At 68.0% G+C, this 54,794-nt stretch carries 51 protein-coding genes and 8 pseudogenes (2 of these 59 cut by a window edge); 26 read left to right on the plus strand and 33 right to left on the minus strand.

Annotation, left to right across the window (positions count from 1 at the left end):
• Nucleotides 1-1,646: the 3' portion of an ABC transporter ATP-binding protein gene (locus ACIPC1_RS12090; protein ID WP_402516303.1), read on the plus strand. 136 nt of this gene lie to the left of the window's left edge; the window shows 1,646 of its 1,782 coding nt (coding positions 137-1,782); its start codon lies off the left edge, out of view; the stop codon is at nt 1,644-1,646.
• 50 nt (nt 1,647-1,696) lie between these two features.
• Here ACIPC1_RS12090 and ACIPC1_RS12095 read toward each other — a convergent pair whose 3' ends face one another.
• Together ACIPC1_RS12095 and ACIPC1_RS12100 are read right to left on the minus strand one after the other, a co-directional pair.
• Nucleotides 1,697-3,118, minus strand: a complete 1,422-nt coding sequence (locus tag ACIPC1_RS12095; protein WP_402515868.1) for an ATP-binding protein — start codon at nt 3,116-3,118, stop codon at nt 1,697-1,699.
• Complete coding sequence (locus tag ACIPC1_RS12100) at nt 3,115-3,804, minus strand: response regulator transcription factor (protein ID WP_402515870.1); 690 nt, start codon at nt 3,802-3,804, stop codon at nt 3,115-3,117. The genes ACIPC1_RS12095 and ACIPC1_RS12100 overlap by 4 nt, the downstream gene beginning before the upstream one ends.
• A 259-nt stretch (nt 3,805-4,063) precedes the next feature.
• Between ACIPC1_RS12100 and ACIPC1_RS12105 the strand changes: the two genes are divergently transcribed.
• The 4 genes from ACIPC1_RS12105 (at nt 4,064) to ACIPC1_RS12120 (ending at nt 8,230) form a co-directional block, all read left to right on the plus strand.
• Nucleotides 4,064-5,470, plus strand: coding sequence for a ferric reductase-like transmembrane domain-containing protein (locus ACIPC1_RS12105; protein WP_402515873.1), 1,407 nt, complete (start codon nt 4,064-4,066; stop codon nt 5,468-5,470).
• Between the two features lie 48 nt (nt 5,471-5,518).
• Nucleotides 5,519-5,761 carry a hypothetical protein gene (locus tag ACIPC1_RS12110; RefSeq protein ID WP_402515876.1) on the plus strand — a complete coding sequence of 81 codons (243 nt, stop codon included), beginning with the start codon at nt 5,519-5,521 and terminating at the stop codon, nt 5,759-5,761.
• A 442-nt stretch (nt 5,762-6,203) separates the two neighbouring features.
• A complete protein-coding gene (locus ACIPC1_RS12115) occupies nt 6,204-6,884 on the plus strand; it encodes a class I SAM-dependent methyltransferase (protein ID WP_402515879.1) in 681 nt (226 codons plus the stop codon).
• A 626-nt stretch (nt 6,885-7,510) separates the two neighbouring features.
• Nucleotides 7,511-8,230: a response regulator transcription factor gene (locus ACIPC1_RS12120; protein ID WP_402516304.1), complete on the plus strand. Its 720-nt coding sequence runs from the start codon at nt 7,511-7,513 to the stop codon at nt 8,228-8,230.
• 99 nt (nt 8,231-8,329) lie between these two features.
• Here the strand turns inward: ACIPC1_RS12120 and ACIPC1_RS12125 are convergent, their stop codons facing one another.
• The 5 genes from ACIPC1_RS12125 to ACIPC1_RS12145 form a co-directional block, all read right to left on the minus strand.
• Nucleotides 8,330-8,494, minus strand: a complete 165-nt coding sequence (locus ACIPC1_RS12125; RefSeq protein ID WP_402515882.1) for a hypothetical protein — start codon at nt 8,492-8,494, stop codon at nt 8,330-8,332.
• 29 nt (nt 8,495-8,523) lie between these two features.
• Nucleotides 8,524-9,942, minus strand: coding sequence for a ferric reductase-like transmembrane domain-containing protein (locus tag ACIPC1_RS12130; RefSeq protein WP_402515885.1), 1,419 nt, complete (start codon nt 9,940-9,942; stop codon nt 8,524-8,526).
• A 709-nt stretch (nt 9,943-10,651) separates the two neighbouring features.
• Nucleotides 10,652-11,038: a hypothetical protein gene (locus tag ACIPC1_RS12135; protein ID WP_402515888.1), complete on the minus strand. Its 387-nt coding sequence runs from the start codon at nt 11,036-11,038 to the stop codon at nt 10,652-10,654.
• A gap of 283 nt (nt 11,039-11,321) precedes the next feature.
• A complete protein-coding gene (locus tag ACIPC1_RS12140; RefSeq protein WP_402515891.1) occupies nt 11,322-11,828 on the minus strand; it encodes a zinc-binding dehydrogenase in 507 nt (168 codons plus the stop codon).
• A gap of 219 nt (nt 11,829-12,047) precedes the next feature.
• Nucleotides 12,048-13,058 carry an NADP-dependent oxidoreductase gene (locus tag ACIPC1_RS12145; RefSeq protein ID WP_402515893.1) on the minus strand — a complete coding sequence of 337 codons (1,011 nt, stop codon included), beginning with the start codon at nt 13,056-13,058 and terminating at the stop codon, nt 12,048-12,050.
• Between the two features lie 114 nt (nt 13,059-13,172).
• Here ACIPC1_RS12145 and ACIPC1_RS12150 point away from each other — a divergent pair, with 114 nt between their 5' ends.
• Both ACIPC1_RS12150 and ACIPC1_RS12155 read left to right on the plus strand, forming a co-directional pair.
• Entirely contained in the window at nt 13,173-13,766 is a 594-nt protein-coding gene (locus ACIPC1_RS12150; RefSeq protein WP_402515896.1) for a TetR/AcrR family transcriptional regulator, read from the plus strand.
• Nucleotides 13,729-13,911, plus strand: coding sequence for a hypothetical protein (locus tag ACIPC1_RS12155; protein WP_402515898.1), 183 nt, complete (start codon nt 13,729-13,731; stop codon nt 13,909-13,911). The genes ACIPC1_RS12150 and ACIPC1_RS12155 overlap by 38 nt, the downstream gene beginning before the upstream one ends.
• Nucleotides 13,912-13,994: 83 nt before the next feature.
• Here the strand turns inward: ACIPC1_RS12155 and ACIPC1_RS12160 are convergent, their stop codons facing one another.
• Nucleotides 13,995-14,810, minus strand: a complete 816-nt coding sequence (locus ACIPC1_RS12160; RefSeq protein WP_402515900.1) for a DUF899 domain-containing protein — start codon at nt 14,808-14,810, stop codon at nt 13,995-13,997.
• A gap of 256 nt (nt 14,811-15,066) precedes the next feature.
• On the opposite strand from ACIPC1_RS12160, the gene ACIPC1_RS12165 reads away from it, so the two are divergent.
• Together ACIPC1_RS12165 and ACIPC1_RS12170 are read left to right on the plus strand one after the other, a co-directional pair.
• Complete coding sequence (locus ACIPC1_RS12165) at nt 15,067-15,519, plus strand: MarR family winged helix-turn-helix transcriptional regulator (RefSeq protein ID WP_402515902.1); 453 nt, start codon at nt 15,067-15,069, stop codon at nt 15,517-15,519.
• 468 nt (nt 15,520-15,987) lie between these two features.
• Nucleotides 15,988-16,302: a hypothetical protein gene (locus ACIPC1_RS12170; protein ID WP_402515905.1), complete on the plus strand. Its 315-nt coding sequence runs from the start codon at nt 15,988-15,990 to the stop codon at nt 16,300-16,302.
• Nucleotides 16,303-16,306: 4 nt separating this feature from the next.
• Here ACIPC1_RS12170 and ACIPC1_RS12175 read toward each other — a convergent pair whose 3' ends face one another.
• On the minus strand, nt 16,307-16,774 hold the full coding sequence (locus tag ACIPC1_RS12175; protein WP_402515907.1) for a nuclear transport factor 2 family protein: 468 nt from the start codon (nt 16,772-16,774) through the stop codon (nt 16,307-16,309).
• A 57-nt stretch (nt 16,775-16,831) separates the two neighbouring features.
• Here ACIPC1_RS12175 and ACIPC1_RS12180 point away from each other — a divergent pair, with 57 nt between their 5' ends.
• Nucleotides 16,832-17,470, plus strand: coding sequence for a TetR/AcrR family transcriptional regulator (locus tag ACIPC1_RS12180; protein WP_402515910.1), 639 nt, complete (start codon nt 16,832-16,834; stop codon nt 17,468-17,470).
• A 50-nt stretch (nt 17,471-17,520) separates the two neighbouring features.
• Here the strand turns inward: ACIPC1_RS12180 and ACIPC1_RS12185 are convergent, their stop codons facing one another.
• From ACIPC1_RS12185 to ACIPC1_RS12200, 4 genes and pseudogenes are all read right to left on the minus strand, one after another.
• Nucleotides 17,521-19,050, minus strand: a complete 1,530-nt coding sequence (locus tag ACIPC1_RS12185) for a GMC family oxidoreductase (RefSeq protein WP_402515913.1) — start codon at nt 19,048-19,050, stop codon at nt 17,521-17,523.
• A 70-nt stretch (nt 19,051-19,120) separates the two neighbouring features.
• A complete protein-coding gene (locus ACIPC1_RS12190) occupies nt 19,121-19,999 on the minus strand; it encodes an LLM class F420-dependent oxidoreductase (RefSeq protein WP_402515915.1) in 879 nt (292 codons plus the stop codon).
• A 206-nt stretch (nt 20,000-20,205) separates the two neighbouring features.
• A complete protein-coding gene (locus tag ACIPC1_RS12195) occupies nt 20,206-20,649 on the minus strand; it encodes a nuclear transport factor 2 family protein (protein WP_402515917.1) in 444 nt (147 codons plus the stop codon).
• Nucleotides 20,650-20,892: 243 nt separating this feature from the next.
• Nucleotides 20,893-21,749: pseudogene (locus ACIPC1_RS12200) on the minus strand (IS5 family transposase).
• Between the two features lie 353 nt (nt 21,750-22,102).
• On the opposite strand from ACIPC1_RS12200, the gene ACIPC1_RS12205 reads away from it, so the two are divergent.
• Nucleotides 22,103-23,101, plus strand: a complete 999-nt coding sequence (locus ACIPC1_RS12205; RefSeq protein WP_402515920.1) for a chitinase — start codon at nt 22,103-22,105, stop codon at nt 23,099-23,101.
• Nucleotides 23,102-23,109: 8 nt separating this feature from the next.
• Here ACIPC1_RS12205 and ACIPC1_RS12210 read toward each other — a convergent pair whose 3' ends face one another.
• On the minus strand, nt 23,110-23,697 hold the full coding sequence (locus ACIPC1_RS12210) for a DinB family protein (RefSeq protein ID WP_402515922.1): 588 nt from the start codon (nt 23,695-23,697) through the stop codon (nt 23,110-23,112).
• Nucleotides 23,698-23,917: 220 nt separating this feature from the next.
• A complete protein-coding gene (locus tag ACIPC1_RS12215; RefSeq protein WP_402515924.1) occupies nt 23,918-24,331 on the minus strand; it encodes a cytidine deaminase in 414 nt (137 codons plus the stop codon).
• A 73-nt stretch (nt 24,332-24,404) separates the two neighbouring features.
• On the opposite strand from ACIPC1_RS12215, the gene ACIPC1_RS12220 reads away from it, so the two are divergent.
• Nucleotides 24,405-24,728, plus strand: a complete 324-nt coding sequence (locus tag ACIPC1_RS12220) for a hypothetical protein (protein ID WP_402515926.1) — start codon at nt 24,405-24,407, stop codon at nt 24,726-24,728.
• A gap of 162 nt (nt 24,729-24,890) precedes the next feature.
• On the opposite strand, the gene gap is transcribed toward ACIPC1_RS12220, so the two are convergent.
• Both gap and ACIPC1_RS12230 read right to left on the minus strand, forming a co-directional pair.
• The gene (gene gap / locus ACIPC1_RS12225; protein ID WP_402515929.1) at nt 24,891-25,889 is read right to left on the minus strand and encodes a type I glyceraldehyde-3-phosphate dehydrogenase; all 999 of its coding nucleotides are present in this window, start codon (nt 25,887-25,889) and stop codon (nt 24,891-24,893) included.
• A 107-nt stretch (nt 25,890-25,996) separates the two neighbouring features.
• On the minus strand, nt 25,997-26,953 hold the full coding sequence (locus ACIPC1_RS12230; RefSeq protein WP_402515931.1) for a GlxA family transcriptional regulator: 957 nt from the start codon (nt 26,951-26,953) through the stop codon (nt 25,997-25,999).
• A gap of 204 nt (nt 26,954-27,157) precedes the next feature.
• On the opposite strand from ACIPC1_RS12230, the gene ACIPC1_RS12235 reads away from it, so the two are divergent.
• Nucleotides 27,158-27,511, plus strand: coding sequence for a VOC family protein (locus tag ACIPC1_RS12235; protein ID WP_402515933.1), 354 nt, complete (start codon nt 27,158-27,160; stop codon nt 27,509-27,511).
• Nucleotides 27,512-27,552: 41 nt separating this feature from the next.
• On the opposite strand, the gene ACIPC1_RS12240 is transcribed toward ACIPC1_RS12235, so the two are convergent.
• Together ACIPC1_RS12240 and ACIPC1_RS12245 are read right to left on the minus strand one after the other, a co-directional pair.
• A complete protein-coding gene (locus ACIPC1_RS12240) occupies nt 27,553-28,962 on the minus strand; it encodes a hypothetical protein (protein ID WP_402515936.1) in 1,410 nt (469 codons plus the stop codon).
• Between the two features lie 226 nt (nt 28,963-29,188).
• Nucleotides 29,189-29,590 (minus strand): PPOX class F420-dependent oxidoreductase, encoded by a 402-nt coding sequence (locus tag ACIPC1_RS12245; protein ID WP_402515938.1) that lies wholly within the window; start codon nt 29,588-29,590, stop codon nt 29,189-29,191.
• A 23-nt stretch (nt 29,591-29,613) separates the two neighbouring features.
• On the opposite strand from ACIPC1_RS12245, the gene ACIPC1_RS12250 reads away from it, so the two are divergent.
• Both ACIPC1_RS12250 and ACIPC1_RS12255 read left to right on the plus strand, forming a co-directional pair.
• Entirely contained in the window at nt 29,614-29,907 is a 294-nt protein-coding gene (locus ACIPC1_RS12250) for a hypothetical protein (RefSeq protein WP_402515941.1), read from the plus strand.
• A gap of 155 nt (nt 29,908-30,062) precedes the next feature.
• Nucleotides 30,063-31,382: an Nramp family divalent metal transporter gene (locus ACIPC1_RS12255; protein ID WP_402515944.1), complete on the plus strand. Its 1,320-nt coding sequence runs from the start codon at nt 30,063-30,065 to the stop codon at nt 31,380-31,382.
• Between the two features lie 43 nt (nt 31,383-31,425).
• Here the strand turns inward: ACIPC1_RS12255 and ACIPC1_RS12260 are convergent.
• From ACIPC1_RS12260 to ACIPC1_RS12275, 4 genes and pseudogenes are all read right to left on the minus strand, one after another.
• Nucleotides 31,426-31,551 (minus strand): annotated as a pseudogene (locus tag ACIPC1_RS12260) (IS5/IS1182 family transposase); the annotation flags it as partial.
• Nucleotides 31,552-32,392: 841 nt separating this feature from the next.
• Nucleotides 32,393-33,094: an NPP1 family protein gene (locus tag ACIPC1_RS12265; RefSeq protein ID WP_402516307.1), complete on the minus strand. Its 702-nt coding sequence runs from the start codon at nt 33,092-33,094 to the stop codon at nt 32,393-32,395.
• A gap of 663 nt (nt 33,095-33,757) precedes the next feature.
• On the minus strand, nt 33,758-34,339 hold the full coding sequence (locus ACIPC1_RS12270) for an aquaporin (protein WP_402515946.1): 582 nt from the start codon (nt 34,337-34,339) through the stop codon (nt 33,758-33,760).
• Between the two features lie 122 nt (nt 34,340-34,461).
• Nucleotides 34,462-34,833 (minus strand): annotated as a pseudogene (locus ACIPC1_RS12275) (ArsR/SmtB family transcription factor); the annotation flags it as partial.
• 105 nt (nt 34,834-34,938) lie between these two features.
• Here ACIPC1_RS12275 and arsM point away from each other — a divergent pair.
• Nucleotides 34,939-35,694 (plus strand): arsenite methyltransferase, encoded by a 756-nt coding sequence (gene arsM / locus ACIPC1_RS12280; protein WP_402515948.1) that lies wholly within the window; start codon nt 34,939-34,941, stop codon nt 35,692-35,694.
• Between the two features lie 134 nt (nt 35,695-35,828).
• On the opposite strand, the gene ACIPC1_RS12285 is transcribed toward arsM, so the two are convergent.
• Entirely contained in the window at nt 35,829-36,650 is an 822-nt protein-coding gene (locus tag ACIPC1_RS12285; RefSeq protein ID WP_402515950.1) for an NAD(P)H-binding protein, read from the minus strand.
• Between the two features lie 87 nt (nt 36,651-36,737).
• Between ACIPC1_RS12285 and ACIPC1_RS12290 the strand changes: the two genes are divergently transcribed.
• The 3 genes from ACIPC1_RS12290 to ACIPC1_RS12300 all read left to right on the plus strand — a co-directional run bounded on the left by ACIPC1_RS12290 (nt 36,738) and on the right by ACIPC1_RS12300 (nt 39,069).
• The gene (locus tag ACIPC1_RS12290; RefSeq protein ID WP_402515953.1) at nt 36,738-37,160 is read left to right on the plus strand and encodes a winged helix-turn-helix transcriptional regulator; all 423 of its coding nucleotides are present in this window, start codon (nt 36,738-36,740) and stop codon (nt 37,158-37,160) included.
• An 88-nt stretch (nt 37,161-37,248) separates the two neighbouring features.
• Entirely contained in the window at nt 37,249-37,821 is a 573-nt protein-coding gene (locus tag ACIPC1_RS12295; protein WP_402515956.1) for a TetR/AcrR family transcriptional regulator, read from the plus strand.
• A gap of 147 nt (nt 37,822-37,968) precedes the next feature.
• A complete protein-coding gene (locus tag ACIPC1_RS12300; RefSeq protein ID WP_402515958.1) occupies nt 37,969-39,069 on the plus strand; it encodes an SDR family oxidoreductase in 1,101 nt (366 codons plus the stop codon).
• Nucleotides 39,070-39,136: 67 nt separating this feature from the next.
• Here ACIPC1_RS12300 and ACIPC1_RS12305 read toward each other — a convergent pair whose 3' ends face one another.
• Nucleotides 39,137-39,991, minus strand: coding sequence for an alpha/beta fold hydrolase (locus tag ACIPC1_RS12305; protein WP_402515961.1), 855 nt, complete (start codon nt 39,989-39,991; stop codon nt 39,137-39,139).
• Nucleotides 39,992-40,101: 110 nt separating this feature from the next.
• On the opposite strand from ACIPC1_RS12305, the pseudogene ACIPC1_RS12310 reads away from it, so the two are divergent.
• A pseudogene (locus ACIPC1_RS12310) lies at nt 40,102-40,546 on the plus strand (hypothetical protein); the annotation flags it as partial.
• Nucleotides 40,547-40,779: 233 nt separating this feature from the next.
• Here ACIPC1_RS12310 and ACIPC1_RS12315 read toward each other — a convergent pair.
• Together ACIPC1_RS12315 and ACIPC1_RS12320 are read right to left on the minus strand one after the other, a co-directional pair.
• Nucleotides 40,780-41,007: pseudogene (locus tag ACIPC1_RS12315) on the minus strand (hypothetical protein); the annotation flags it as partial.
• 79 nt (nt 41,008-41,086) lie between these two features.
• Nucleotides 41,087-41,692: a TetR family transcriptional regulator gene (locus tag ACIPC1_RS12320; protein WP_402515962.1), complete on the minus strand. Its 606-nt coding sequence runs from the start codon at nt 41,690-41,692 to the stop codon at nt 41,087-41,089.
• A gap of 95 nt (nt 41,693-41,787) precedes the next feature.
• On the opposite strand from ACIPC1_RS12320, the gene ACIPC1_RS12325 reads away from it, so the two are divergent.
• On the plus strand, nt 41,788-42,831 hold the full coding sequence (locus ACIPC1_RS12325) for an NAD(P)-dependent alcohol dehydrogenase (protein ID WP_402515964.1): 1,044 nt from the start codon (nt 41,788-41,790) through the stop codon (nt 42,829-42,831).
• 40 nt (nt 42,832-42,871) lie between these two features.
• Here ACIPC1_RS12325 and ACIPC1_RS12330 read toward each other — a convergent pair.
• Nucleotides 42,872-43,185, minus strand: a pseudogene (locus ACIPC1_RS12330) (tRNA (adenosine(37)-N6)-threonylcarbamoyltransferase complex transferase subunit TsaD); the annotation flags it as partial.
• 171 nt (nt 43,186-43,356) lie between these two features.
• On the opposite strand from ACIPC1_RS12330, the gene ACIPC1_RS12335 reads away from it, so the two are divergent.
• A complete protein-coding gene (locus tag ACIPC1_RS12335) occupies nt 43,357-43,998 on the plus strand; it encodes a superoxide dismutase (RefSeq protein ID WP_402515966.1) in 642 nt (213 codons plus the stop codon).
• A 433-nt stretch (nt 43,999-44,431) separates the two neighbouring features.
• Here ACIPC1_RS12335 and ACIPC1_RS12340 read toward each other — a convergent pair whose 3' ends face one another.
• A complete protein-coding gene (locus ACIPC1_RS12340) occupies nt 44,432-44,782 on the minus strand; it encodes a DoxX family protein (protein ID WP_402515969.1) in 351 nt (116 codons plus the stop codon).
• A 206-nt stretch (nt 44,783-44,988) separates the two neighbouring features.
• On the opposite strand from ACIPC1_RS12340, the gene ACIPC1_RS12345 reads away from it, so the two are divergent.
• Entirely contained in the window at nt 44,989-45,909 is a 921-nt protein-coding gene (locus ACIPC1_RS12345; protein WP_402515972.1) for a LysR family transcriptional regulator, read from the plus strand.
• 78 nt (nt 45,910-45,987) lie between these two features.
• On the opposite strand, the gene ACIPC1_RS12350 is transcribed toward ACIPC1_RS12345, so the two are convergent.
• Nucleotides 45,988-46,407, minus strand: a complete 420-nt coding sequence (locus tag ACIPC1_RS12350) for a molybdopterin-binding protein (protein WP_402515974.1) — start codon at nt 46,405-46,407, stop codon at nt 45,988-45,990.
• 430 nt (nt 46,408-46,837) lie between these two features.
• On the opposite strand from ACIPC1_RS12350, the gene ACIPC1_RS12355 reads away from it, so the two are divergent.
• The gene (locus ACIPC1_RS12355; protein WP_402515977.1) at nt 46,838-47,314 is read left to right on the plus strand and encodes a molybdopterin-dependent oxidoreductase; all 477 of its coding nucleotides are present in this window, start codon (nt 46,838-46,840) and stop codon (nt 47,312-47,314) included.
• A 217-nt stretch (nt 47,315-47,531) separates the two neighbouring features.
• Here ACIPC1_RS12355 and ACIPC1_RS12360 read toward each other — a convergent pair whose 3' ends face one another.
• On the minus strand, nt 47,532-51,557 hold the full coding sequence (locus ACIPC1_RS12360; RefSeq protein ID WP_402516309.1) for a molybdopterin-dependent oxidoreductase: 4,026 nt from the start codon (nt 51,555-51,557) through the stop codon (nt 47,532-47,534).
• Between the two features lie 294 nt (nt 51,558-51,851).
• On the opposite strand from ACIPC1_RS12360, the gene ACIPC1_RS12365 reads away from it, so the two are divergent.
• On the plus strand, nt 51,852-52,538 hold the full coding sequence (locus ACIPC1_RS12365; protein WP_402515980.1) for a M24 family metallopeptidase: 687 nt from the start codon (nt 51,852-51,854) through the stop codon (nt 52,536-52,538).
• On the opposite strand, the pseudogene ACIPC1_RS12370 reads toward ACIPC1_RS12365, so the two are convergent.
• Together ACIPC1_RS12370 and ACIPC1_RS12375 are read right to left on the minus strand one after the other, a co-directional pair.
• Nucleotides 52,514-53,205 (minus strand): annotated as a pseudogene (locus ACIPC1_RS12370) (xanthine dehydrogenase family protein molybdopterin-binding subunit); the annotation flags it as partial. The gene ACIPC1_RS12365 and the pseudogene ACIPC1_RS12370 overlap by 25 nt on opposite strands.
• Nucleotides 53,206-53,326: 121 nt before the next feature.
• Nucleotides 53,327-53,794, minus strand: a pseudogene (locus tag ACIPC1_RS12375) (molybdopterin-binding protein); the annotation flags it as partial.
• A 97-nt stretch (nt 53,795-53,891) separates the two neighbouring features.
• On the opposite strand from ACIPC1_RS12375, the gene ACIPC1_RS12380 reads away from it, so the two are divergent.
• Nucleotides 53,892-54,794, plus strand: partial view of a DNA-directed RNA polymerase subunit alpha gene (locus ACIPC1_RS12380; protein ID WP_388680941.1) — the 5' portion only. 120 nt of this gene lie beyond the right edge of the window; 903 of the gene's 1,023 nt are visible here — the first part of the coding sequence; its start codon is at nt 53,892-53,894; its stop codon lies off the right edge, out of view.

Here is a 54,794-nt window from a genome sequence, read left to right on the forward strand (position 1 = left end):
ACGCGCTCCAGAAGGGCTCTCTGAAAGCCTTCTGGGCACCGGCGGGCCAGTGGCTGGCTGTCGCGGTCCTCGGTGCAGCCGTCAGATACGCCGGCAACTCGCTGGCCGTCTGGACAGCGGAGCGTTTCGTCATGCGTCTGCGGGCTCACATCTTCGGCCACGTGCAGGACCTGCCGCCCGACTTCTTCCAGAGACACCGCCAGGGCGACCTGCTGGAGCGGCTGACAGGGGACGTCGAGTCCATCGAGGAAATGGTCGTCTCCGGCGTCGTCGGTATCGTCTCCGCCGTCTTCAACGTCGTACTGTTCTCGGCCGCCGCCCTGTGGCTGCGCTGGGACCTGGCACTGGCCACCTTCCTGCTCGCACCGGTCCTGTGGCTCACGGCCCGGAAGTTCTCCGCCCCCATCAAGGCCGTTGCCCGTGAGGAACGTGTCGCCGACGGAGCCATCACCTCGGTCGTCGAGGAGGCGCTCGGCAACGTGGTGCTCACTCAGGCCTACAACCGCAAGAACGCCGAGGAGAAGCGGTTGCGCCACGAGGCTCGTGCGTGGATGCGGGCCTCGGTGACCGGCGCGCGCATGAGCGAACTCTACGAGCAGGCCGTCGAGGTCCTTGAGACGGTGTGCGTCCTTGGTGTGATCGGGCTGGGCGCCTGGGAAATCTCCCAGGGCCGCATGACCCTCGGCCAACTCCTGTCCTTCGCCGCCTTTCTGGGCTACCTGTACCCCCCACTGCGCAGCCTCGGCCAACTGGGCCTGACCATCAGCGCAGCCACCGCCGGCGCCGAACGACTGCTGGACATCCTCGACACACAGCCCGCCGTCAGTGACCCCCCGAAGCGCCAGGCCGTCACACCGTGGCGCGTGCACGGCATGGTGCAGCTCGACCGCGTCGGCTTCAGCTACCCCGGACAGGAAGCGCCCACTCTCAGCGACGTGTCCCTCACCGCCAGGCCCGGTGAGTTCATCGTCGTCACCGGTCCGAGCGGCGCGGGAAAGTCCACCATCGCCAAACTGCTGCTGCGCTTCTACGACCCCACCGCCGGAAGCATCCATCTCGACGGAGTCGACCTGAATACCGTTGGGCTGTCGTTCCTGCGCGAGAACGTCACTCTGCTGCCCCAGAAGACCCTCATCCTCCACGACACCATCCACGAGAACATCGCCTGCGGACGTCCCGGCGCCACCGACCGGGAGGTCGAGCACGCGGCCCGCGCCGCTGCCGCCCACGACTTCGTCATCGCGCTGCCGGACGGCTACGGCACCCACATCGATCCCCACACCGCCCAGCTCTCCGGCGGTCAGCTGCAACGCATCGCGATCGCCCGGGCGATGCTTCGTGACGCACCCGTACTGATCCTCGACGAGCCCACCACCGGACTTGACGCCCTGGCAGTCCGTCGTGTGATCGGCCCGCTACGCCAGCTGATGTCCGGCCGCACCACCGTCATGATCACCCATGACCTGCAACTGGCTCCCCAGGCCGACCGCGTCGTGGTGCTCAACAACGGTCAGGTGGTGGAGACCGGAACACATCACGAGCTCCTCGCCCACCGAGGCGTCTATGCGGAACTACACGGAGCACCCCACGGTGTCCGGCTCAAAAAGACAGAACCCGCCGGGGCCCACTCCGACGAATCCACGTGATGAGTGTGCCGCGACCGCCCCACGCCTCTGGATGCATGACCCAAAGGCACCTACCTCCGCCGGGAGTGCGCCGGGGGAGTGTTGTGTGCGGAGGAACCGGCGGTCCGGTGCAGTGGGATGGTCAGCGTCGCCCGGAGTCCTCCGCCGTCGGCGTCTCCCAGGGTCAGCGCCCCGCCGTGCAGCTCGGCTTGTTGTTGCACGAGGGCCAGCCCGAGACCGGAGCCGTGGCTGCGTGGCCTACGGCCCCGTGCGAAGCGTTCCTTGACGGCTTCGCGCTCGTCCGAGGGAATGCCGGGCCCGTCGTCGATGACGGAGATGAAGGCCTGTGAGGAGTCCCACGTCAGCGATACGTGAACCTGGCCCTGGGGTTGTCGCCCGTGCAGGGCCGCATTGTTGAGCAGGTTGTCCACGGCCATGCGCAGTCCGGCCGGCCAGCCCTGGACGCGTGGAACGCCACCGGTGGCGATGGACGTGCTGTACGTGGTCAGCGGATGCCGGTGCTGAGCGTGACGTACCACCTCGTCGAGCAGTGCGGGCAGGTCCACCGTGGCGCGCGGAGGCAGCGCACCGGCATCACCTCGGGCGAGAATCTGCAGCCCCTCCAGCAGGACCGTGATCCGGCGATGCTCCATGACCATGGCATCGAGGGCCTCCTGCCGGTGGGCAGCGGGCAGATGGGGATTGCGCTGGAGGGTTTCGAGGTTCATGCCGATGGTGGTGAGCGGGGTGCGCAGTTCGTGTCCCGCGTCAGCGGTGAAGCGGCGGGTGGCGTGCATGCTCGTCTGTAGCTGGGCCAGCATGCGATTGAGGGATGCGGACAAGTCCGCCACCTCCTGCGGCCGGGTGACCGTCGGGAGTTGCTGATGGGTGTCGGCGGCACGGATCCGGTGCGCTCCGGTGCGCAGTCGTTGCAGAGGCTGCAGGATCATCCGAGTGATCAGCCACACGCCGCCCGCGGCGATGAACATGGACAGTGCGGCGACGCCGGCCACGATGCGCGTGTTGTCGGCCAGCCGCTGCTCGATGGGGCCGAGGTCCTGGAGCACTTGAAGGCGTTCGTCTGAGTCGTCCTTGAGGGGCTGCACGAAGGACCGCCAGGACTGGCCGCCGACGCGGACGGTGCTCAGGCCGTCCGATGTCGGGACGGGAATGTCAGCCGTGGGCTGATCACCGCGCTGGGTGATGATCTCGTTCCCGGAGACGAGCCGGACCAGGGACTGGCTGCCGACCAGCAGGCCGCCGTAGTCGTCACTGCCGGGGCTGTCCGCCCCGTTTCCTTGCGACAACAGCTTGTCGGCGTCCCCCTGAACCTTGTCGGCGCGGGCGGTGAGCTGTCGGTCGACGTCCGTACGGTCACGGTGGTCGATGCGGTCCACGATGACGAGGCCGGCGACGCCGACCACGAGCACCACCAGGAGAGCGACACTCGCGGTGATCTGTGAGCGCAGGCTGCGCGGCAGGGGGAGCCTCATGTCCGCAGCGCGAATCCGACGCCGCGCACCGTCTGCAGGATCCGCTTCTCGCCACCCGCTTCGAGTTTTCTGCGGAGATAGCCGATGAAGACGTCGACCACATTGGTGTCCACGTCCCAGGTATATCCCCACACCTGCTCCAGCAGCTGGGCGCGGCTCAGGACCTGCCCCGGACGCTGGGCGAGCGTCACCAGAAGATCGAATTCACGTGTGGTGAGCCCCAGCTCACGACCGGCACGGGTGGCCTCCCGGCGGGCGGGCTCGATGGTGAGGTCCCCCAGCAGGAGAGGGCGCTGGTGGCTGCTTTCGTGCAGGCGGACCAGGGCGTGCAGCCGGGCGGCGAGCTCGGCGACCGAGAACGGCTTGACCACGTAGTCGTCGGCACCGGCCGCCAGTCCTGCCACCCGGTCGTCGACCTCGTCGCGTGCGGAGAGCATGCACACCGGAATCGTGCGACCTTGCAGCCGCATGCGCCGTACGGCCTCCACGCCGCTGATGCCGGGCATGACGACGTCCAGCAGGACGACGGAAGGTAGCTGCGCGGTGATCGACTCCAGACCGGATTCCCCGTCCGCAGCTTCCTGGACGTCGAAGCCCTCGACGGACAGCCCCAGTCGCAGCGCCTGGCGGACGCCCTGGTCGTCGTCCACGACAAGCACCAGCGGCTTTCGCCGAGAAACGGACATCGCCCCTCACTTTCCGTGCTGGGCCGGACACCCGAGCCGTAGTGCGATTGCGGATCAGGGAGCCCGGACGAAACGGACGGGCCCGTCTGAACCACCCGCGAACAGCATGGCTGATCATTCACAAAACAGATTAAGAACGGTCGGCCCCCGTCGCTGCCTGCGCCTTCTTAAAGGCGCCACAAAAATGCCCTCCACTCTGGTCATCGAAGCGCCCAGCAGGGTGCTCTCAGCCCCGTCACATGTCTGAGGGAAGCCACTGATGACCACATCCAACACGGCGGCCGCCGGCCACCGAAGGTCGCCCGCGCCGCGCCGCGGCGCCCTCCGGTTCGGCTTTGCCGACCTGCTGGGCCCGGCCGCCATCGCCTCAGTGGTCGCCGTCGTATTCATCTGGATCCGCAACCAGGGCCTGCTGAGCCTGACCACCGTGGACACCGCCGTCGGATCGCTCGGCCTGCTCACCGGACTGGTCTCTGCCGATCTGATGCTGCTCCAGGTCGTGCTCCTGGCCCGGATCCCCTGGGTCGAGCGGTCCTGGGGCCACGACCTGCTCACCCGGCGGCACCGCTGGATCGGCTTCGCCTCGTTCTGGCTGATGATGGCGCACGTCGTGCTCTTCGCCGTGCAGCGCATCTCCCGAGACCCGGCCGCCGCCCTGGACGAAATGTGGAAGCTCTTCGTCACCGACCCGTGGATGCTGTTCGCCACGATCGGCACCATCGCCGTGATCATGGTGGTCGTCACCTCGGTCCGGGCTGCCCGCCGCAGGCTCCGCTACGAGTCCTGGCACCTTCTCCACCTGTACGCCTATCTGGGTGTCGCCTTCACCTTCCCGCACATGCTGGAGGACGGAGCCGACTTCCATGAGTCCTGGGCCCGCGCCTACTGGTGGACCCTGTATCTGTTCGCCGCCGGCGTCACCGTCCTCTACCGGCTGGGCTGGCCCGCCTGGCGATCCCTGTATCACCGCCTGCGCGTGGCAGAGGTTCGTCCCGAGGGGCCAGGGATCTTCTCCGTCACCATGCGCGGACACCGGCTGGACAGGCTGCGCACCGAGTCCGGACAGTTCTTCATCTGGCGCTTCCTTGACGGCCCGGGCTGGTCCCGCGGCAATCCGTACACCCTCTCCGCGGCACCCACGGCCGACCGTCTGAGGATCACGGTGAAGATCGCCGGAGACGGAAGCGAGCGCCAAGCCCGGCTCAGGCCCGGCACCCGCGTACTGATCGAAGGCCCGTACGGCACCCTCACGGCACGGCAGCGCAGCCACCCCCGGATGCTCATGATCGCCGCCGGGATCGGTGTCACCCCCATGCGCGCCCTGCTTGAGGACACCCCCTACGCCCCGGGGGAAGCCGTCCTCCTCTACCGCTACACCGAAGCCGAACATGCCGTGTTCGCCGACGAACTCCGGGAGCTCGCCGGTCGGCGCGGTGTCGAACTGCACTTCATGCCCGGCCCCCGCCGCGCCGACGACTCGTGGTTGCCGGCGGGCGTCGACACCCACGCCGATGACGCCGAAGTGCTCAAGGAACTCGTCTCGGACGTCGCCCACCGCGATGTCTACGTCTGCGGCCCGCCTGCCTGGCTCTCAGCGGTCCGCAAGGCAGCCAGGGCCGCCGGTGTGCACCGAGACAGTCTGCACACCGAGGAATTCGCCTGGTAACCCGGCAACACCCGTCAACCGCGCTTCTCAAACATCACAGGAGTAATCATGCGCCGCATCACGCTCTGGCTCACGGCCACGCTCGCCGTCAGCGCCCTTCTCTTCGCCTACCAGCTCAACCTTTCCGGGAGCGGGGCGAAGGGAGGCGAAACCAGGAACGAGGAGCCCGTCGCGACGGCCCCTGCCAGCCCGGGCGCCGACGCGTCCGCAACCCCTGCCGATCAGGCAAAGGCCGGAGACGACACGCCGGGCGACGGCGAGCATGTCGGCAAGCCGGGCGAGAACAAGTAGTCCCCTCCCTGCCGGGAACATCCTCCGCTGCTGGGATCGTCCTCGACCGACAGGACGGTCCCAGCAACTGGCCCTCCCGAGCCACGCCTTGGACCGGGACGGCCATGCAGCACCTGCACGCCACCTGCGACGCCGCAAACAGCCGGCGTCCTTGCGGCTGAGTTCAGCGACGTGGCCCCGCCCGCCGCTGCCCATTCCTCACGCGGCGCATCTTCCCGCGGAGCGCACCGTCGGCGCATCTTCCCGCAGAGCACACCGCTGGTGACGCGATGCCATGCCGGGCCATGTGGGCCGGACCACGAGCACGAAACCCCAACCCCTCTGTTTTGGGCGGCCTTGCTCGTACCGCGGTCTGCGCTGAAGAGCTTGTCACCAGCGCGCTGCCACCGAACATTCCTCAGCTTCAACCCACCCCGTTCATCAGCAAGGCGAAGGTGCCCACGTGACGACCCCCACCGCATCGGCCGCAAGGGCAGAAGCCCTGGCCTTTCTCCGGCAGTTCACCCGAACCGCGAAAATGACGGGATCCATCACGCCCAGCGGGGCCGCCCTTTGCCGCGCCCTCACCCGCCACATCCAACCCGGCAGCCCGCACCAGCCGCGCGCCGTGCTGGAAGTCGGACCGGGAACCGGAGCCGTCACCCGCCACCTCGCCCCCCGCCTCGGCCCACACGACACACTCGAACTCGTCGAGGCCAACGGCCCGTTCGTCGACCACCTGGCCGCGGCCCTCCAGTACGACACACGACTGGCCGCCATCGCCCACCGCACCCGCCTGCACCACGGCCTCATCCAGGACCAGCAACTCGGCTACTACGACAACATCGTGTGCGGGCTGCCCTTCGCGAACTTCCCGCCCGCACAGATCGAAACCGTCGTCCGCCAACTCCTGTCGTCACTCAGGCCCGGCGGCCGGCTCTCCTTCTTCAGCTACATCGGAGGCGGCGCCATACAGCGCGTCCATCCCCGGCAGGCCCTCTCCCGGCACGCACTGCGTGAGGCCACCGCCCCGCACGTGGTGGGCAGCGAGATCGTCCTCTCCAACCTGCCACCCGCCTACGTCCATCACCTCCTGGCACCCGCCCCGGCCACCTGCCACTGCGGAGCGCTCCCGCGGGCCTGAAGAGCCGAGGCGCTCCCCGGCTGTTGGGTCTGTTCGACGGGCGCTGCCGACGGCCGACGCGGCTGCCTGCCGAGGGGCTGCGTAAGCTCCCCGCGCGGCGAATCTGACCCGTTCCCCGTTCCCCGATGCCGTCGATGTCGCCGCGCAGGCACGGCTGGAGGCGGTCACCACTTCTCCAAGGGGGTCCGCCCTGCGGATCAGTGGGCGATCTTCACTCCGTGAGCTCGGCGGCCCTTGAGAACCCCTTTCTCCGCCCGGGGCCGAACAGCAGGCCGCGACAGACGCCCAACACCCTGTTTCGGGTTCCGTGCCGACGGTGGTATTCGGCAATTCGCTGTGGGAGATGTGCCATTAGTGTGCAGGCTCTCATCGTCTGAATTTTCTTATAGCGCCCTCAATAAGTCGGCCTAGTGTCCTGTTCAGTGAGCTCGCAGAGCCTCAAGAGGGAAAGCAGCGCCCACAGGGAGACCGGCGTACAGCCGCACGTACCTGGCGACACAGCGGCTCAAGTGGCAGTGCACCGGCCCCTTCCGGCCGGGCACAACACCCCGGCCTCCGGCGCAGAACATCTTCCCCGGCTCCGCCGGCTCCGTGTTCCGACAGACCTCGGAGAACAAGACATGGCAATGACCACCACCCACGACGGCCCGAGCATTCTCGTCGTCGATGACGAAGAGGCGATCCGCCTCGTGCTGGAGATGACCCTTACGCGACGCGGCTACAGAGTGCTCCTCGCCTCGGACGGTGAAGAGGCGCTCAGGACGGCCGCCCAGCTGCGCCCCGACCTCATCGTCCTCGATGTGCTCCTGCCCGGCACGGACGGGTTGACGGTATGCCGCCGGCTGCGCGCCCGTGGCGACGAGGTTCCCGTACTGATGCTTACGGCCCGCGACGCGATCGGTGACCGCGTGACAGGTCTGGAAACCGGTGCCGACGACTATGTCCTCAAGCCGTTCGTCGCCGACGAACTGATGGCCCGGATCAGTGCGCTTCTGCGGCGCAGCCAGGTCACCAGATCCCGTCGGTCGGTTCTGACCTTCGGCGGTCTGCGCATGGACATAACCAATCGCCGGGTCACCCGCGAGGGCCGCAACCTGAACCTGACACGTACGGAGTTCGCCCTGCTGGAACTCTTCCTCGCGCGCCCCGGCCAGGTACTGAAACGGGAGTGGTTGCTCACATCGCTGTGGGGCGAACAGGGGGGACCCACGTCCAACACCGTCGACGTGTACGTCATGTACTTGCGTCGCAAGCTTGAAGCGGGCGGTCTGCCGCGGCTGCTCCGCACCGTTCGGGGTGTCGGCTACATCCTGGAGACGGGCGCCTCGGCCCCCCCGACCCATTGACGGCCGGTTCACGGTTGCGGGGCTCGACCTGTTCGAGCAACACCCCTGAACGCCAAAGGGGTTCAGGGGCGTGGCTCGAACAGGAGACGGGAAGGGCGGCTACTTCTCCGCCGTCCCGTCAGCCGGCATGTGGGTGCCCGGCTCCTTGTTGTCGTCGGTGGGTACGGAAGGGTTGGCAGTCAGACCACTGGCGTTGACCATGTAGCACACGACCAGGCCGACCGCAGAGATGATCAGAGCACTCCACAGGGTGATGCGATGCATGACGGCGTCGCTCCTCGGAACAGGGCCCGTTACCAGGCGAACACTTCGGTATGGATGTCTTCCTCACGTACGCCCGCGCGGCGCAGCGTGGCATGGACCGCGGAGGCCCACGGTGGGGGGCCGCACACATAGATGTCGCGGCAGACCAGTTCGGGAACGGCGTGACGCAGTACGGCGATCTCGTCTGGTTCCGAACCGTAGTCGGCCGGCAGCCATGAGCCGTCCGGACTGCGTGCTCCTGGGAGCAGGACCAGTTCTACGCCGCGTCGGGTGGCGAGCTCCTGTAGTTCCGTTGTGAAGAGCCGATCCGCTTCACCGCTGAAGCGGTAGATCAAGGTTGCTTCGCCCGGGTCGTACAGGGTGTCTTCCAACAGGGCCAGCAACGGCGTGATGCCGATTCCGGCGGCGATGAGCAGCATCTTCGGCCAGCGGCGCTGACGCGCGGTCATGGTGCCGTACGGCCCCTCGATCAGCGCGCGGGTACCGGGCTCCAGCGTGATGGCGCGGGCACTGCCGTCGCCGGACTCCCGGACCGAGATACGGAGCCGGTCACGCTGCGGCGCCGCGGACAGGGCGTAGGGGTGACCGCGGGTCCAACCGGGTCCATCCATGAAACGCCAGATGAAGAACTGCCCCGACTTCGCGTGCAGTCGGTCCAGCCGACGGCCTGTCAGCGAGATGGACACCACACCGGGCGCTTCGGTGCTGACCCGCTCGACACGGAGGCGGTGATACAGAGACAGGTACAGAGGCAGCCCGAGGCGGAAGACCAGGATGCAGGTCGCGGCGAGGATGTATTCGGTCCACAGGCAGGTGCGTGCCCACTGTGCGTGGAACTCCGGCCCCGTCACCAGCATGTGCGGCAGGATGAAGATCAGGCCGAGGTAGGTGTAGAGGTGCAGTAGGTGCCAGCTCTCGAAGCGCAACCGTCGGCGTGCCCAGCGCATCGACGTGATCATCACGCCGAGGATGAGGACGGTGCCGACGGTGGCGGCGAGCATCCACGGTTCAACAACGTAGATCTCGTAGGTCCGTTGCCAGGCAGTCGACCAGTCGCGGGAGACTCGCTCCAGGGTCTGAGCCACGATGTGGCTCATCATGAACCAGAACGATGCGAATCCGATCCAGCGATGCAACCGAGCTAGGCGATCGTGTCCCCAAGCTCGTTCCACCCACGGGATCCGTGCCAGGAGGATGACCAGCAGGAGCATGAGCTGGGTCGCGACGAGCGAGCACAGCAGACCCAGCATGCCGACCGTGGACTTCATTCCCAGCGGGAGCGGCAGCCCGTGATTCAGCAGCCACAGGCCGAGAGGGGCGACGGTCGCGAAGATCGCGAGGGTACCGAGCAGATCACCCCACCCGGGCCGGTACCGCTGTGGACGCGGGAGCGTCCCGTCCGGGGGCTGCGGCGATCGTTCCGGTGGTACCTGATGAATCGTTCCCATGGACACCCTCTCATCACACCCGAGGCCTGGAGCACAGTCCCACTACGTGGACCGTGCTGCGCCTTTCAGGATGGTGGAGGTCTTTGTGACCATTCTAAGAAAGTGTCCATGCGCGCTGGCGGCCGCGAATCCCTCTGTTTCTCTACTTGTTCTCGCCAGGCTTGCCTGTGTGGTCGCAGTCACCGGGCGTGTCATCGCCCGCCTTTGAACTTGCGGGTGCGCAGGTGGCATTGCTTGGAGCCGTGGATTTGGTCGAGGACCCACTGGTGCCGTCATCCGAGGAGCTGTCGTTGCAGCCAGTGAGCAGAGCCGCGGCGGCGAATGCCGCAAGAGCCCCCAGTGCGAGTCGGCGCATTGCCTTTTTGCCTTTCGTGTAAGTGACTTATCTGGAGGTGCTTGTTGTCGGGAGCTGGCTCAACCATGGGTGGATGTCCCGCCTGTAAAGCACCTTGAGCGCTCAGTGTTGCGGCCCTCTTTGTGGTGGCCTTAAGACTGACTTGCGTCATGGAGAGGGCCGTTGCAACGGGCGGGAAGGGTCTGCCGAGCGGTCAGCCGGCGGGCCGTGGGCGCCGTCGAAACAGTGCGACGCGCACCTCGTGTGTGAGGTGCGCGTCGATGATGCGGCGATCGTGCCCCGGTGGCCGGTGGCCGGTGGCCGGTGGTGGAGGGCCACCGATCCGCACGGGCACGGGTCATGGGCCGCTCGGGATCAGTTCCATTCGAGGGTGATCTTCGTGACCTGGCCCTTGGCGGCCGGGGCTGACAGCTTGAGCTCGCCGGACTGGACCTTGGTGAAGGTCCAGCTCCTCTTCTTGTCGTTCTCCTTGTAGGTTCCGGAGGTGAACTGCTTGCCGGCGACGCTCAACTTCCAGGTGTGCTTGATGTTCTTGGAGCCACTGGCGTCGATGGTCACGGTCACCGCGCCACCGTGGAAACTCTTGGTCCCGACAGAAGTGCCCGCGCTGACCTTCGACGTGCTGGAAACCCGGTGCTTTGCCGCACTCGGCGCTGCTTCTGCCGCGCCGGCGGCGCCCGCGAACAGTGCGACTGACGCAGTCGTCGCTATGACAGCGGCTTTGAGAGACGTGACACGCATACGTTCTTCTCCCTTGTGGGGGCGATTTCGTGGACGTGTTCATGCTAGGCATGGAAGCCGTACGGATAAATTCCGGAATCGCTTTCCACGCCTCATGGATGAGGCTCCCTCAGGTGAATATGAGACGTACTCATAAATGCTCCACGAGCTTCCTGGGCGCAACGCTCCATTTGTTGCGACCCGGATGTTTCTGAGTATGAGAAAACGCCTAAGATGTGCTTTTTTCAGACTCGTGGACAAGGAGTGCGCAGTGCTCCTGGGAGGACGGACTGTGGTCCCGGTGTCACCCGTTGGGCGCGATGAGCACCTTCATGACCTCCGCAGAGCGGAGGTTCTCGATCGCCCGCAGTGCCTCCTCGACCGGCGCGATCTCCGTGGTGAGGTCGTCGACGCGGATGTCTCCGCGGGCGAGTAGTTCGATGGCGCTGTCGAACTCCGCGCCGTAGACGAACGACCCGCGGACGGTGAGTTCTTTGAGCAGAACGATGTCGGGGTCGAATCCACCACCGGGTCCCGCACCCACGTTGGCCAGCACAGCACCAGGGGTCAGCAGCCGGAGGGCTTCCGCTATGGCCGCCGCACTGCCCGAACACTCGAACACCACATCCACCGTGGAGGTGTCGAGTTGGACGCCGGCCCGCGCCGGGCTCATGGTCGGATCGGCCCGTGAGGCCGGGCCGAAACGGCGGCGCTCCGGGGCCGGCTCCACCAGGATGACGCGGTTCGCGTCCCGTTGGGCGGCGATGCGACATGCCAGCTGCCCGATCGGGCCTCCGCTGGTCGAAGCCAATGCCGGTCATGCCCGAGTCGGGTCCTTGGTGAAGCGGTGGGATGGGACGCTTTGACGTACTTCATTGCCGTACCGGGGGCGATCCCGAAGACACGCATGAGGTGGACGGGATCAGCGGTCTCGTGCGCTTCGTCGAGGATCCGGTCAATCCTCAACCTACTTGCTCAGAGGGGTACCCGAGGCGCGTGAGTGCCCGCGGACGGGCGCCGGACGCCTCGGTTAAGCGACCGTGAGCACGATCTTGCCCCGGATATGCCCTCGGGCGGCGCGTTCGTGGGCTGCACGGGCATCCGTGAGCGGAAACGTGCTGTCGACCGCGACGCGGACCGTGCCCGAGTCGAGCAGGCGACCCAGTTCTGCGAGTTGCGCGCCGTTCGAGCGGACCTGGGCGCTCGAGACCGTGACGCCCAACTTCGCGGTCTCTTCCTCGTCGAAGTCACTGGGAAATACGGGGAATTGGGCGCCGCCGCGCTTGAGCGTGCGCAGGAAGCGTTTGCTGTCGGGGCCGCCGACGGTGTCCAGCACGAGGTCGACGTCGTGCACGAGTTCTTCAGGGCGATGCCTGGTGTAGTCGATGAACTGGTCGGCGCCGAGTTCGCTCAGGAACGATTCGTGCGCGCCCGATGCCACCGCGATGACGCGCGTGCCCCTCCACTTCGCGATCTGCACTGCGAAGTGCCCCACGCCCCCCGCGGCGCCGTTGACGAGCACCGTCGTGTCGGCGTCGAGTGCCGTCGGGCGATGCCGTGTCTCCTGGAAGGGCGAGGGGTGATCGTGTCCGACCTCGATCAGGAACTGCCAGGCGGTGAGCCCGGCCATGGGCGCCCCGGCGGCGTGCACGTGGTCGATGCCGGCCGGCTTGCGTGCGAGGTCCGACGCGGGCGCGGCCACGTACTCGGCGTACGCGCCACCGTCGAAGCTGGGAAAGCGCAGAAGGCCGAAGACTTCGTCATCTACGGCGAGACCGTCCACGTCCGTGCCGACCGCCTCGACGACGCCCGACACGTCCGTCCCCGGGATCACGGGCAGGTTGACCCTCGATTTCCACTCTCCGGGCATGCTGGTCAGCCCGTCGCGCAGGTACCAGTCCGGGGGATTGACACCGACCGCGTGAACGCGAACGAGTACCTCGCCCGGGCCCGGCTCGGGAATCGGCACCTCGTCGTATCGCAGAACTCCGGGGCCGCCGTGCTCATGAAGACGGACCGCCCTCATCGTGTCTGTCGGCATCGTTGACTTCTCCTGCCCGCGCTGCGGGATAGACTTATCCGGATCAGTGCTCCGTATAAATGGATCGCTGGTCCGAATATATGGACCACTGATCCGGATAGTCAAGAGGGACAGATGCGGGCTGACGCCAGGAAGAACCGCGACCAGCTGCTCGCCGTTGCGGGCACCGCCATCACCGAGCAGGGCGTCGACGTGTCCCTGCGGGACATCGCGCGCCGGGCCGATGTCGGGCTCGCGACGCTGCTGCGTCACTTCCCGACGCGCGAGGCGCTGCTCGAGGCCCTGCTTCGCACGAGCTTCGACGAGTTGGCGGAGCGGGCGGCCGGGCTCGAGACGTTGAGCTCGCCCGAAGACGCTCTCGTTTCGTGGCTACGCGACTGCGTTGCCTGGACCACCGAGTATCGGGGCGTGACCGTGCTGATGGCAGCCGCCATCGAGGACCCCGAGTCCGCACTCCACGCTTCGTGCGTCACCCTGCGCGCGGCCGGTGCGCGGCTCCTCACCCGCGCCCAGGCCGCGGGCGTGGCGCGGACCGACATGGATGGCACCGATCTGTTCGCGCTGGTGGCGGCGCTCGCCTGGCTCGGCGACCAACCCGCGCTCGCGCCGCGCGCCGATCACCTCTTCGAGGTTGTCGCGAGCGCGGTTCTGACGAGTGCGGGGAGCAGCGATGCCGAGGGATCACGCCGCCCTCGGGCCCGCAGCTGAAATCGTCGCGCACGCGGACCGGCGAACTCGGCCGCATGCCCGCCAGGAGCGGTTCGACGCCGAGTTCGCCGAGGCGGCCAAGGGCAGCGGCACCGAGCCGGGCGCGACGCCTGGGCACCGTACCGGATCCGCCACAGCACCCTGACGTACGACGCCGGGGGCGGCGCCTCCACCCCGACGTCGAACCCGACGCCGGCCCGGCCCCGAAGGCGCCCCTCCAACCGCACGTCAGTGGTGGTGGCCGCGTCGGCCGAGGGTCTCCACAGGGGTTGCGCCCGGGCGGGTCCACTGCGGTACGGGCCGGCTGGTCGGGCCCCAGGTGGCGACGCCGTCGGCGTCCGAGCGCCAGTACCAGCAGGCCTGACCGCCGCTGGACGGATGCCCCTCGCGGACGTTGCCGATCATGGGCCGACCCTCGGGGTTGTCCTCCCATGCCTCGCCGCGGCCGTAGGGAGTCATGTCGAGCAGGGCGAGGGACCCGTTGACCGGCTCGTTGCCACGGCCCGTCGTGGAGTAGGTGAGGAACACGCGATCACCGTCGCGCAGGAAGCAGCGGAGGTGACCCATTCCTCCACCGACCGGCGTCTCCACGCCCTGCACGGAGTACCAGGGCTGGGTGTAACCCATGAACTCGACGAAGGAGGCCACCTCGTCCCACGGGCCCGAGGTCAGGACGGCGTACGAGACGCCCCGTGCGTTGAGGTAGACGGCGTCCTTTACGTGCCAGGCCGTGGTGGTGCAGCCCTCGCACTGCCCCTGATGCGGCGCACCGTCGTACCACATGTGCTGGTAGACCACGAGCTCGTCGCGACCCTCGAACAGGTCCAGGAACGGGACCGGGCCGTCGGGTCCGACGATCTCGACCGTCCCGTCGAGCTCCACCATCGGCAGCCGGCGGCGGGCCGCGGCGATCGCGTCGCCCTCACGGGTGTGCGCCTTCTCGCGGACCAGCAGTTCTTCGCGCGCCGCCTGCCAGGCGTCCAGGTCGACGACCGGCGGCTTGCCGGGGAGATCGCTGCTCGCGTTGCCGGGCGTGGTCGTCATGGTGTCCTCCGTGGGTTCTCGGGCGGGGGCAGCGTCGTACGACGTCGTACGACGCTCACCAGAACAGACTCGTGACCCGGAAGGAACTCATCGCGGCCGGAGGCGCGCCCTCGGCCGAGCGTGCGCGGTCTACGCCGGTCCACGCCGGTCCGCGGCGGGCCGACAAGGTCACTGACGCGCTCCGCGCTTGAGCCATTGCCACCAGGCGGGATGCTGCACATTGAGGTTCTTTGCTTGAGCACGCTAATCTGCAGGGATGAGCGCCCAAGATCCCTTGCTCGCCCAGGAAGAGCAATTCTGGCGTGCCCTGATGCGCATCATCGTCGCGCTGCCGCGCTCGCTGGATGACGATCTGCTGCGATCGACGGGCCTGTCGCTCACCGAGTACGTCGTACTGATGAACCTCTCCGAGGCCGAGAACCAGGAGCTCCGCATGGCGGATCTCGCCTTGGCGACGGCGCTGTCGGCCAGCCGTATCACGCGCGTGGTGGATGCGCTGCAGAGCCGCGGTCAGGTCGTCAAGCGGCGCTTCGAGGGGGATGCCCGGGGGAACGTCGCGACGCTCACTCCGGAAGGGCTGAAGCGACTTGAGGCGGCGTATCCGATACACCTGGCGAGTGCCCGCAAGCGGGTCATGGACCTTCTCGACGGTCGGTCGCTGCCGACCATGGCGAGGCAGTTCGAAGCGGTGGCCGACAAGCTCGACTGAGAGCCGTCGTATCACTGTGGTCGCGAAGGTCCCGGACACGCATCTCGTGTCCGGACCTTCTGCGTGCGGGGTGGACGTTCCGACGTGCGAGGAGAAGCTCCGGTCCATCACGTGGGAGGCGCAATGAAACCGCGCGCGCCGGGCGGGCACGCTCAACGGCTGAGGCAACTGAGATGACTTCGCGACAAGAGAACTGGGCCCGGGTGCGCCGCCAGTTGTGGCAACCGCCGCGTGCCCATGGCGAACAGCGGCAGCACCGGGTGGTCGGTCCTCTGTAATTCTTCTACGACCTGTCTGCGCCCGGTGGCGAGAGGGCGTGCATGGCGTCGCGAGGCAGGCGGGAATGTGACGACAGGGCCCAGTGGCCGTGGTGATCGGATTCGGCGTGTGGTGGACGTACTTCGACCTCGTCGGGCACCATCCACTGCGAGTCACCCAGCGAGTGCGTCTGGGGCGACGGGTGCCGCGATGGTCGGTCTCGTCGAGCACGCGCACGACAGCCGGACGCCCGTCGCGACGGCCTGGGTCCTGTGCGTGGGCGTCGCTGTGGTGCTGTCGACGACGATGCTCCTCGCGACAGGCCTGGAATCCTGGCAGCACGACAGCGAGGTCTATCGGCCGCTCGCCCGCACCTGTCTCGTCGTGGCCCTCGCGGCCGTTGCCCTCGGCGCCGTACGCCCTGCGCCGCTGGTTCTCGGGCTCGTACTCGTCGTCCTTCTCGGCATCCCGTGGGGACTTGCCGTCGTACGGCGACTGGCACGGGACGAGACGGCCGCACTCTGACGCCTCAGGGCGCGGAGGGGCGCGTCTCGGTCCAGTCGACCATCAGACGGCGCTCGGCGAAGTACCAGTCGCCGTCCTGCTTGGTGAACTCGTCGAGATAGCGAATCGAGGCGATCATGAGGAAGCGCTGTCCGGACTCGTCGACCGAGACGTGGTGGGCGAGGCAGTAGCTCTCGCCCGTCGCCCGGGTCCCGTCAAGGGTGATGGTGCTCTGACCGTTGAAGTGGGTCGTGGTCCGGTAGGTGTTGAGGTTGTCGAATACGGGGGCGAGGGCCTCGCGTCCGTGCAACTCCTGCGTCGGCTCCGTTGCTGTGGAGTCCATGAACACCAGGAAGTGGGTGTCCTTGGTGAACAAGGCCAGCTGGCCCTTGGCGTCGCGCCGGTCCGCGCAGTGCGCGTAGGCGTCGACCAACTCGCGGATGGCCAACCGGTCCGCGGCTTCCTGGGGCGGGATCGGAGTGTGGGAGGCCATGACGGTTCCTTTCCACGCACTATTTGACATGTGTATAAAATCACTGATCATGGCAGGGTGCAACGTGACTCCAAGGAGGGCCGAACGCTGAACCACCGGATCGATCCACGCATCACCCGCACCGTCCGGGCTTTCGAGCAGGCCATCGTGGACCTCGCCGCGCAGCGGCCCGTCTCGCAGGTCACCGTCGCCGAGCTGGCCGACCGCGCCGGAGTTACCCGTGCGACGTTCTACAACCGCTACAGCACCCCGTTGGACCTGCTCATCCAGGTGCTCCACGCCGATCTGGAGCGTGGCCAACGGCTGGAGGAGGAGCGGCGTGCGCAGGGCGGATACGCGGACCGCGAGCTGCTTCGCCTGGCCACGGCAGAGGTGGCCGATCATGTCGAGCGGTTCGTCGCGGTATATCGGCACGCCGTCGCGGATCCCGCGGGCAGCGGGGTCTACGAGGCGCTCATCCACCACTTCAGCGACTACGCCCTGGAGTTCATGGCCCGCGGTGACTCCTCGGGACTTCCTGCGGCCAACCATCGGGTGATCGCGCAGTTCATGGCCCACGGCTTCGCCGGCGCCATCAGGGCATGGCTCAACGACCCGTCCGTCACGAAGGATGACCTGGTCGATGCGGCCGTGGCCTGCGCACCTGTCTGGTGGACGGCCGACGCCGACTCCATGGACCTGTCCGATCGTCCGTAGGAGTCGACGCCGAGAGCGGTCAGGACCCCCGCCGCGACCTTCGCCTCTCGTCAACTCCCGTAGACGCGCCGCGCGATGTGCTCCGCGATCATGATGGTGGTCGCGTTGGTCACGGTCGACGGGACCTCGGGAATGATCGAGGCGTCCACCACACGCAGTCCCGTCAGCCCCTTCACGGCCGCCGACTCGTCGACGACGGCCCACTCGTCCCCGGGCCCTCCCATGGGGGCGGTCGAGGTCGGGTGCCCGTAGGTGGAAATTCCGGCCGCGATCGACGCCTCCAACTCCTCATCGCTCCCTACCGCCTCACCCGGAACGAGTTCGGCGGCCACCGCGCCGGCGAAGGGCGGGGTGCTCGCCAGGCGGCGTACGAGCCTCACCGCCTCCAGGATGCGACTGCGGTCCCTGGCCGTCGCGAAGAAGTTGTTGTCGATGACCGGAGCGTCGTGGGGATCGAGACCCGCCAGCCGCACCGAACCGCGCGAGTCCGGCCGGGTGAGGGCCGCGGCGAGGAGGATCGCCCCGTCGGTGGGGTTGAAGGAGCCGTCCGGGAGGTGGGTGGCGACGATGCTTAGGTCCAGTTCGCCGGCGTACGCATCGCGCGAGGCGAGCCACAGATGGGCCTGGAAGGCGGACGTCATGGTCTGGTGCTCGGGTGCGAGGGCGAACAGTGAGTGGAAGAACGGGTGATCCTGCAGCCTGCGGCCGACCGGGAGATCGGCGACCACGTCGATGCCGAGAGCCCGCAGATCCTCGGCCGGACCGACGCCGGAGCGGAGCAGGATGGCCGGGCTGCCGTAACTGCCCGCGGACAGCACGACCTCACCCGCTTGGTAAACCGTGCCCGACGCGCTCACGACGCCTCGCGTCACGCCGTCCTCGACGAGCACCTTGTCGATCGTGATGCCGCTCAGCACCGTCAGGTTGGGGCGGCGCCGCACCTGCGGTGTCAGATACACAAGGGCGGTGTTCTGGCGCACCCCGTCGACGATGTTGACCGGGTAGCCGCCGGTGCCGCCCTGCTGGTCGGCATTGAAGTCGTCGTTCCGCCGGAACCCGAGGTCCGCCGAGCTGTCCACGAACGCCCGCAGGGGAGAGGTGAGTTCCTCGTACGTCCACTGCCTGACGGGGAAGGGGCCGGTACGGCCGTGGAAGGCGTCGTCACCGGTCGGCGTGTTCTCCATGTCCCTGAAGGTCGGCAGGACCTCCTCGTACGACCAGCCCTTGATCCCGTAGCGCTCTCCCCAGGCGGCGAAGTCCGCCGCACGCGCCCGGATCGCCACACCGGCGTTCACCGCGGAACTGCCGCCCATGGTCCGCCCGCGCGGTGCGGGGATGCTCGGGGCACGGTCGGTGGCACGTGCGGTGTAGCCCCAGTCGTGGTCGGGGTCGGCCAGGAGCTGCGGGGCCAGCAGTCCTTCGGGCACCTGGTCGGTGGGGTAGTCCGGTCCCGCCTCGATCAGCAGGACGGTGCGGTGTGGATCCTCGCTGATTCTGGCGGCGAGCGCGGCGCCGGCGGAACCTCCGCCGATGATGATGACATCCGCCTCGCGGACGGGTGGTTGGTTTGTGGTGCTCATTCACATCTCCCTATATGCGTGCTTTAGCAAGCAAATGAAATGGCGTTCCGTAGTCGTGTGACGCGGTCGGTCAGATCTGCAGAGCTTCCGGTACGAGGCGCTCGCCGAGCAGTTGTAGCGCGGCATGCTGGTCGGCTCCGCGGACCGGTCCGATGACGTGGTCGATGCCGATGTGATCCAGCCGCCGCAGTTCCGCGAGCAGGGCCGGGATTTTCTCACCCCGTGCGCCGGGGTCGAGGGGGAGCAGGACCGTCTTCTCGATCTCGGCGTAGTCGCGCCCGACGTGATCGCAATGACCGCGGAGGACGTCGAGTTTGTGCTGGAGGTCGGGTCCGTGGAAGAGGTTGCAGGCGTCGGCGTACTTCGCGACGAGCCGCAGGGTTTTCCGCTCACCGGATCCGCCGATCAGGATCGGCGGGCGGGGGCGCCGCACCGTGCCGGGGGAGTTGAGAGTGCGCTCGAGTCGGTAGTACCGGCCGTCGAAGGGTTTCTCGCCCTCGCTCCACATCTGTAGGCAGATCTGAAGCGTTTCCTCAAGCCGCTCGAACCGCTCCGCGACCGGAGGGAACGGCAGGCCGAGCCCGCGCGCCTCGGCGATGTTGAAGCCGGCCCCGACGCCGATGCCCAGGGCGGCGCGGCCCTCCGAAAGGACATCGAGTGTGGTGATCATCTTGGCCAGGAGTCCGGGTTCGCGGTAGCCGACCGAGGTCACCAGGGCGAGAAGCTCCGCGTGTTCGGTGGCCGCTGCCAGGTAGCCCAGGGTGGTGTACGCCTCCAGCATCTCCTGCTCGGAGGCGCCCACGATCCCGATCTGGAACAGATGATCCATGACGGCGATGCGGGTGAAGCCGAACTCCTCCGCGCTGTGGGCGAGTCGGCCCACGTGACGTGCGATGCCTGCCGGACCCTCGGTCCGGCTGAAATCCGCGATGGCGACGCCGAGGTTCATGCGGACCTTCCGTCGTGAGAACCGCTGGACTGATCACCATCGAGTATGTCCGGGTAGCTATATGCTTTGTCAAGCAAGGAAATGGCGCCGGGGAAGGTGGAGCGAGCCGTAGGTGCCACCGCCTTGTGGCCTGCCCGGCCTCGGCGCAAGCCCTCTGACGGTCGCGAAGCTGCCCGTCGTGGACCAGTCGGCGGCCTGCGGGCACTTCACCGATCCGCCGCCTCGAATGCCTGGGCGACGGCCAGGCTGTCCTCATAGATGTGATGACGGGTGACAAGGCCGTCTTCGACGGTGAGATGCAGAGCGAACCGCGCGTGATACGCACGTCCGGTGGGCCGGGCGGTCTGACGGATCTCGCCGAGCACGACCGCGTGGCTTCCGTCGATCAGGACACGTTCGACCTCGGTCGCCACACACTCCGGTAGGTGGTACTCGGCAAGCTCGCGATAGTGGGCGGCTGCGTCGGCGCGGGTGGACCGGTGACGGATCCACGGCGTGGCAGTACGGCTGTGCTCGGCCTCCGGCCAGTCAAGCTTCCAGTCGCCCTGCTCGGCATACAACTCGGCGATGCGCTCGGGGTCGCCCTCGCCAATTCTGCGCAGCAACTCCTCAACCACGGCGCGGGTGTTCGTCGGTGTGACTCTGGACATGGCTGGCCTCTTCGTTCTGGTCCGCGTCTTCCGGCGCGGAGAGATCACCAAGCCTGCCAGTGCGGGCGTGCCGAGACGATTACCTCTGAAGTAAGGCAATCGGCGCGTCACCAAGATCGCCTTTCCGGGTGAACCGGTGTGAATCGCCACGTCTCCTCGCCCTGCGCGTGGGTGCGGCCGACGCGGCGCGGGTTACGGCGGATCGTGGGCGCCACTACAGGATCCCGTTTTTAAGAGGGTGTCTCATGTGGCACGTTTCGCGAGCTTCTTGTAGTAGGTCAGGGCGGTGGCCAGGCCGGGGAAGGCGAGGAGGTGCGAGCCCTTTCGTTCGTATCGGACGGTGAGGCGGCTTGTTCGTATCGGACGCTGAGCGGCGGTAGCCGAAGAGCCAGGCGATCGACCGTTCGCTCTTCCAGCGGTGCCGACCGAGGCGTTCGCCGGACTCGATGCCGGGCCGCGCGATGCGCGCGACGAGCCCGCGCTCGCGCAGCCAGGCCAGGTGTTCGGCGGAGAAGTACGCCTGGTCCGCGCGGAGTTTGACGGGTCGGCGCCGCCGTGGTCCTCGGCGGGACCGGACGGCGGGTATGCCGCGGATGAGCGGTTTGAGGGCGAGGCTGTCGTGCATGTTCGCGCCGGACACGGCGACGGCGAGCGGGATGCCCTGGGCATTGGACAGCACGTGCAACTGGCTGCCCTTCTTGCCGCGAGCGACCGGGTTCGGCCCGGTCGGCGATCCCCCTTTTTGGCGCGAACGGGGGCCGCGTCGACGATCGCCGAGGTCCAGCCCACCTCGCCCCGCGCCCCGAGTTCGTCCAGCATCGGCCGGTGCAGCCGACGCCACAGGCCGGCCTCGGTCCCTACCGTGCGGCGGCGATGCGCGGTGGCGGGCGACGTGTGGAACGTCGGCGGCAGATGCCGCCAGGCATAGCCGCTGGTCAGCGCGTACACCACTGTCGGGAACACGGCTGGGTCGTCACACGGAGCGGTCCCACCACCTTGCGGACGAGCAGCGAAGCGAACGAGGCCGGCAACGGGGCGGCCAGCTCCCAGAGTTCATCAGGAACCAGACGCTTCGACAGATCAGCACCCACGACCGGCATCACGCCGCACGAACATCACGTCACGTGGGACAACCTCTGACCGCTGTCTTTCAAGTGGCGTAAAGATTCCTTGACTTCGGTGAATTGCGGCAGTCATATTAATGATCCAAAGTGGCGGCGGAGTCGGTCAACCCATTCATCGCGTGATGCGGTGAGCGCATTTCCGGGATTGCCCGACTTGGCTGGAATTCTGCCGCTTTTTGACGGGCGACGGTCCTTGGTATCGGTGTGGATATCAATGCCTGATTGTCACGATGCCGGATCCCCCAAAGGTGATAGACGTGTCCGTATTCCGCCCGATTCTCCGTAGATCGGCCGCAGTGGTGGCAACTGTGGCGGCTCTGACCGCCGGCATGACAGGAGCCTCCGCCGCCGAGCCGGCCTCGGCCGCCTCGCCCCGCACCATGCCGGCGCACGTGTTCGCTCCGTACTTCCAGAGCTATCGGCCCGGTGACCCCGCGGCGCTGGCCAAGGAGTCGGGCGCCAGCTACCTGACCATGGCGTTCGTGCAGACCGAAGAGCCTGGTTCCTGCGAACCGCTGTGGAACGGCCTGCCCGAGACCCCGATCTCCGCCTCTGTCTACGGCAAGGAGATCGCGAAGCTCAGGAGCCGGGGCGGGGATGTCTCTGTCTCCTTCGGGGGCGGCGCCGCCAGTGGGCTGGGCACAGACATCGCGGACAGCTGTACCGATGTCAGCCGTATCGCGGCCGCCTACGAGAAGGTCATCACCACCTACGGCATCACGAGGCTCGACCTCGACGTCGAGGGGACATCGCTGAACAACACCGCGGGGGTCGACCGGCGCAACAAGGCGATCGCCCTGGTCGACGAGTGGGCGAAGCGGACCCATCGCGAGGTCCAGTTCGGCTACACCCTTCCGTCGTCGCCGACGGGCCTGGAGCCGAACGGCAAAGTGCCGCTGACCAACGCCGTGGCCAACGGAGCGGATATCGACCTCGTCAATATCATGACCTTCGACTATTGGGACGGCAAACAGCACGACATGGCCGCCGACACCTTCACCGCGGCGGACAGTCTCGTCGCCACTCTGAAGGAGATCTACCCCGACCGGAAATCGAAGCAGCTGTGGGGAATGGTCGGCATCACCGAGATGATCGGTCTGGACGACTACGGGTGCTGCGGCGAGACCGGCCCGCCGGAGATCTTCACGCTCGCCGACGCCAAGGCCGTCACGAAGTGGGCGGGGGAGAAGGGCATCGCCTCCCTCTCCTTCTGGGCGCTGGGCCGGGACAACGGTGACTGCCCCGGTGTGCACGACGGCACCTGCTCCGGTGTGGAGCAGTCCGAATGGGACTACACACGGACCATGCGTTCGTTCACCCACCGCTAGACCGCTGGCTAAGCCTTGATCGGTGCGGCGGCCGACCTGGCGGCATGCTCGACCTTGGCGCAATAGGCTGCACGGGCTTCCTCGTCGATCTGCTTCTCGTATTCGGCGCGCGCCCCGGTCCGGCCGTCGAGGCCCTCGCGCAGGATATCGGCGTGCCCGGTATGCCGGATGGACTCGCCGAGGACATGGACCATGACGGCGAACAGGTTCGTGTTGGGACAAGGCTCCGGCCACCACGGCACGTGGCCGGGGCCGTCGAGGGGGAGCTCATTGATCGTCGCGTCCGAGTGTTCCCACGTGCGCCGGTAGAACGCGATGATCTGATCGCGGGTCTGGTCCTCGGTCGCCCACAGGTCGTTGCCGTTGGAGTCCTGCCACCGGGGCAGCGGTTCTGGGGAAGGGCGGTCGAAGACCTCGCCGAAGTACCTGGCCTCGATGGTGGCCACGTGTTTGACCAGGCCGAGGAGGTTGGTCCCGGTCGCTGTCAAAGGTCGGCGGGCGTCGTATTCGGACAAGCCGTCGAGTTTCCAGAGCAGCGCTTTGCGGTCCCGCCGCAGTCTCCCGTGCAGGTTGTCTTTCGCGAATTCATCGATCATGCGGCAGGAGCCTGCCACGGGCCGCTCGTGGTCTCAAGATCCCGTACGTGGTCCGCAACGACTGGCAGAGCCGAGGCCTGGCCATGGCCGCCGCCCTGGCCTGCCACAAGAAGATCGCGACGTTGCGGGTGGACCCGCGCGCCGTCCGGTGCGCGAGCCCGTCCGGGCAGTGTCGTGGGGGAGCTACGCCCCTGCGCAAGCACGTACTGAGTGGCGCGGCCTACTCGGCGTCGAGCTGGTGGGCGGCCCAGACATAGCTTTCGGGGAGCAAGTCGGTGACAGGAACGGTCCGGACGCGGTCCTCTTCGCCGACGATGACCTTGAGGGCGGGGAAGTAGTCGAGAAGGACCTGACGGCACCGGCCGCACGGAGGCACCACCCCTCGCTCGCGGTCGCCCACGGCAACGATCGTGTCCAGCTCGTAGATGCCCTGGGCGGCCGCCGCGCCAATGAGTACCAACTCGGCGCAGGGCCCTCCGGTGAAGTGATAGGCGTTCACCGCCGTGACGATCCGGCCGTCCCGGGCGCGGGCCGCGGCTGCCATGGTGTGGTTGTCGCCCTGGCAGCGAGTGCGGGCGACGTGCGCCGCGGCCTCGATGAGTTCGTGGTCGACGGGGTGGGTCTGCGTGGTCATCTTCTCTGCCTTCGTCAGGTGTCAGGCGACGTTGACCCCGCGTGCCGATGACGTGCAAGCGAATATCGGCGGTGTGCCTGTTCCGCCCGATGACAAGTTCGACCACGAGTGCCGGATCCTGCTGGGCACGGCCCGCCCCAGGGACGCCGTTGCCGCGGGCCGACACATCGACAACCACGCCACCGCGGAGCGGATCGCGACGAGTGTCCAAGCCCACGGTGTCTGCGTCATCATCGACGAGAGCACTCGGCAGCCCACCACCCACCAGAACATCAGCCTCTGGAACCACACGCCCGTCGGCCGGGCCGGCCTCGACCAGCTCCGCCTCGGCGCCCGCTCTCTCGCCCACCGAGGACACGTTGCCGCCCTCAGCGCGGCTGCCGACCCCGACAACTGACACGAACAGGGCCGGCCCCGGCTCCCGCCCGGTCCAGCCCTGCCAGAGTGTCCGCCTACTGCACGGCCGCTGCCGCGATCACGCGGTAGCGGCGAAGGGGGCCCGGAACGGGCCGACGGCGTTGCGCCGGTCCTCCGTAGGGCCGCCCGCCCCGATTACCGGTCAGCCGGTGGCAAGGAGCTGGAGCGTATCGACCACGCGGTTCGAGAAGCCCCACTCGTTGTCGTACCAGGCGACCACCTTGATGTGGCGACCCTCGACGCGGGTGAGAGCCGAGTCGAAGATCGACGAGGCCGGATTGCCCGTGATGTCCGAGGACACGAGCGCGTCTTCCGAGTACTCGAGTACGCCGGCGAGCGGTCCCTCCGCCGCGGTGCGGTACGCCGCCAGTACGTCCTCGCGCGTCACGTCGCGGGCGACGGTCGTGTTCAGCTCGACAATCGATCCCACCGGAACCGGCACGCGGATCGAGTCGCCCGACAGCTTGCCCTCAAGGCTCGGCAGCACGAGGCCGATCGCCTTGGCGGCGCCCGTCGTGGTCGGCACGATGTTGACAGCGGCGGCGCGGGCGCGGCGGGCGTCGCGGTGCGGACCGTCCTGCAGATTCTGTTCCTGGGTATAGGCGTGCACCGTCGTCATGAAGCCGTGTTCGATACCGGCAAGATCGTCAAGCACTGCGGCCAGTGGCGCAAGAGCGTTGGTCGTGCACGAGGCGTTCGAGACGATCGTGTGCAGGGCCGGGTCGTACGCATCGGTGTTGACCCCGAACGCGAGCGTGACATCTGCGCCGTCCGCCGGCGCGCTGATGAGTACCTTCTTCGCGCCGGCGTCGATGTGGGCGCGGGCGGCCTTGGCCGACGTGAAGCGGCCGGTCGCCTCAAGCACGATGTCGACGCCGAGCTCGGCCCACGGCAGCTGAGCCGGCTCGCGCTCGGCGAGGACCGTGATGCGACGGCCGTCGACAATGAGGGCGTCCCCGTCGACAGTCACCGGGCGCCCGAGCCGGCCGGCCGTCGAGTCATAGGCGAGCAGTCGCGCAAGGGCGGCGGGCTCCGTGAGGTCGTTGACGGCGACGACCTCCAGGTCGCTGTCGCGTTCGAGCAGCGCGCGCAGCACGTTGCGTCCGATGCGGCCGAATCCGTTGATGGCAATGCGAGTCATGAGTGGTGTCCCTTCTTGTTCGTCATCAGGCTGTCACGCGCCGTTGACCGGTGACAGTGGCGTGATCGCCACGGTACGCAAGGATCACGCCACGTGATGGTGGCAGGCTACTCACCCTGGGTGAAGGTGCGCCGGTACTCGCTCGGCGTGGTGTCGAGGATGCGCTGGAAGTGCAACCGCAGATTGGCACCGGTGCCGAGGCCGACGTCGGTGGCGATCTGCTCGACACTCCGCTCCGAACGTTCGAGGAGCTCGCGGGCCACGTCGATGCGGGCGCGCATGACCCACTGCATCGGCGTGTACCCGGTGTCCTCGGCGAAGCGTCGCGAGAACGTGCGCGGTGACACCGCCGCGTGCCGGGCGAGCGCTTCGAGGGTGAGGGGCTCGCCGAGCCGGTGCAGCGCCCACTCCCGGGTGGCTGCGAACCGCTCGCTGAGCGGATCGGGCACCCTGCGCGGTACGTACTGCGCCTGGCCGCCGCTGCGGTAGGGGGCCGCGACCAGGCGCCGGGCCGCGTGGTTCGACGCGGACACCCCGCGATCGCCGCGCAGGATGTGCAGGCACAAGTCGATGCCCGAGGCGGCGCCGGCCGACGTCAGCACGCTGCCCTCGTCGACGAACAGAACATCCTCGTCGACCCGAACGAGCGGGCGCTTCGCCGCGAGTGCCCGCGTGTAATGCCAGTGCGTGGTGGCGCGCTTGCCATCGAGCAGCCCGGTGGCAGCGAGCGCGAAGGCACCCGTCGAGATGGCCGCGAGTCGCGCGCCCCGCTCGTGGGCGGCGATCAGCGCATCGATGACGGCCCGCGGAGGGTCGTCGCGATCCGGGAACCGGTAGCCGGGGACGAAAACGGTGTCGGCCCACGCAAGCGCGTCGAGCCCGTGGGCGACGTAGTACGACAGGCCGTCGCCGCCGGTCACGAGACCGGGTGACGCGCCGCACACCCGCACTTCGTACGGCATGCTCGCGCGGGTCGTGAACACCTGGGCAGGAATGCCGACATCGAGGGGCTTCGCGCCTTCGAGCACGAGGACGGCGACGTGATGCAGGGATGGGGCTGGCACGGAGAAGAGGGTACGCGGGGGTCGCAGCGCCAGGTTCCACGAGCCGGGCGGAGCCCCAGTGACTCCCCGCTGTTCCCCGCCGCATCTTGTGCGCTTGTCATGCGGCGGGGTGCGCAGCTTGCGAATTCTCCCGCGATGGGGAGGGGCGAAGGAATGGTGGTGTGGTGCCGGTCAGCTCGCTCGCCGTCCTGGCAAAATTGCGGCATGGAACGTGTGCTTGGAATCGGTGGACATTTCATGCGGGCTGCCGACCCGGCGGCCCTGAGCGCGTGGTATCGCGATTGCCTGGGCCTGGATGCCGATGAGAACGGCCTGTGGCGTCAGGGAGCCGGGCCGACGGTGTTCGCGACGTTCGAGTCCGAGACCGACTACTTCGGGTCCCGCGCCCAGCAGACCATGCTCAACTTCCGGGTCCGCGATCTGGACGCGATGCTCGCGCAGTTGCGCGCCAAGGGGGCGGACGTGGCCAAAGAAACGCAGGACATGGAGGGCGTCGGTCGATTCGGCTGGGTCACCGATCCTGAGGGTAATCGGGTCGAGCTGTGGCAGCCCGCCTGACCGCGTCCTCACGCCGGCGGTGGCAACCTCGTGGGTGCGTACTACGGGGCGATCCCCACACCGTTGATCCGGCTCCAGGACTTTTCCTGGGATGCCGTCATGGCCGGCCACGACAGCCCGCCCGGCCGTGGCAGGACACGAGAGGCGTAGCGCGACGGGCGGAAGCCGGAGTCGTAGAAGCACCCCGTGCCGTAGTCGCGGTCGAAAGAGGCACACGATGACGCGACGGACTGCGGCGTGGGCTTCTTCCCCGTACGTACCCAGGAAGCCAGCGCGGCAATGGAGTTGGCGTACTCCGAGTCACTCAGTGCGCTGTGCTCGCTTTCACTGGTGAAGGTCTGCACGAGGTTCTCCTCGCGATGTGCGCCCTCAAGAGTCGCCCGGTACGCAGCCTCGTGTTCGACGAATGCGGTGGGGTCGTCGATGGCGTGCATGGTGAGTACGGGGATCGAGACCCGCCCGGTGAGATCGCTGTCGTAGGACAGGTCACGCCGGGCGTCGGGATCGGCGGAGAAGCGCTCGACTCCCGCATTGAGTGCCCTGTCGTCGTGCGAACCGGAGTACCGCACGCCCTTGTTGCTGAAGGGATTCCGGTCGCCGAGCCGGTTGTGCACGATGTCCCGGAAGGTGAACACGGAGAAGCGCAGGTGCGGTTCCAGCGTCCGCTCGGGGATGCGCGTGACCGCGAGAATGTCGTCAAGGTTGCGTTGCTGCAATGGGGTGCGCTCCTGTGGAGCCGAGGCATATCCGGTGCACTCCTGTAGGCGATCCCGCAGGCCCGCTGTCGTAAGGGTCGACGTGGGGCGAAGTCCTTGCCACAGCGGGTACTGAGCCTCGGAGGGGCGCGGAAGGTTTTGGCAGTAGTACTGATAGACCACCCGCAGATCGACGCGGTAGTCATAGCCGCGCGAGCCGCCCGCCAGCACACCGCTGGTGAGCAGAGCGCCGTCGTATGGGCCGTGCTTCTTGCCGTACACCTCCGCGACCTTGGCGGCGACGTTCCCACCCCAGGACTGACCGTGCACGTACGTCCGTTTCGGCTTGCCGAACTCCTCCACGAACAGACGGCGCAGATTCTCCGTGTCGGCAGCCGCCATCCGGGTTCCGTAACCACCTCGGCGGTAGGACGAACCGGCCCAGGCATATCCCTGGTCCACCATCACGGACCAGCGATCCAGGTCGCCGATGCTCCGCTCCGGATCCGACCCCTCGCCCAAGTCGGGGCCGCCGTGCGCGTGTACGACCAGCGAGCCGTTCCAGTTCTTGGGCACGGCGATCGCGTAGTAGGCCCCGTTGGCGTCCTGGCCGGTGTAACACGTGGCCTCGTTCCCCACCCTCGCGGGGCACGCAGCCGGTCCGGGGTGCAACTGGGTTGCTTGGGCCGGGCTGATGCCGCTCAACGACCCGACGACGCCCGCGATGCCGGCGGCCAGTGCCACGCCTCGTCGCACGAGGGATCCGGTGCGGGAAGGTCTGTTCCGACTGGGGCTGGGCACAGCAACGCTCCTGAATCCAGTGGCGCTTCATCGCGCCGAGCGCTGTGATGCTAGGAACACACCGGCGCCCGCACCATTGATCACACAGTTCTGTTCATACTGTGCACGCGCCCGCGCGGCAGAGGCTGCCCCGGGAAAGCCACAGGTGTCTATGCGGACCTCGTCGTGAGATGCATGCTGATCATGGGGTGATCGCGATGGCGACCAGTCGGCGTTCGCGGCCCAGGGCGTGGTCGAGCAGGTGGACCAGGCGGTACATGAGGAATCGTCGCTTCATCATTTCCTGGACACGAGCGGTCTCCGCGGGATCGAGGAGCCGGGCGGTGGCCGAGACGCCGGGTGAGTCGGCGGGAACGGTGCCGTTCATGTTGCACGGGGTGATGGTCACCTGCGGGGTGTTGCGGATCCGCTTGACCTTTCCGGACTCCGGGGGTGTCAGGGCGTAGAGGGTTCCGTCGTGCACGAGGCCCCCGACGGGGGTGGGGACCGGTTGTCCGTTGCGGCGGAAGGTGGTCAGGCTGACGTGCTTGCCCTGGCCGATGCGGTCGAGAGCCCGGTGGAAGTCGCTGCGCGGGGTGGACATGGAGTTCTCCGAAGCTAGTGGGCGTGCCGGCCGGCGAGGGCGCGGGCGGCGCGCGCAGCCTGCTCTTCGACGGACGAGCGGGTGTTCCAGTGGCCGGGCAGCATGTCCTGCTGCTGGAACAGGGCCAGTCCGTGGGCTGCCGCGGCGACCTGGACGAGCAGCTCGAACGCCTCGTCCGGTTCAGGAACGATCGCTTCCAGCAGAGCAAGGGCTCCCCGCAGGCGGTCCGCTCCAGCGCTCAGTCCTACGACGTGACCCTCCAACGCCGGCTGTGGTCCCTGTCCGAGGAGCTGACCGGCATCACGTTCCAGTGGTAGGGCCAAGCCGTCACAGCTTGCGCCCCACCCTCCCGTCCCACAGGTGCAGTCGCCGTCCTGCGACGTGTTGCCCTGCCTGGGGCGCTGTGCACATCAAGTGGTGATCGAAGCACGCGCCCTTGTGGCCCCGTACTCTTTGCGCTTTCTTGATTCACATGACGGAGACCACTGGGAAGTCAGTGTCAGGGGAGTCCATCTCCCAGCCGCGCAAGTCGAGTTGGAAGTACATCGGACCCGGCATCGTCGTCGCCGCGACGGGCGTCGGCGCCGGTGACCTCGTCGCGACGCTCGTCGCGGGCAGCAACTTCGGCTACACCCTGCTCTGGGCCGCGGTCATCGGCTGCGTGGTCAAGATCTCTCTCGCCGAGGCGGCCGGCCGCTGGCATCTGTCCACCGGACGCACTCTCTTCGACGGCTGGGCGAGCCTGGGCCGGTGGACGACGTACTTCTTCGTCGTCTACGTGGTCATCTGGGGCTTCGTGTACGGCGCGGCGGCGATGTCGTCGAGCGCGCTGCCGCTGCAGGCGCTGTTCCCCGACGTCTTCCCGGACTCCTGGTCGATCAAGCCGTGGGCGGTCATCTGCGGCCTGGTGGGCCTGGTGTTCGTGTGGTTCAACAAGTACGAGATCTTCGAGAAGGTCATGACCGTGCTGGTGGGCGTGATGTTCGTCGTCACGGTCTACCTGGCCATCCGCGTCACCCCCAACCTCGGCGACGCCTTCGCCGGCCTCCTTCCCGTCCTCCCCGACGAGAAGGACTCGATCCTCAACACGCTCGGGCTGATCGGTGGGGTCGGCGGCACCATCACCCTTGCCGCGTACGGGTATTGGGTCAACGCGAAGGGCTGGACGAATACGGGCTGGATAAAGGTCATGCGCCTCGACAACCGCGTCGCGTACATCACCACCGGCATCTTCGTCATCTCGATGCTCTTCGTCGGCGCGGAAATCCTGCACTCGTCGAACATCGCCATCGCGAGCGGTGACAAGGGCCTCATCCAGCTGAGCGACATCCTGGCGGCGGAGTACGGCACGGCGACCGCAAAGTTCTTCCTGATCGGCTTCTTCGCCACCTCTTTCACCTCGCTCATCGGCGTCTGGCACGGCGTGAGCCTGATGTTCGCGGACTTCGTGGAGCGCTATCGCGGGACCAGGGCGACCGGGGAGGAAGTGGCGTCGGGCACCCGGGAGAAGTCCTGGCCGTTCCGTGCGTACCTGCTTTGGCTGACCTTCCCGCCGATCGTCCTGCTCTTCCAGGGCCAGCCGTTCCGCCTGGTGATTCTCTACGGCGTCCTGGGCGCCGCGTTCCTCCCCTTCCTCGCCCTCACCCTGATCTGGCTCCTCAACTCCTCCCGCACGCCCGGCGAGTGGCGCAACGGTCTGCTCAGCAACGCCATGCTCGCCATCGCCGGACTGCTCTTCCTGGTCCTGTGCGTGAAGCAGATCTGGGACCAGCCGTGGGCGGACTTCTTCTGACGCTCAGCCGAGTCCGGGCCACTTCGTACACGTCGCAATTTCCCTGTTGCCCCTCCACGGTGAGGACGGCTGCGGCGATTGACGTCATTCGATTCGGGCTGCACCGGGATCTGCGGAAGATGCGCCAGGACTTCAGTCGTGCGATGCCATGCTCGACCGGTGCCCGGGCCACAAGTTGCTTTCCTTGTTCCACGGCCTGGAACTGGAGTGGACAATCCACTGCTGCTCCTTGTGGCCGCTCTCGCAAGGCCATTGGATAACAGCTGTCCCCAAGGCGTGGCTCGCTCGCCCCTCCAGCAGCCATGCATTTCCCGGTAGCAACGTTATTGGCAGTGTACGTCGCGATGGCGCCAGGAACTAGGGTCCATTCCCATTTCTGCTCGTCATGCCAATAGCCCTTGATGTAGAAAGTGTATTCATCTTGGATCACAGGTGCCGCGTTCTCGGAGCCGCCGTCAGAAATCTCGAGGAATCTAAGGCTATGACCATTAGATACCGGAAAATTTCCCTCGTACCAGAACGTGGTCGCACTGTCCGGTTCCTGGTGCGGCTTATTCAGGGGTAATTGATAATTCGGGCGTCGGTGTAGGCATGTTCGCCTGTGCACCGGAAGTGATCGAGAAGTGCGTCCTGCGTGGCCATTCGACCGACACCAGTGCCGGCGGGGCCCGCGACACCACCGGTCGCCTCCGCGCCGGGAACAACTCCTCGAAGTCGGCATCGGCGAACGCCGGTCCAAGGACGTCACGCAGCCGCATCGCCAGACACCCCCTTCGCGAACACCGCGCGAGCCACTCGCGCGGTCTCCTCCGGGATATCCGCCAGATCCACCCCATGCAACGACACGACCCCCCCCAGAAGCACGACTACGGCCGCACAGCCCCAACGGGGACTGTGCGGCCGTAGTCACGAAGGCCCTCGCGGATTCACCAACACCGTCCGGCGTGCGGACGGGGCCCACAGGGTGCGGCCGGGGGAATGATCGGGGGAGTTAGGAACGCGTGCTCCGGCTACGCGTTGGGGTCGAACGGGATGCCGGCGGGCTCAGTCAGGGAGAGGTTGTACTGGAAGTCGCCGTCGTCGATCTTCAGCGTGGCGTCACCGAAGTTGGCGCTGATCAGCTTGTCGCGGTAGCCGGCCGGGTAGCCGTCCCAGCCGACCAGCCGCGGGTAGAACCAGCCGCCGGTGGCGTTCTCCGGCGGCTCGTCACCGGTGGTCGCGAAGCGGAAGTCGTGGGACCCGATCGAGTCCTTGTGGTAGACGATCTTCGGGTGCGTTCCGTCGAAAGTGATCGATGAGGCGGGGAGGAGTTGGTAGGTGTCGTGCTGCGACACCGAGACATACTGGACGGCGTTGTTGTAGATCCAGACCACGACGTGCTCCCAGTCATGGGTGTGCCCGATGGGCAGCACATCGACGTCCTGGTCCTTCTCGAAGTAGCTGGCGTACATGACCGCGCACCAGCCGTTGTTGCACTTCTCGCGGGAGTACGTGTTGTCGTTGTTGAGCTGGGCCATGTCGTGGCAGTTGCCGTTCACGGCCCCACCGAGCGACAGTCCGGGGTTGATGCTGCCATCGGCACCGATGGCAGCGGTGGAGTAGCAGCCGTCCGTGTCGAAGTCGTAGGCCGGGGAGAACGTCTGCTCCATGGCGTCGGCGTTCTGCGGCAGGGCCGTGAGGACGTTGGCACTCGCGGTGCCCGGTGCGACCAGGACCAGGGCGGCGGCGCCTGCGACGGTCGCGATCGCGGACCGGCGGAACGACCAACCCCGGCGCTCGGGGCGGGGCGCGGCTTCCCCCGGGTCCTGCTCGGGGTTCACCTTTGATGACAGCTTGTAACGCACACCGGACTCCTCAACATCAGCGGGTGCGCAAGGCTCCTCGCCCGGGATGCCTTGCGTCGAGATCAATGGATTCTGCGCGACGGAAAGGGAAACACTTGCCGTATCGGAAGGGTCCTTTTCAACCGGCATGAGCGCGTCATTCACTTGGCGCGGCGTTAAGCTATCCCGAGGGGACGCTGAGGGCAAGAGAAATTCCCGAGTTAATCAGTTTCCCGAATAGGGCATTACGGATATTCCGGGACCGGGAGCGACGATATGTGCGCCGCGCATCACATATGACCAGGTCGCACATGGTTCGACGGCTCGACGGGTGGGTCAAGCGGAGAGGGTGGATAGGGCGAAGGTCCGGCGGCTCAATCCTCAAAGAGAATACACAGGTATCGCTCAGCGGTATTGTGTGGAAGTGCAGAGTGGAGCGGGGGTCCTGTGAGAATTCAGTGATCCATGATGAATAAATGACGGTGATCGGAAAGGGCACGGATGGGAGACGGCCTTCCTGTCGACCCTGTCCTGCCGGCTGAGTGAGCACATTCAGGGTTCCAGGGTGAGGACGGCTGCGGCGATTGACGTCATTCGATTCGGGCTGCGCCGGTCTTTGCGGAAGATCCGCCAGGACTTGAGGCGGGCTACACCCCGTTCCAGCGGTGCGCGCGCTGTCGAGAGCGCGCGGCCGACGGTCACCGCGGGGTTCGCGAAGGAGGTGGAGGAGGTGAACCAGTAGGCGGCTCCGATGTACGAGGCCACGGCGTCCGGAGCCACGGCTGCGCGGCCGATGCGCTCCAGGCTGAAGATGAGCAGGATCAGTCCGGCCGTGGCGACGGCCTCGGCCAGCCACCGGTGCCTGACATGGCGGTCGTGGGTGGAGAACGTCACCAGCGGCTTCGCGAACATGGCGTCGGCCAGAACTGCACCGCCGATTGCCCCGGCCACCTGCGCGGGAACGTACGCGGCGACCTCCCGCAGGGCGGGGCCGGTGTTGTCACGACGGCCGGTGAACCAGGCGGCGAGGGTGACGGGGTTGAAGTGCGCATCCGAGACCGGCCCGAGCGGCGTGATCAGCACGGCCAGGCCGAAGACGGTGGCGAGCGAGCGAGTTGGCCGGCGGCTGCACACCTACGTTGTCCGACAGCTCGGTGGCCTGGATGCCCGAGCCGACGACCACCTCCACCAGGAGCTCGGTCCCCAGAGCTTCGGCGGCGACGCGGCGGCCGAGCGGCGCACTCACGCACTCGCCCCGGCGGTCTGCGCGTTGCCAGGAACGTGGCGAACCGGTCCAGGACGCCGGGCAGCACCCAGTAGTCAGTAGTACACCCACGTGCCGCGGTGCTCGCGGTCGATGAGACCGGCCTGCCGCAGCAGCTTGAGGTGGTGGGAGATTGTCGGCTGGGGGAGCTCGAAAGCCGGGGGCGGCTCACAGACGCGCACCTCGCCGCTCTCCCCGCGCGAGGCGATCATCGACAGTAGCCGTAGCCGTAGCCGTACCGGGTCGCCCAGTGCCTTGAACGCCTTCGCCGGTTCCCCGGCGCGCTCCTCGTCCAGGGGGCGACAGTCAGCCCTTCGCAGCAGGCGGCGTCCTGACCGATCACCATAAACTCTTGTTTCGACATGCATCTATGTTGACGTCTTTCGATCCAAGGCGCAAGGTTGAATCAACGAACGTCAATACAAGCCGTTCCGGGGTACCGCCATGCCCCCTCACCCGGGAGTGAGTCATGAGCGAACAGTCCACCGACCTGCGCGAGACCGTCCGTCGGCGATACGCCGCGGCGGCCGTCCAGGTCACCGAAGGCGGCACCGCCTGTTGCGGGCCGCAGGCCGTCGAGGTCGACGAGAACTTCGGCGCCACCCTCTACGCCGCCGACGAACGCGACACCCTGCCCGCCGAGGCCGTGGCCGCCTCCCTCGGCTGCGGCAACCCCACCGCCGTCGCCGAACTCCGCGACGGCGAGCGCGTCCTCGACCTCGGCTCCGGAGGCGGCATCGACGTCCTGCTCTCCGCCCGCCGCGTCGGGCCCAGCGGCAAGGCGTACGGCCTGGACATGACCGACGAGATGCTCCAACTCGCCCTGGCCAACGCCGAGAAGGCGGGAGCGACGAACGTGGAGTTCCTGAGGGGCACCATCGAGGCCATCCCGCTGCCCGCGAACTCCATCGACGTGGTCATCTCCAACTGCGTGATCAACCTGTCCACCGACAAGCCGGCCGTCTTCGCCGAGACCTTCCGCGTGCTGAAGCCCGGCGGCCGGATCGGTGTCTCCGACGTCGTCGCCGACGACGCTCTCCCTCCGCAACAGCGTGCCGAACGCGGCGACTACGTCGGGTGCATCGCCGGCGCCCTCTCCTTCGCCGAGTACCGCCAGGGCCTGGAAGCCGCCGGATTCACCGAGGTCGAGATCACCCCGACCCACCCTGTCGCCGACCGTATGTACTCCGCGATCGTCCGCGCCGCCAAGCCGGGGACGGTGTGATGCCGGTCGCCCCGGCCCCCTAGTCCTGCCGGGCGCCGGGGGAGCGGGCCAACTGCCGGGGCGCGGTCGAACGGGCCCTCCCACCCCCACCGTTGGGAGGACTCATGTCGCTGCCGGGCGCCTGTCTGCCGCCGCTAGACGCTCGCCTTCGGTCTTGTGGCCGACGCGGCTGCGACGGCCACGGTCAAGGGGTCGCGGGCCGGGCGGTCGAGGAGGTCCGGGAGGTCGGTGGCGGTGCCGTCCAGGAAGCCGTGTCGGATGCCCGTGGCGATCGAGGCGAGCATGGGCGGCTGGAACGGCAACAGGCCCAGCGTCTCGTCGAGAAGCCTGCGCCGGTATTCGCCCAGGCTGATGGCATGGTGCGGGACCCCGAGCAGGTCGGCCACCTGTCCCGCCGTGATCGACGTACCGACGAGCTCGTGGACGCGTCCGCCGTGCCGTGTCGGACTCGCCGCAACGTTCGCCGCCGCATCGGCGAGATCCTCGCGCGCGACCGCGGCCATCGCGCCGTCCCCGAACGCGGACTCCACACCCTTGTCGGTCCATATCAGGAGCGCGCCGAAGAGTTCGGCGTAGATGCCGTTGCGCAGGATCGTCCACGGCAGTCCACTGGTTCGGACAAGGCGTTCGGTCGCACGGTGCGCGAGCGCGAAACCGAGATGGTCACCGGCACCGGTCAGGCTCGTGTAGACGACGTGCTGGACGCCGTCGCGGACGGCGGCGTCCAGCACCGCCGCGTGCCGCCCGACAACCTGGTCGTCCTCCGCGAAGCCGGCCGAGACCAGCACCAGGGTCGACACACCGGCGAGGTCGAGGCTCGCAGGGTCGTCGAAGTCGAGACGCCGCATGCCCTCGCCGGGTGTGCGGCTGCCGCCCGTCGCGACGACGCCGCGAGCGTGCAGCGCCGCAAGAATGGACGAGCCGAGGTTCCCGTTCGCTCCGGTCACCAGAATCATGTCAATCTCAATCTGCCGTCGTGGTTCTCATCAGTAACTACGATTGATCCTTGACCGCACGCCCACGGGCCACAAGGAGGCAGTCTGATGTCACTCACGCACACCGGAGTAACCACCACCCCCGCCGACCTCGATCCCTGCGGACGCGAGGACCACCCCGACTGCGGCATCCGCGACGTCCTGGACCGCATCGGGGACAAGTGGTCGGTACTCGTGATCGTTGAACTCGCGGGCGGACCACGCCGGTTCCGTGAACTGCAGCGCGCCATCGACGGCATCTCCCAGCGCATGCTCACCCTCACGGTACGAAGGCTCGAACGCGACGGCCTCGTACTGCGCACCGTGTACCCGACCGTCCCGGCACGGGTGGACTACCGCCTGACCGAGACCGGATCCGGCCTGACCCACCTGGTCAAGGAGCTCGCCGACTGGTCCCTTGCCCACCGCGCCGGCATCGCCGAGGCACGACACGCGTACGACCGGACCCACCCCGACCACGACATCCGCTGACGGCAGCGGGTTGGGTACGAGGGCGGCGAGGGGTTCCTGCACGTAGCTCGGGCTGGATAAAATATACAGACCGGTCTATTATCTCTCCATGGGTGTCAAGGGTGAGGAAACGCGGTCCCGGCTGATCGCCGCCACGCGCACGTTGATCGAGGCGCAGGGCTACTTCGGTACGGGGCTGAACCAGGTGCTGACCGAGAGCGGTGCGCCGCGAGGCTCCCTGTACTTCCACTTCCCTTCAGGCAAGGACCAATTGGTGACCGCGGCCTTGACCGAGAGTGGCCAGGAGGTCGGTGACCTGATCGAATCACTCAGCGTCGGCCGGCTCTCCGCAGTGGGGATCGTCCGGCAGTTGATCGAGGTCTTCGCCGACCGGATGGAGCGATCCGACTACGGTATGGGCTGCCCTCTGGCGACCGTGGCGCTCGAAGTCGCCCGTGGCAACGAGGAGCTGCGGCTCGTCTGTGCTGAGGCGTACGAGCGATGGCAGGGAGCGCTGGCCGACCGGTTGGTCGACGAAGGACTCACCCGTTCCGCGGCACAGGCGGCCGCCGGTGCGGTGCTCGCGCAGGTCGAAGGGGCATTGCTGCTTGCCCGTGTGCATCACAGTCGAGTGCATCTCGATCAGGCCGCGCGGGCTGTGGAGTTGTTGCTCGCGCACTGATCTAGATGGTTCACAGGCGGGGCGCACCCGCATTGGTGGGCGTTCAGGTTGATCGGTGGCCCGCCTGCCCGTTCGCGGCTTCGGAGGTGTCGGCCGCCCTTGCAGGGCCAGAAAATATACAGATGGGTCTACATATAAGGGGAGTTGATGAGTTCCACCACTCGTCACAGTGAGGGAATCGCCGGCTCGCGGGCAGCGCACAGCTTGGTCGTCGGGGCCAATGGTTTCGTAGGGCGTTGGCTTGTGCTCGAACTCCTCACGCGAGGAGTGCCGGTCGCCGCCGCAGTGCGCGACGGGGGCCGGGGCGCCAACGGATTGCGTCAGTGGCTGCGCGGCCACGGTGTCGACGACAGTGCCATGGTCACAGTGACCTCCGACATCACCAGGCCGGATCTCGGTTTCGGCCCGGCCGACGAGGCTCTGCTCGGCGAGGTCCGCGACGTGTTCAACGTTGCCGCGCTCTACCGGTTCGGTCTCTCCGCCGAGGATGCGCGATCGGCGAATGCGGACGGAGCGCTGCATGTGCTGCAATGGACAGCAACTCGCCCCTCTTTGCGCAGACTTGTCCATCTGTCAGGCTATCGGGTGGGCCGCAGCAATCACCCGCGATTCCCGCTGCCGCCTGATGAATCTCGGGCCCTCTACGCGCGGTTGGGCGCGTACGAGGCATCCAAGGCTGAGGGCGACGCGGCCGTGCGTGTGACTGCACCGCGGCTTGGCGTACCCCTCACGGTGGTCAATCCCAGCACCGTGATCGGGCACTCGGCCACCGGAGAGGCGGCGCAGTACATCGGTCTCGCCGGTCTCGTCGAGCAGTTGTGGAAAGGCCGGCTGCCCGCCCTGGTCGGCAGCCGACGCACCTACATACCGGTCGTGGCGATCGATTACCTGGCCCGATTCATGGCGGCCGTGCCTGAGCGCGACGAGGGTCCCATCCGTCTCCACACCGTTCTCGATTCGACGACGCCCTGTCTGCCGGACCTGGTCGCCCTCCTGGCCGACCACTTGGACGTCAGAGCCCCGCGGCTGCGGCTCCCCGTCGGCCTTGTGCGACGGCTGCCTCGCGCGCTCACCGCGGTGGACCCGGAAACGCTCTCATTCCTCTCCGAGGATCGCTACGACACCAGCTCCGCCGACCAGTTGGCCCGTGCGGCAGGCTTGCGGCACCCACCGGTGGACGAGACGCTCCGACGCTGGGCGTCCCGCCTCGTCTGCGACCGCTTCGGCGCTGCCACGACCGAGGTGTAGGCGGCCGGGGCGGCAGCCCACTCGGCAGGGTCCCGACCGTCCCTCCAACCCACGGCTGGTCACAGCTCTAGCCGGCATGGTCTGCGGACGTGTGTTCCAGGATCGCCGGGACGATCGTCGGCCAGTCGGCCTGCTCGACCCCGTGGCCGGCGTTGGGCAGAGCCAATAGCGTGCTGTCGGGGATCTGTTGTGCGAGAGCCTCACCATGCCCGAGCGGGAACATCGGATCGGCGGTGCCGTGGATCACCAGCGTGGGCACGGCGATCGAGGACAGGGGAGCCTGGGGGAGTGCACCGTCCGCCAGTACGTCGTGGTTACGGGCCGCGGCGAAGTCGTGCGCGCGCTCGACGTCGCGACGGACAAGGCTACGGGCAGCGGTCTCATCGAAGGGGCGGCGCCCTCCTGCGAGCATGACCGCGTAGGCCACCAGGTATTCGATCACCGATTCGGCATCCGACCACTCAACCTGCGCGGATGAGACGAAGCGCATGAACTCCTCGGTCGGCGGAGGCAGTTCGCGGTCGCCGGGCACAGCGGAGGACGTGCTGATCAGGACGAGGGAGAGCACGCGATCGGCGTGTTCGAGCGCGAGCAGTTGCGCGAACGCCCCTCCGGCCGAGACACCCACGACGTGAGCAGCTGAGATCTCATAGGCGTCGAGGACGCGGGTGGCGTCACCGACCAGGTCCGATGCGGTGTACTCGGGACGGCCCGGCTCGTAGGTCACCGATCGCCCGGTGTCGCGGTGGTCGTACCGGATCACGAACCTCCCGCTCCCGGCGAGCATTCGGCAGAAGCCCTCCTCCCACCAGAGCATCGAAGCCCCCGTTCCCATGATGAGCAGAACGGGCGGATCCGACGGGCCGCCGAAGGACTCGGTGCACAGCTCAACGCCGTCCGCCTCAATCACGCACTCGGTCATCGCTGCGTCTCCTCTCCCGGCCGATTGTGCCCATACGCCGAGGCTTCCGGCCACGCGGAAACCCAGTCGAACTCCCTGTCGCCGACGGCGTGGGGGAGTGAGGGGCTCCACTGTTGCCGCCTGCTCCGAGAGCCGTTACCGCTGCCCCGGGCAACCGTGGGTTCCCGAGCGGGTGGCCCGCGCCGGTGTCCTGTGCCTACGGCGGGCCGGTGTCGCATGGCGCGACGTCCCCGCAGAGGCCGTGGGACGCTCCGAGGTGACGGTCCGGCGCCCGGCTCCGGGACTGGACGAGGGCGGCGTCCGGCCACGTCTGTACGTCCTCGCGCATGCCGCTGCTGGGCTCGGCCCCACCGATCCGGGGCCTGTGCGGACGGCCCCGCCGCAAGTCCCGGCGCCTGTACGCCGATCAGGGCTTCGACGTCGCCAAGTACCGCAGCCTGCCGTGGAAGCGCCGTAGCAAACCGTTGATCGCCCGATGCGGCGTCGCCCACGGCTCCGGGCCCGGCAAGGTCCGTCGGGTTGTCGGGCGCGCCGAGGCCGCTGCACCAGTTCGAATGACTCCGCATCCGCGGCGAACGACGCGTCGACCTCCACCAGGGCATGCTCCAACTCGCCCGCAACCACTGCTCGTCTCGGGATGAGGCGCACAAGCGGCGGAGGCAGATGGGGAGGTGAACCTGGCTACGGTTTGGAGGGCGCGGGCAGGGCGTCGATCTCGACCCGGAACCCGGAACCCGAATCCCGGCGTCCCACTTCTCCCGCTCCCACGCCTGAAGCCGGTCGAAGAGACGCCGGTCGCCGCCGACCTTCAGGGAGTCCACCGGAACACGGCCGTACAGGGCGAGGACGAACTCACTGGCCGTGCCGTGGAGGGAGGGGTCGGCCGCGTCCTCGACGGCAGGGGTGGCGGGCGTCGTGCCGGGTGTGGCGAGGCGGGTGATCCGTGCGCCGTCGGCGGAGAGCGAGAGGCGCCAGGAGCGGCCCCCGGGGGCGTGGAAGTCGACGGCAGCGGGCTTGTGCGGCCAGGCGCTTGTCGTTGCGCCGCCGCGGCGGGCGGGGCGGCATGGGGGCGCGCCCTCGGATGATGCGGCGCCGTCAGTCTGAAACGATCAGTTGGTCGACTGTCATGGCGCGGCGGACGCTCTCGCGGAGCAGAGTGCGACGCTGCTCGTGCAGTTCGGGGGGCTCCTGCGCGGTCGCCGCGTAGACATTGCTGACCGGTGACCAGGCCATGGACATGGCGATCACCATGGCCATCACGTCGAACGGGTCTCCCGGGCGCACCAGCCCGGCGGCCTGGGCCTCGGCGATGGCGCGCAGTTTGCGGTCGCCGAGGCGGTCGGGGTCGTCGACCAGATGGCCGGCCGGGCGTCGCTCCAGGCGCGCCCAGGTGGCCAGTCGGATGAGGTCGGGGCGGCGGAGATACTCGTCGTAGAGGCGAACGGCCCAGTCCGCGAGGTCGCCGGCGTCGATGGGGACGACATTCACGATCCGCTCCAGTGAGCCGAAGAAGATGGCGTCGAAGAGCCCGTCCTTGCTGCCGAAGTAGGCGTAGAGCTGCGCCTTGTTGGTGCGGGCGGCAGCCACGATCCGCTCGACGCGCGCTCCGGCGATCCCGTGCTCGGCGAACTCCTGGGTCGCCACATCGAGGATGCGCTGGTACGTCGCGGCTCCACGCGAGGTCAGGGGCTGATCGGCCATGCCCCGACCCTACCAAACAGAACAGTTGGTTTGCCTGGTGGGCCAGATGGCTCTACGGTGAAATAGACCAACCAGTCTGTCTGTGAGGAGTTGCCATGCGGAACACCGTTGGCTGGCAGGTGGAAGGTCCGTCGACGACATTGCGGCGGACCCCACTGGAACGGCGCGACCTGCGCCCCGACGACCTCGCGGTCCGGGTCGACTACTGCGGTGTCTGCCACACCGATCTGCACGCCGTCAGCGCCCGGGACGCAGGGGGAGGCCAACCCCTGGTGCCGGGGCACGAGTTCACGGGCGTGGTGACCGAGACAGGACCCGCGGTCAGCCGCTTCGCCGTCGGCGACCCGGTCGCGGTGGGCAACATCGTCGATTCGTGCGGCGAGTGCGCCATGTGCCGGGCAGGCCAGGAGAACTTCTGCCACACCTTCCCGACTCTGACCTATGACGGCATCGACCGGCACGACGGATCGGTCACACTGGGGGGCTTCTCCCGCGAGTACGTCGTCCGTGACGCCTTCGCCCACCCCCTTCCCCCAGGTCTGGATCCGGCCGCCGCCGCTCCGCTGCTCTGTGCCGGGATCACCGTCTGGGAACCGCTGCACGCCCTCGGTGTGGGTCCGGGAACGAGCGTCGCCGTGGCGGGACTTGGCGGCCTGGGCCATCTCGCGGTCAAGATCGCCGTGGCGCTCGGAGCCGACACCTCGGTGGTGAGCCGCTCAGCCGACAAGGCCGACGACGCTCGTCGTCTCGGCGCCCGGGGTCTCGTCGTCTCCACGGACCCGGAACAGATGGCTGCCGCCCGCGACCGTTTCGACGTCGTCATCGACACCATCTCCGCCCCGCACGACCTCGGGCCCTACCTGCGCCTGGTGGCCATGGACGGGACGCTCAGCCACCTCGGGTACCTAGGACCCGTCACCGTGGAGACCATCGACCTGCTGGTGGGGCGCAAGAAGCTCAGTTCTGCGGGCAGTGGCGGCAGGCTCGCGACCGCCGCCATGCTCGACTTCTGCGCCAAGCACGCCATCACCGCCGACATCGAACTGTTCCCCTCGGCACGTGTGAACGAGGCCCTCGACCGTCTCCGGCGCAACGACGTCCGCTACCGCTTCGTACTCGACATGTCCGACCTGGGCTGAACGGCGAGGCCAGGCACCGCGGTGCGACCGGGGGCTCGGGGGTCCGTACGCCCTGCTCGACGCAGGCCGCGACGGCCTTCTTCGCCAGCGCGTCCGCCACGGCCTCCCGCAACGAGGCGGCCCCGTCGGCGACGGACAGTTCACGCCCCGCGTGGCCCTCGGCCCAGCGGGCGGCGGCCGTTCAACCCGGAGAAGGAGAAGTCGTACGAGCCGGGCAGCGGGCGCGGGAAGGGGGCAGTGCGCGGATCCCCACGCGCGCTGCCCGGTCGATGGCCGGACCGCCGGGATACGGCAGCCCGAAGACCCGCGCGACCGCGCGACCTTGTCGAAGCACTCCCCGGCGGCGTCCGAGTGATGTGTACCCGGACCCGGACCCGGAGCGCGGGCCCCCGCCGTGCAATGTGCGCTCTGCCTCCCGCGCCACGGCATGGTCCTAGGACCAACGCCTGATCGGCGGGGGCCTTCTCCTGCTGTTAGCGTGCAGTTGCATATAGATGGCAATAACAAAGCCGAAGGATGTTGGACATGGCGGTTTACACGCTTCCGGAGCTCCCGTACGACTACGCGGCGCTCGAACCGGTCATCAACCCGCAGATCGTCGAGCTGCACCACGACAAGCACCACGCGGCGTATGTGAAGGGTGCGAACGACACCCTGGAGCAGCTCGCGGAGGCGCGCGACAAGGAGGCGTGGGGTTCGGTCAACGGGCTGGAGAAGAGCCTGGCCTTCCACCTCTCGGGCCACATCCTGCACTCGATCTACTGGCACAACATGAGCGGCGACGGCGGTGGCGAGCCGCTGGCCGCCGACGGTGTGGGCGAATTCGCGGACGCGATCGCCGAGTCGTTCGGCTCGTACGCCGGGTTCAAGGCCCAGCTCGCCAAGGCCGCCGCGACCACCCAGGGTTCGGGCTGGGGCGTCCTGGCGTACGAGCCGCTCAGCGGTCGGCTGATCGTCGAGCAGGTCTACGACCACCAGGGCAACGTCGGCCAGGGCTCCACCCCGATCCTGGTCTTCGACGCCTGGGAGCACGCCTTCTACTTGCAGTACAAGAACCAGAAGGTCGACTTCATCGACGCCATGTGGGCGGTTGTCAACTGGCAGGACGTGGCACGGCGTTACGCCGCCGCGAAGTCCCGCGCGGACGTGCTGCTGCTCGCCCCCTGAGGCCCAGCCCTTCGGGGCATGCACGAAGTGTCCTGCTCGTGATCGTCTTCTCAACCTTCATGCGGCAGGCGGCAAGAAGGAGGGCTCCCGCAAGGACGTGACTTGCGGGAGTCCTTTCCTCATCTGCGCTTCTCTTCAGCCATCGCCGACTTCAGCCATGGCCAGGCTTTCCCACTCGGCGGTGCGGTCGCACCAGCGGTGCTGGAGTACGCGGTCATGGCCGACGGCGATCAGACCGGCCCCCGTTTGGTGTCGCGGTACTCCGTGACGGCAGCGACGAGTACGGTCCAGCAGCGCCGTCATCGCGTCGCAGATCAACCGGCGTGCTCGCTACAGGGGTGGACACGGCCCCCAGGCCGCGGCCCCCAGACCATCGCGCGGGCGCGCCGCAACGGTCGGTGACCGTCGCTGTTGCTGCGTAGCACCCCGGCGTTCATCTCGCGGCGGCCAAGGCGAGCGATGCCACGGCCAGCAGGAAGTAGCCGCCTGGAAAGGCCATGTTGTGGTAGACCCGGGCGCGGAAGTGGGCACCCAGGGCGCCAACGAAGAACAGAACAAGTCCGATCGCGGCGGCGATGCCGATGAACCGCGCACCCAGGAGCCCCAGCAGTAGTCCGACAGCTCCGGCGGTCTTCAGCGCGGCAAGCGGGAAGAGCCAGGACTGCGGTAGGCCAACTTCAGCGGAGTTGGCGAGGACGAACTCGGCCCTTAAGAAGTCGGCGATGGCGATCCCGGCGTTGACCGTGATCGTGATGACAGTAACGACCACGTAGGCGGTGAACATGCGCAGGCCGCCCGCTCAGCCGACGCGACGGTGAGCGCCGAGGGCGTCGAGTGGTTGCGGCGTCGGGCGGCTCGGGTATCTGTTCATCTGCACGGGCATGGCAACTCCTCGTCGTCCCCGGTGCACGCGAGCCGTTGCCCGCTTGCCGCATCAGCCTCGACGGGCCCTGGACTGGCGTCCAATACCTGCGTCTATAACCTGACGGCATGGACGTCGACACCCGGTTGTTGCGCTACTTCATCGCCGTGGCGGAGGAGGGAAGCCTCACCCGCGCGGCGGATCGACTGTTCGTGTCCCAACCGGCGCTGACCAAGCAGGTCAAGCAACTGGAGAGCCAGCTGCGAGTGCGGCTGTTCACACGGTCCCGGGCCGGTATGGCACTCACGGAAGCGGGACGGACCCTGGCGGAGAGAGTGCCCGCCCTGCTGGCCGACTGGGACCGGATGCTGCGGGAGACAAAGAGCACGGCCGACCGGGCAGCCCACGTGCTGCGGGTCGGCTTCCTGGCCAGTGCCGCCAACGAGGCCACCCAACGCATCATCACGGAGTTCACCCGTCGTCAGCCTGGTTGGAGGGTCGACATGCGGCAGGCAGCGTGGTCGAACCCGACCGCCGGACTCATCGGCGGAGACGTGCATGCCGCCCTCCTGCGGCTGCCCTTCCCCGGCCAGGAGACCCTACGAGTGGAGGAGTTGTTCACCGAGCCTCGATGGGTCGCGCTCCCCGCGACCCACCCGCTCGCCACATGCGATCAGATCCCTTTCAGCGACCTGTGGGACGAGCCCTTCGTAGCAGCCCTGCCAGAATCAGGCTGGTGGCGGGACTATTGGCTGGCCACCGATGAACGCGACGGCCACCCGGTCCGCATCGGCGCCGTCACCGACCAACCCGACGAGTGGCTCAGCGCCATCGCCAATGGCTACGGCCTCGCCCTCGCCCCCGAATCGGCCGCCCGCTTCTACGCTCGCCCCGGCATCGTCTACCGGCCCGTCAGCGGCGTCAGCCCGAGCCGGGTCGGGGTCGCCTGGGCACCGGCCGACGACTCCGACCCCGTGGTCCAAGCCTTCGTACGCGCCTGTGTCGATCAGTGTGAGCAGACCACGGTGACCAGTGTGAAGGAGGCGTAGAAGGGGCGCCTTCGTACGTGGTCGAGGTTCCGTCCGGCATCATGCGAGCTGGGCCGAACGGATGCCCCGCGTGCCGGATCAGACGGCCGCGAGGGAGATTTCGGTCGACTTGATCAGGGCGACGACGGGGGAGCCCGTGGTGAGGCCGAGGTCGGTGACGGCGTCCTTGGTGATCGCGGACGTCAGTTCGCCACCCGGGACCGTGACCTTGACGGAGGCCATGGCGCCGCCCGTCGCGACGTCGGCGACCGTGCCGGGCAGCTGGTTGCGGATGGACAGACCCTCGACCGCGGCCGTGGCGAGCGAGACCTCCGTGGACTTGATCAGAGCGCGTACGGCCGAACCCTCGGCGAGGCCGAGTTCCTTGACGGCCTCCAGCGTGATCGCCGCAGTGAGGTCCTGGCCACCGTCGAGTCGGACCTTGACGGTCGCCATGACTTCGCCCGGAGTGACGGCCGTGACCGTGCCGGGCAGCTGATTGCGAATGCTCAGGCTCATGGGAGAACGCCTCACAGAATGGTGCGGATGTCAGGTTTTGGGCCTGCTGTGAGCCTCACCGTAGTCGCGCCGGACGCAGCCGCTCCCAGGCGCGTCGCATCCGCAAGGCGAATGACGGCCGGTGCCTGGCAGACCGTGGCCGCTGCCCCTCCGTATGTTTCCGTAGTCCTCCGTCGCGCCGGGTGCACAAGTACCTGCGCGGCCTTGACCGGCGTACCCGGGAGAGCTTGGTTCGGCTGCCGTGACCGGGGTGGATGAGACGGCTGCCTCCCAGACCCGTCAGTTGTGCATGCAGGGATGGGTGTGCCGCAAATGCAATGGACAAGTCTCCTTCTGCATCGCATGAGCCGGATGTTTGCCAAGTAGAGATGGGTATGTGCGTTTGTACGGGATCGTTGCCCGGGTACCGTCATTCGGGAGGTGATAGCCGGTGAGTCAGTCCCTTGTGGAATCGGTTGCCGATCCGGTGGCGGAGCTCGCCCTGACCGGCGACCTGGCGCGCCCGGCCCGTCTGACGGTGCCGGACCTGCTCGCCTGGCCCCAGCACCGCGTGCGGGTCAGCTTCGAGTGCGCCACCAGCGGCATCCAGCACCATCGCTTCGCGGGACCGCTGCTGCACGACGTGCTGTCCGACGCGGGTCCCGTCTTCGATCCCAGCCGCCGCAAGGACCGCCTGCGCTTCCTCATCGCGGTGTCCGGCATGGACGGTCACCACGCCCTCCTGTCCTGGGCCGAGATCGACCCCGACTTCGGCCGGGCCCCGGTGCTGCTCGCCGCCAGCATCGACGACACCCCGCTCGACCGGGCCGGCCCCCAACTGGTCCTGCCCCAGGACCGCTGCGGTGCCCGGCACATCAGCGGCATCAACGCGATACGGGTCGACGGTCGCTACACGTCCTGGACGTAGTTCTCCCGGCCGGCGGTCCGATGGCATCTGCGGATCCTGAGGAGGTCGGTGGTGGCTGCTCTGCTGGTGCAGCACGTACCGGTGGAGGGTCCCGTACGCGATCGGCGCGGTCCGCTGAGCCCTTCGGCTCAGTGACCGACGACCGCCAGGGTCTGGGCCCGCCTGAAATCCGTGACCCGGTATCCGCGTCACCGACGCCACGTTTCCGCGCAACTGATCAGTACACGTCCCGGGCGTACCGTCTGTCGGCGGCGAGCTGCTTGAGATACGCGGCTGCCCCGTCCTCGCCGAGACCGCCATGGGCGGTGACGACGTCGCGCAGGGCCCTGTCGACGTCCTTGGCCATACGGGAGGCATCGCCGCAGACGTAGAGGTGGGCGCCGTCCTGGAGCCAGGACCACAGCAACGGACCGTGCTCGCGGATCCGGTCCTGGACGTAGACCTTGGCCCGTTGGTCGCGGGAGAAGGCGGTGTCCAGGCGGGTGAGGGTGCCGTCGGAGAGGAAGTCGGTCAGCTGGTCCTCGTAGTAGAAGTCGGTGGCCCGGTGCTGTTCGCCGAAGAAGAGCCAGTTGGGCGCGCGGTGGCCGAGGGCGCGGCGCTCCTGGAGGAAGCCGATGAAGGGGGCGATCCCGGTGCCGGGGCCGATCATCACCATGGGGGTGGTGGGGTCGGCAGGCGGCCGGAATCTCGGCGAGGGCTGGACGAAGACCGGTACGGGTGTGCCAGGCGCGGCGTCGGCGAGGAAGGGCGAGCAGACCCCCTGGCGCGGTCGCCCGTCCGGATTCTCGTAGCGGACGACGGAGACCGTCAGCGAGACGACGTGAGGGTCGATGAGGGGGCTCGACGATATGGAGTACAGGCGGGGCTGGAGCGGAATCAGCACCTCGGCCCACTCCTGGGCCGTCGCGCGAACGGCGTGCTCGGCGACGACGTCGACGGCCTGGCGGCCCCAGGACCACTTGGCCAGTCCGTCCCTGTTGTCGGAGCGCAGCAGCTTCTTCAGTACACGGTCGTGGGTGCGTTCGGCGACGAAGCGCAGCAGGTCCGGGGTGATGCGGGTGATGTCCAGATGCCGGTGCAGGGCCTCGAGGAGGAGGACCTCACCGGTGCCGTTCAGATCCACGGCGGTCTCCGGGTGGAGGCCGGTGGTGGCCAGCCATTCGCTCACGACGTCCGGTGAGTTGACGGGGCGGACGCCGAGAGCGTCCCCGGCCTCGTACAGGAGCTGTGTCTCGCTGTCGCGGGTGTCGAAAGTGAAGCGGCGGACCTCCTTGCCCGCGCCGGGCAGGCTGAGCAACTGGTTGCCGGTCAGGCGGGCGGTGACGGGTGCCGGCCTTCTCGACCGGGGAGCGGAAGTAGTGGTCGGCGCGGGCGTCGAGTCCGTCTCCGGTGCGTCGGCCAGGGAGCTGAGGACCTGGTCGAGCCACGCCTTGGCCGAGGGCTCGAAGTCGGGCTCGCAGTCCGTACGCGGGGCCAGACGCACCGCGCCCAACTCGTCGAGGCGCCGGTCGAGACGGCGGCCGTGGCCGCAGAAGTCGTCGTAGGAGGAGTCGCCGAAAGCGAGGACCGCGTACCGCACACCGTCCAGGCGGGGCGTGTCGGGTGCCGTCAGGGCGGCCCAGAAGCCGGAGCCGTTGTCGGGGGCGTCGCCGTCGCCGAAGGTGCTGGTGATCAACAGGATGTCGGCGCCGGACGGCAGGTTCCCGGGCTCGGCGTCGTCCATGTCGATGAGGGTGGCCCTGTGCCCGTTGGTGATGAGCCGGTCGGCGACAGCCGCCGCGAACTCCTCGGCGTTGCCGGTCTGCGAGGCCCAGAGAACGACGACCTCCCGGACGGGGGAGGCGGGCGTCGCCGGGACGGCCCGTGAGTACATGCCGGCCAGCACACCGTTCACCCACAGCGCGTGTTCGGGGCTGAAGGGTGCGCCCGGCGGCAGCACCGGCACACCAGGAGCGCCTGATCCGATCCCGGCAAGGAACCCGATCAGGTACCGGCGCTCGTGCTCGGCCAGCACGGGCGGTGGGGCGGGCTCCAGCCCGAACAGGCCCACAGGCCCCGCTGGTGTGGTGGTCACACCCACAGGAGCCGGACCCACCGCCGGTGCTGGCCGAGCACGAGCGCCGGCCGAGACCGGTGGAAGTACCGCCACGGACACCGGAGTCGCCACCTTCGTCAGCGACACCGCGCACACCTTGAACTCCGGCTGGAAGGAGAGCGGGTCGACGGCGTCACTGGTGACGGCGTTGACGCTCAGGTACTCGCCGAACAGGTCGTTCCAGTGGAAGGGCGCGAAACAGCAGCCGAGCCGCACCCGGTCGGTCACCACGGCGGGCAGCACCGCCCGTCCGCGCCGCGAGGCGACCTCCACCGAGTCGCCGTCGGCGATGCCGAGCACGGCGGCGTCGCCGGGATGCAGTTCCACGAACGGCCCGGGGTTGAGCCTGTTGAGTTTGGCGACCTTGCCCGTTTTCGTGAGGGTGTGCCACTGGTGCTGCAAGCGCCCGGTGTTCAGGACGTACGGGTAGTCGTCGTCGGGCATCTCGGCGGCAGGGATGTGCGGACGGGCGTAGAACATCGCCCGGCCGCTAGCCGTGGGGAAGACCGGACCGGCGCCGTCCTCGTCCACATAGCGGATCGGGTTGCGGTCGGGCCCGTCGGCGCTCGCCGCCGGCCATTGCACGGGGGTGGACCGCAGTCGTTCGTAGGTCACGCCCCGCAGGTCGTAACCGGTTTTCGGGTTCCAGGCACGCTTGATCTCCTCGAAGACCTCTTCTGCGCTGTCGTACGAGAAACCCTTCTCGTACCCCATCTCACGGGCGACGGCGGCGATGATCCGCCAGTCCGCCATCGCCTCCCCGGGCGGCTCCACGGCGGGCTGCGCGAGGGTGAGGTTGCGCTCGCTGTTGATGAGGACGCCCTCGGTCTCGGTCCACAGCGCTCCGGGCAGCACGACATCCGCGTACGCGTTCGTCTCCGTCTCGGCGAAGACGTCCTGGGCGACGACGAACTCGGCCCTCTCCAGGGCCTCGATGACGGTCTTGCGGTTGGCCACGGACGCAACGGGGTTGGTGCAGATGATCCAGCAGGCCTTGATCTCCCCGTCGGCCATCTTCTGGAACATCTCAATCGTGCCCTGGCCGACCCCGTCCTTGCGGACCGTGCCCGGGGGCAGTTCCCACAGCTCCTCGACGAAGGCGCGCTCCTCGTCCACCAGCACCGAACGCTGGCCGGGCAGGCCCGGACCCATGTAGCCCATCTCCCGGCCGCCCATGGCATTGGGCTGGCCGGTCAGCGAGAACGGACCGCTGCCGGGGCGGCAGATGGCGCCCGTCGCCAGGTGCAGATTGACCAGGGCGTTGGTGTTCCAGGTGCCGTGCGTGGACTGGTTGAGGCCCATGGTCCAGCAGCTCATCCACTCCCCGGCCTCGCCGATGAGCCGGGCGGCCTCGCGGATGTCGTGCTCGGGGACGCCGGTGATCTCGGCGACGGTGGCGGGCGGATAGTCGGCCAGGAACTCCGGCAGTGCCTCCCAGCCCTCGGTGTGCGCGGCGATGAACCCGGCGTCGGTGTGTCCGTTCTCGTACAGCAGATGCAGCAGGCCGTTGAGCAGTGCCAGGTCCGTCCCGGGCCGGACCGGCAGGAACAGGTCCGCCTTGTCGGCGGTCGCGGTGCGGCGCGGGTCCACGACGATGAGCTTGGCGCCGCCCGACCTGACCCTGTCCATCATCCGCAGGAAGAGGATGGGGTGGCAGTCGGCCATGTTGGAGCCGATGACGAGGAAGACGTCCGCCTGCTCGAAATCCTGGTAGGAGCCGGGCGGGCCGTCCGCGCCGAGTGAAAGCTTGTAGCCGGTGCCCGCGCCGGCCATGCACAGCCGCGAGTTCGACTCGATCTGGTTGGTGCGTACGAAGCCCTTGGCCAGCTTGTTCGCCAGGTACTGGGCCTCCAGACTCAGCTGTCCGGAGACGTAGAAGGCGAAGGCGTCGGGCCCGTGCTCGTCGATCACCGCGCGCAGCCGCCGCGCCGTCTCGGCGATCGCGGTGTTCACCGGGGCGCCCTCGGCCTCCGCGCCGCGTTCGGCGCGCACCAGGGCGGTGGTCAGCCGTCCGGGGGCGGCGAGCATGTCGGCCGTGGTCGCCCCCTTGGTGCACAGGCGGCCGAAGTTGGCGGGGTGCGCCTTGTCGCCGGACGCCTTGAGGACCGTACGCCGCCCGTCGGGCCCCATCCCGACGTCGAGGACCATCCCGCAGCCCACACCGCAGTACGAGCAGACCGTCCGCACCTGAGTGGTGGTCGTGGTCACGGGCGGCCCCTCCAGGTGATCGGATCCTTCTTCCGCCGACGCTACGAAGTGCCCGTTGCGCCGGTGTCACGCCGTCCGATCGGCTTGGGTTACGCCCTCCACACAGCCGTGCTCCGGGGCATGTGAGGAGGTGGCCTGGCGCTCCGCAACGGCCGAACGGCTGGTCGGGGGAGTGGTTTCCGCCGTGATCAACGCGGTTGCCCCAACCAACCCGGTAATCCTACGGTGAGCAGCGTGACGGACGAATCCACACGCGCGGCACGGCTGCTGGACGCCCAGGCAAAAGCGGCGTTGCTGTTCGCCGAGATCGAGACGCGGAACCTGGTCACCGCGGGCGAGGGGGAACGCGCGGTCAGTGACCGGGTACGTGACCTGGCGAACGAGATGTTCGGGACCACACATTACTGGCACAAACGGATCGTGCGGTCCGGACCGAACACCCTCCTGCCCTACCGCGAGAACCCGCCGGACCGCGTCATCGACGCGGACGACATCGTCTTCGCCGACTTCGGGCCGATCTTCGAGGAGTTCGAGGCCGACTTCGGGCGGACCTTCGTACTCGGCGACGACCCCGTCAAGCACCGCCTGCGCGATGACCTGGCGACCGTCTTCGCGGCGGGACGCCGGGCCTTCGAAGCGGACCCGGACATCACCGGCAAGCAGCTCTACGACGAGGTCGAGCGGAGGGCGGCCGAAGCGGGCTGGCAGCTGGGCGGCTGGCATGCCGGCCACCTGGTGGGCGAGTTCCCGCCCGAGCACAACGACTGGGAGGACGTCGACTCCCACATCGTGCCCGCCAACGGCAAGCCGCTACGGCGCACGGACGAGGCGGGGCGACTCCTGCACTGGATCCTGGAGATCCATCTCGTCGACCTCGATCGGGGCTTCGGAGGCTTCTACGAGGAACTGCTGGACCTCTGACGCTCGTCGAGGGCGAGCCGTACCCGGTCGCGGGTGAGCGGGAGTTCCGTGAAGCGGACGCCCGTCGCGTCGCGCAGGGCGTTCGCGAAGGCCGGGGCGACCGGGTTGAAGGGGCTCTCGCTCATCGACTTGGCGCCGAGCGGCCCGATGGCGTCGGCGCTCTCCATGAAGTGGACTTCCGTGTGCGGGATGTCGGCGTACCGGGGGAGCCGGTAGCGGCGGAAGGCGGCCGTCTCGACCTCTCCGCGCTCGTCGACGCGTACGTTCTCCAAGAGCGTCGCGCCCGACGCCTGGGCGACACCGCCCTCGACCTGACCGCGGCACTGCATGGGGTACATCACCTTGCCCGCTTCGACGGCGTGCACACGGCGCAGGATGCGGATCTCGCCCATACCGGGATCGACGGCCACCCGAAACCACTGCGCGTTGAAGGCGACCGAGCGCGGGGTCCCACCGAAGTGACCATCGGCGGCGAACGACACACCCAGCGACCGGGCGGCCTCGTACAGCTCCTTCAACGTGAGCCGGCCGCCCGGGTGGATCACCGCGTCCTCCCGGAGTCGGCAGTCGGCGCGCGGTACCCGTAGGGGGCGGCGGCGAAGTCGAGGAGCATGTCCGCGAGGGCGCGAGAGGCGCGCAGGGTGGCCTTGCCCGCGACCACCACGCCCGCCGCCGAGCCCGCCTCCGCCGAAGGCGCGCTGCGGGCCTGCGGGCTTCCGGCCGAGGGCCCCTGCCGGGTGATCGTCGCCGCGACAGGAGCGCACGCGCGGGCGATCGACGTGCACGCTCGTCGACTTCACCCGCGCGATGACCGCGACGCCGACCGCGAGGTCCAACTCCTCGACCGCTTCCCGGGTCACGAGCGACACCACCCGGTGCGGCCGGGCCTGGATCTCCACCTGGGCCACGACATCGTCGACCGTCAGCGCCGTGACGATGCCCGTGAACGCGTTGTGCACCGAGATGGGCGGACCACTGTCAACGCTGCGTTCGTCCTCGGCCGCGCGCTCCTGCGTCAACCGCGCCAGTCCCGCGCCGTCGATCACCCGGTTCCCCGAACCGTCCCGCCCCATGGGCAGCCGACCCCCGTCCGCCCACCGCCGCACGGTCTCCGGACTCACCCGCAGCAGACGTGCGGGCCGCCCCACGCTGTACGACGACACACCGGAAGCCTGGTCGCGACGGAATCCGGAGCCCGTCGCGGCCTGTACAGATCGGCGAACAGCGTCGGCTTCGACCATGGTCGAAGCCGCCATCCTTGACGATCCGGACGCGTCGGCCCGCTTACCCCGTACCCTTCGTTGTGTCAACGGCGTCACATAGCGGGCGCCAAACCACTGGAGGCAACACCTCGTGCTGATTGCTCAGCGTCCGTCCCTGACCGAAGAGGTCGTCGACGAGTTCCGTTCCCGGTTCGTGATCGAGCCGCTGGAGCCGGGCTTCGGTTACACCCTTGGCAATTCCCTGCGTCGTACGCTCCTCTCCTCGATCCCGGGTGCGGCGGTCACGTCCATCCGCGTCGACGGTGTCCTGCACGAGTTCACCACCGTGCCGGGCGTCAAAGAGGACGTCACCGACCTGATCCTCAACATCAAGCAGCTGGTCGTCTCCTCGGAGCACGATGAGCCGGTCGTGATGTACCTGCGCAAGCAGGGGCCCGGTCTGGTCACCGCCGCCGACATCGCGCCCCCGGCCGGTGTCGAGGTGCACAACCCCGACCTCGTCCTCGCCACGCTCAATGGCAAGGGCAAGCTGGAGATGGAGCTGACCGTCGAGCGCGGTCGCGGCTACGTCTCCGCCGTTCAGAACAAGCAGGTGGGACAGGAGATCGGTCGTATTCCGGTCGACTCGATCTACTCGCCGGTTCTGAAGGTCACGTACAAGGTCGAGGCCACGCGTGTCGAGCAGCGGACCGACTTCGACAAGCTGATCGTCGACGTCGAGACCAAGCAGGCCATGCGTCCCCGTGACGCCATGGCGTCGGCCGGTAAGACCCTGGTCGAGCTGTTCGGGCTTGCCCGTGAGCTCAACATCGACGCCGAGGGCATCGACATGGGTCCGTCCCCGACGGACGCCGCCCTCGCCGCCGATCTGGTCATGCCGATCGAGGAGCTGGAGCTCACGGTCCGCTCCTACAACTGCCTCAAGCGTGAGGGCGTCCACTCCGTGGGCGAGCTCGTCGCCCGCTCCGAGGCCGACCTCCTCGACATTCGTAACTTCGGTGCGAAGTCCATCGACGAGGTCAAGGCGAAGCTG

The organism is Streptomyces sp. NPDC087263 (assembly GCF_044744645.1).
Lineage (GTDB): Bacteria > Actinomycetota > Actinomycetes > Streptomycetales > Streptomycetaceae > Streptomyces.

What these genes read in the sequence shown, in the direction of transcription:
- ACIPC1_RS12300 (WP_402515958.1), top strand. Translation starts at nt 37,969, where the DNA reads ATGAGTTCCACCACTCGTCACAGTGAGGGAATCGCCGGCTCGCGGGCA.
- ACIPC1_RS12335 (WP_402515966.1), top strand. Translation starts at nt 43,357, where the DNA reads ATGGCGGTTTACACGCTTCCGGAGCTCCCGTACGACTACGCGGCGCTC.
- ACIPC1_RS12340 (WP_402515969.1), bottom strand. Translation starts at nt 44,782, where the DNA reads ATGTTCACCGCCTACGTGGTCGTTACTGTCATCACGATCACGGTCAAC.
- ACIPC1_RS12175 (WP_402515907.1), bottom strand. Translation starts at nt 16,774, where the DNA reads ATGGCCTCCCACACTCCGATCCCGCCCCAGGAAGCCGCGGACCGGTTG.
- ACIPC1_RS12120 (WP_402516304.1), top strand. Translation starts at nt 7,511, where the DNA reads ATGACCACCACCCACGACGGCCCGAGCATTCTCGTCGTCGATGACGAA.
- ACIPC1_RS12295 (WP_402515956.1), top strand. Translation starts at nt 37,249, where the DNA reads ATGGGTGTCAAGGGTGAGGAAACGCGGTCCCGGCTGATCGCCGCCACG.
- ACIPC1_RS12155 (WP_402515898.1), top strand. Translation starts at nt 13,729, where the DNA reads ATGCCGAGGGATCACGCCGCCCTCGGGCCCGCAGCTGAAATCGTCGCG.
- ACIPC1_RS12350 (WP_402515974.1), bottom strand. Translation starts at nt 46,407, where the DNA reads ATGAGCCTGAGCATTCGCAATCAGCTGCCCGGCACGGTCACGGCCGTC.
- ACIPC1_RS12170 (WP_402515905.1), top strand. Translation starts at nt 15,988, where the DNA reads ATGGTCGGTCTCGTCGAGCACGCGCACGACAGCCGGACGCCCGTCGCG.
- ACIPC1_RS12215 (WP_402515924.1), bottom strand. Translation starts at nt 24,331, where the DNA reads ATGACCACGCAGACCCACCCCGTCGACCACGAACTCATCGAGGCCGCG.
- arsM (WP_402515948.1), top strand. Translation starts at nt 34,939, where the DNA reads ATGAGCGAACAGTCCACCGACCTGCGCGAGACCGTCCGTCGGCGATAC.
- ACIPC1_RS12305 (WP_402515961.1), bottom strand. Translation starts at nt 39,991, where the DNA reads ATGACCGAGTGCGTGATTGAGGCGGACGGCGTTGAGCTGTGCACCGAG.
- ACIPC1_RS12165 (WP_402515902.1), top strand. Translation starts at nt 15,067, where the DNA reads ATGAGCGCCCAAGATCCCTTGCTCGCCCAGGAAGAGCAATTCTGGCGT.
- gap (WP_402515929.1), bottom strand. Translation starts at nt 25,889, where the DNA reads ATGACTCGCATTGCCATCAACGGATTCGGCCGCATCGGACGCAACGTG.
- ACIPC1_RS12290 (WP_402515953.1), top strand. Translation starts at nt 36,738, where the DNA reads ATGTCACTCACGCACACCGGAGTAACCACCACCCCCGCCGACCTCGAT.
- ACIPC1_RS12135 (WP_402515888.1), bottom strand. Translation starts at nt 11,038, where the DNA reads ATGCGTGTCACGTCTCTCAAAGCCGCTGTCATAGCGACGACTGCGTCA.
- ACIPC1_RS12125 (WP_402515882.1), bottom strand. Translation starts at nt 8,494, where the DNA reads ATGCATCGCATCACCCTGTGGAGTGCTCTGATCATCTCTGCGGTCGGC.
- ACIPC1_RS12325 (WP_402515964.1), top strand. Translation starts at nt 41,788, where the DNA reads ATGCGGAACACCGTTGGCTGGCAGGTGGAAGGTCCGTCGACGACATTG.
- ACIPC1_RS12360 (WP_402516309.1), bottom strand. Translation starts at nt 51,557, where the DNA reads ATGGTCCTCGACGTCGGGATGGGGCCCGACGGGCGGCGTACGGTCCTC.
- ACIPC1_RS12195 (WP_402515917.1), bottom strand. Translation starts at nt 20,649, where the DNA reads ATGTCCAGAGTCACACCGACGAACACCCGCGCCGTGGTTGAGGAGTTG.
- ACIPC1_RS12205 (WP_402515920.1), top strand. Translation starts at nt 22,103, where the DNA reads ATGACAGGAGCCTCCGCCGCCGAGCCGGCCTCGGCCGCCTCGCCCCGC.
- ACIPC1_RS12320 (WP_402515962.1), bottom strand. Translation starts at nt 41,692, where the DNA reads ATGGCCGATCAGCCCCTGACCTCGCGTGGAGCCGCGACGTACCAGCGC.
- ACIPC1_RS12095 (WP_402515868.1), bottom strand. Translation starts at nt 3,118, where the DNA reads ATGAGGCTCCCCCTGCCGCGCAGCCTGCGCTCACAGATCACCGCGAGT.
- ACIPC1_RS12110 (WP_402515876.1), top strand. Translation starts at nt 5,519, where the DNA reads ATGCGCCGCATCACGCTCTGGCTCACGGCCACGCTCGCCGTCAGCGCC.
- ACIPC1_RS12245 (WP_402515938.1), bottom strand. Translation starts at nt 29,590, where the DNA reads ATGTCCACCCCGCGCAGCGACTTCCACCGGGCTCTCGACCGCATCGGC.
- ACIPC1_RS12345 (WP_402515972.1), top strand. Translation starts at nt 44,989, where the DNA reads ATGGACGTCGACACCCGGTTGTTGCGCTACTTCATCGCCGTGGCGGAG.
- ACIPC1_RS12145 (WP_402515893.1), bottom strand. Translation starts at nt 13,058, where the DNA reads ATGCCGACAGACACGATGAGGGCGGTCCGTCTTCATGAGCACGGCGGC.
- ACIPC1_RS12130 (WP_402515885.1), bottom strand. Translation starts at nt 9,942, where the DNA reads ATGGGAACGATTCATCAGGTACCACCGGAACGATCGCCGCAGCCCCCG.
- ACIPC1_RS12185 (WP_402515913.1), bottom strand. Translation starts at nt 19,050, where the DNA reads ATGAGCACCACAAACCAACCACCCGTCCGCGAGGCGGATGTCATCATC.
- ACIPC1_RS12255 (WP_402515944.1), top strand. Translation starts at nt 30,063, where the DNA reads ATGACGGAGACCACTGGGAAGTCAGTGTCAGGGGAGTCCATCTCCCAG.
- ACIPC1_RS12210 (WP_402515922.1), bottom strand. Translation starts at nt 23,697, where the DNA reads ATGATCGATGAATTCGCGAAAGACAACCTGCACGGGAGACTGCGGCGG.
- ACIPC1_RS12160 (WP_402515900.1), bottom strand. Translation starts at nt 14,810, where the DNA reads ATGACGACCACGCCCGGCAACGCGAGCAGCGATCTCCCCGGCAAGCCG.
- ACIPC1_RS12105 (WP_402515873.1), top strand. Translation starts at nt 4,064, where the DNA reads ATGACCACATCCAACACGGCGGCCGCCGGCCACCGAAGGTCGCCCGCG.
- ACIPC1_RS12190 (WP_402515915.1), bottom strand. Translation starts at nt 19,999, where the DNA reads ATGAACCTCGGCGTCGCCATCGCGGATTTCAGCCGGACCGAGGGTCCG.
- ACIPC1_RS12150 (WP_402515896.1), top strand. Translation starts at nt 13,173, where the DNA reads ATGCGGGCTGACGCCAGGAAGAACCGCGACCAGCTGCTCGCCGTTGCG.
- ACIPC1_RS12100 (WP_402515870.1), bottom strand. Translation starts at nt 3,804, where the DNA reads ATGTCCGTTTCTCGGCGAAAGCCGCTGGTGCTTGTCGTGGACGACGAC.
- ACIPC1_RS12235 (WP_402515933.1), top strand. Translation starts at nt 27,158, where the DNA reads ATGGAACGTGTGCTTGGAATCGGTGGACATTTCATGCGGGCTGCCGAC.
- ACIPC1_RS12285 (WP_402515950.1), bottom strand. Translation starts at nt 36,650, where the DNA reads ATGATTCTGGTGACCGGAGCGAACGGGAACCTCGGCTCGTCCATTCTT.